45 protein-coding genes (1 of these 45 running past the window's edge) are annotated in these 57,254 nt (G+C 74.7%); 17 read left to right on the forward strand and 28 right to left on the reverse strand.

The features are described 5' to 3' along the window. Positions 1 to 144 precede the first annotated feature (144 nt). Positions 145 to 1,050 (reverse strand): GyrI-like domain-containing protein, encoded by a 906-nt coding sequence (locus ACFC1F_RS12190; protein ID WP_376157527.1) that lies wholly within the window; start codon positions 1,048 to 1,050, stop codon positions 145 to 147. A 314-nt stretch (positions 1,051 to 1,364) separates the two neighbouring features. On the opposite strand from ACFC1F_RS12190, the gene ACFC1F_RS12195 reads away from it, so the two are divergent. The 3 genes from ACFC1F_RS12195 (at position 1,365) to ribA (ending at position 3,621) form a co-directional block, all read left to right on the forward strand. Next, on the forward strand, positions 1,365 to 2,210 hold the full coding sequence (locus ACFC1F_RS12195) for a hypothetical protein (RefSeq protein ID WP_376157529.1): 846 nt from the start codon (positions 1,365 to 1,367) through the stop codon (positions 2,208 to 2,210). 34 nt (positions 2,211 to 2,244) lie between these two features. Next, positions 2,245 to 2,733, forward strand: coding sequence for a SitI3 family protein (locus ACFC1F_RS12200; RefSeq protein WP_376157531.1), 489 nt, complete (start codon positions 2,245 to 2,247; stop codon positions 2,731 to 2,733). A gap of 228 nt (positions 2,734 to 2,961) precedes the next feature. Further along, on the forward strand, positions 2,962 to 3,621 hold the full coding sequence (ribA, locus tag ACFC1F_RS12205) for a GTP cyclohydrolase II (protein WP_376157532.1): 660 nt from the start codon (positions 2,962 to 2,964) through the stop codon (positions 3,619 to 3,621). Between the two features lie 313 nt (positions 3,622 to 3,934). Here ribA and ACFC1F_RS12210 read toward each other — a convergent pair whose 3' ends face one another. The 13 genes from ACFC1F_RS12210 to ACFC1F_RS12270 all read right to left on the reverse strand — a co-directional run bounded on the left by ACFC1F_RS12210 (position 3,935) and on the right by ACFC1F_RS12270 (position 21,390). Continuing rightward, entirely contained in the window at positions 3,935 to 5,239 is a 1,305-nt protein-coding gene (locus ACFC1F_RS12210) for a family 16 glycosylhydrolase (RefSeq protein WP_376157534.1), read from the reverse strand. A gap of 203 nt (positions 5,240 to 5,442) precedes the next feature. Beyond that, positions 5,443 to 6,657, reverse strand: coding sequence for an FAD-dependent oxidoreductase (locus ACFC1F_RS12215; protein ID WP_376157535.1), 1,215 nt, complete (start codon positions 6,655 to 6,657; stop codon positions 5,443 to 5,445). Continuing rightward, positions 6,654 to 7,925: an ATP-grasp domain-containing protein gene (locus ACFC1F_RS12220; protein WP_376157537.1), complete on the reverse strand. Its 1,272-nt coding sequence runs from the start codon at positions 7,923 to 7,925 to the stop codon at positions 6,654 to 6,656. Before ACFC1F_RS12220 ends, ACFC1F_RS12215 begins: the two co-directional genes overlap by 4 nt. Before the next feature lie 28 nt (positions 7,926 to 7,953). After that, the gene (locus ACFC1F_RS12225; RefSeq protein ID WP_376157539.1) at positions 7,954 to 9,279 is read right to left on the reverse strand and encodes a family 16 glycosylhydrolase; all 1,326 of its coding nucleotides are present in this window, start codon (positions 9,277 to 9,279) and stop codon (positions 7,954 to 7,956) included. After that, on the reverse strand, positions 9,276 to 11,318 hold the full coding sequence (locus tag ACFC1F_RS12230; protein WP_376157541.1) for a glycosyltransferase: 2,043 nt from the start codon (positions 11,316 to 11,318) through the stop codon (positions 9,276 to 9,278). Before ACFC1F_RS12230 ends, ACFC1F_RS12225 begins: the two co-directional genes overlap by 4 nt. A gap of 5 nt (positions 11,319 to 11,323) precedes the next feature. Beyond that, complete coding sequence (locus tag ACFC1F_RS12235) at positions 11,324 to 12,148, reverse strand: polysaccharide deacetylase family protein (RefSeq protein WP_376157542.1); 825 nt, start codon at positions 12,146 to 12,148, stop codon at positions 11,324 to 11,326. After that, positions 12,145 to 13,233 carry a glycosyltransferase family 2 protein gene (locus ACFC1F_RS12240; RefSeq protein WP_376157543.1) on the reverse strand — a complete coding sequence of 363 codons (1,089 nt, stop codon included), beginning with the start codon at positions 13,231 to 13,233 and terminating at the stop codon, positions 12,145 to 12,147. The genes ACFC1F_RS12235 and ACFC1F_RS12240 overlap by 4 nt, the downstream gene beginning before the upstream one ends. Next, the gene (locus ACFC1F_RS12245) at positions 13,223 to 14,617 is read right to left on the reverse strand and encodes a lipopolysaccharide biosynthesis protein (protein WP_376157544.1); all 1,395 of its coding nucleotides are present in this window, start codon (positions 14,615 to 14,617) and stop codon (positions 13,223 to 13,225) included. The genes ACFC1F_RS12240 and ACFC1F_RS12245 overlap by 11 nt, the downstream gene beginning before the upstream one ends. Continuing rightward, positions 14,617 to 15,858, reverse strand: coding sequence for a glycosyltransferase family 2 protein (locus ACFC1F_RS12250; protein ID WP_376157545.1), 1,242 nt, complete (start codon positions 15,856 to 15,858; stop codon positions 14,617 to 14,619). The genes ACFC1F_RS12245 and ACFC1F_RS12250 overlap by 1 nt, the downstream gene beginning before the upstream one ends. After that, positions 15,855 to 17,177, reverse strand: coding sequence for a glycosyltransferase (locus ACFC1F_RS12255; RefSeq protein WP_376157547.1), 1,323 nt, complete (start codon positions 17,175 to 17,177; stop codon positions 15,855 to 15,857). The genes ACFC1F_RS12250 and ACFC1F_RS12255 overlap by 4 nt, the downstream gene beginning before the upstream one ends. Further along, positions 17,177 to 18,007 (reverse strand): glycosyltransferase family 2 protein, encoded by an 831-nt coding sequence (locus ACFC1F_RS12260; protein WP_376157548.1) that lies wholly within the window; start codon positions 18,005 to 18,007, stop codon positions 17,177 to 17,179. Before ACFC1F_RS12260 ends, ACFC1F_RS12255 begins: the two co-directional genes overlap by 1 nt. A 465-nt stretch (positions 18,008 to 18,472) precedes the next feature. Then, the gene (locus ACFC1F_RS12265) at positions 18,473 to 20,587 is read right to left on the reverse strand and encodes a putative bifunctional diguanylate cyclase/phosphodiesterase (protein WP_376157549.1); all 2,115 of its coding nucleotides are present in this window, start codon (positions 20,585 to 20,587) and stop codon (positions 18,473 to 18,475) included. Beyond that, positions 20,584 to 21,390: an SAM-dependent methyltransferase gene (locus ACFC1F_RS12270; protein ID WP_209408739.1), complete on the reverse strand. Its 807-nt coding sequence runs from the start codon at positions 21,388 to 21,390 to the stop codon at positions 20,584 to 20,586. The genes ACFC1F_RS12265 and ACFC1F_RS12270 overlap by 4 nt, the downstream gene beginning before the upstream one ends. Before the next feature lie 269 nt (positions 21,391 to 21,659). On the opposite strand from ACFC1F_RS12270, the gene ACFC1F_RS12275 reads away from it, so the two are divergent. After that, positions 21,660 to 23,438 (forward strand): glycoside hydrolase family 15 protein, encoded by a 1,779-nt coding sequence (locus ACFC1F_RS12275; protein WP_376157551.1) that lies wholly within the window; start codon positions 21,660 to 21,662, stop codon positions 23,436 to 23,438. A gap of 70 nt (positions 23,439 to 23,508) precedes the next feature. After that, positions 23,509 to 23,958 carry an SRPBCC family protein gene (locus ACFC1F_RS12280; RefSeq protein ID WP_376157553.1) on the forward strand — a complete coding sequence of 150 codons (450 nt, stop codon included), beginning with the start codon at positions 23,509 to 23,511 and terminating at the stop codon, positions 23,956 to 23,958. 115 nt (positions 23,959 to 24,073) lie between these two features. On the opposite strand, the gene ACFC1F_RS12285 is transcribed toward ACFC1F_RS12280, so the two are convergent. Further along, positions 24,074 to 24,289, reverse strand: a complete 216-nt coding sequence (locus tag ACFC1F_RS12285; protein WP_376157555.1) for a hypothetical protein — start codon at positions 24,287 to 24,289, stop codon at positions 24,074 to 24,076. A gap of 101 nt (positions 24,290 to 24,390) precedes the next feature. Beyond that, positions 24,391 to 24,975, reverse strand: a complete 585-nt coding sequence (locus ACFC1F_RS12290) for an antibiotic biosynthesis monooxygenase (RefSeq protein WP_376157557.1) — start codon at positions 24,973 to 24,975, stop codon at positions 24,391 to 24,393. Between the two features lie 304 nt (positions 24,976 to 25,279). On the opposite strand from ACFC1F_RS12290, the gene ACFC1F_RS12295 reads away from it, so the two are divergent. The 7 genes from ACFC1F_RS12295 (at position 25,280) to ACFC1F_RS12325 (ending at position 34,362) form a co-directional block, all read left to right on the forward strand. Then, positions 25,280 to 26,440, forward strand: a complete 1,161-nt coding sequence (locus ACFC1F_RS12295) for a MalY/PatB family protein (protein ID WP_376157559.1) — start codon at positions 25,280 to 25,282, stop codon at positions 26,438 to 26,440. Between the two features lie 328 nt (positions 26,441 to 26,768). Continuing rightward, the gene (egtA, locus tag ACFC1F_RS12300; protein ID WP_376157560.1) at positions 26,769 to 28,121 is read left to right on the forward strand and encodes an ergothioneine biosynthesis glutamate--cysteine ligase EgtA; all 1,353 of its coding nucleotides are present in this window, start codon (positions 26,769 to 26,771) and stop codon (positions 28,119 to 28,121) included. After that, entirely contained in the window at positions 28,118 to 29,500 is a 1,383-nt protein-coding gene (gene egtB / locus ACFC1F_RS12305; protein WP_376157562.1) for an ergothioneine biosynthesis protein EgtB, read from the forward strand. Before egtA ends, egtB begins: the two co-directional genes overlap by 4 nt. After that, positions 29,500 to 30,255 (forward strand): ergothioneine biosynthesis protein EgtC, encoded by a 756-nt coding sequence (gene egtC, locus ACFC1F_RS12310; protein WP_376157563.1) that lies wholly within the window; start codon positions 29,500 to 29,502, stop codon positions 30,253 to 30,255. The genes egtB and egtC overlap by 1 nt, the downstream gene beginning before the upstream one ends. A 57-nt stretch (positions 30,256 to 30,312) precedes the next feature. Then, positions 30,313 to 31,287 carry an L-histidine N(alpha)-methyltransferase gene (gene egtD / locus ACFC1F_RS12315; protein WP_376157565.1) on the forward strand — a complete coding sequence of 325 codons (975 nt, stop codon included), beginning with the start codon at positions 30,313 to 30,315 and terminating at the stop codon, positions 31,285 to 31,287. A gap of 148 nt (positions 31,288 to 31,435) precedes the next feature. Further along, positions 31,436 to 32,845: a sugar porter family MFS transporter gene (locus ACFC1F_RS12320; RefSeq protein WP_376157610.1), complete on the forward strand. Its 1,410-nt coding sequence runs from the start codon at positions 31,436 to 31,438 to the stop codon at positions 32,843 to 32,845. A gap of 278 nt (positions 32,846 to 33,123) precedes the next feature. Further along, positions 33,124 to 34,362 (forward strand): nitric oxide synthase oxygenase, encoded by a 1,239-nt coding sequence (locus ACFC1F_RS12325; RefSeq protein WP_376157612.1) that lies wholly within the window; start codon positions 33,124 to 33,126, stop codon positions 34,360 to 34,362. Between the two features lie 70 nt (positions 34,363 to 34,432). Here the strand turns inward: ACFC1F_RS12325 and ACFC1F_RS12330 are convergent, their stop codons facing one another. Continuing rightward, complete coding sequence (locus tag ACFC1F_RS12330; protein WP_148641687.1) at positions 34,433 to 35,074, reverse strand: TetR/AcrR family transcriptional regulator; 642 nt, start codon at positions 35,072 to 35,074, stop codon at positions 34,433 to 34,435. A 262-nt stretch (positions 35,075 to 35,336) separates the two neighbouring features. On the opposite strand from ACFC1F_RS12330, the gene ACFC1F_RS12335 reads away from it, so the two are divergent. The 4 genes from ACFC1F_RS12335 (at position 35,337) to ACFC1F_RS12350 (ending at position 40,199) form a co-directional block, all read left to right on the forward strand. Next, positions 35,337 to 36,485 carry an acyl-CoA dehydrogenase family protein gene (locus ACFC1F_RS12335; RefSeq protein WP_376157566.1) on the forward strand — a complete coding sequence of 383 codons (1,149 nt, stop codon included), beginning with the start codon at positions 35,337 to 35,339 and terminating at the stop codon, positions 36,483 to 36,485. 112 nt (positions 36,486 to 36,597) lie between these two features. Beyond that, on the forward strand, positions 36,598 to 37,785 hold the full coding sequence (locus tag ACFC1F_RS12340; protein WP_148641689.1) for a thiolase family protein: 1,188 nt from the start codon (positions 36,598 to 36,600) through the stop codon (positions 37,783 to 37,785). 96 nt (positions 37,786 to 37,881) lie between these two features. Next, positions 37,882 to 38,640, forward strand: a complete 759-nt coding sequence (gene fabG, locus ACFC1F_RS12345) for a 3-oxoacyl-ACP reductase FabG (RefSeq protein WP_209408781.1) — start codon at positions 37,882 to 37,884, stop codon at positions 38,638 to 38,640. 197 nt (positions 38,641 to 38,837) lie between these two features. Next, positions 38,838 to 40,199, forward strand: coding sequence for a S8 family serine peptidase (locus ACFC1F_RS12350; RefSeq protein ID WP_376157568.1), 1,362 nt, complete (start codon positions 38,838 to 38,840; stop codon positions 40,197 to 40,199). A gap of 143 nt (positions 40,200 to 40,342) precedes the next feature. On the opposite strand, the gene fabV is transcribed toward ACFC1F_RS12350, so the two are convergent. The 4 genes from fabV to ACFC1F_RS12370 form a co-directional block, all read right to left on the reverse strand. After that, complete coding sequence (fabV, locus tag ACFC1F_RS12355; RefSeq protein ID WP_376157569.1) at positions 40,343 to 41,557, reverse strand: enoyl-[acyl-carrier-protein] reductase FabV; 1,215 nt, start codon at positions 41,555 to 41,557, stop codon at positions 40,343 to 40,345. A gap of 342 nt (positions 41,558 to 41,899) precedes the next feature. After that, positions 41,900 to 43,765 carry a hypothetical protein gene (locus ACFC1F_RS12360; protein WP_376157571.1) on the reverse strand — a complete coding sequence of 622 codons (1,866 nt, stop codon included), beginning with the start codon at positions 43,763 to 43,765 and terminating at the stop codon, positions 41,900 to 41,902. Between the two features lie 494 nt (positions 43,766 to 44,259). Next, positions 44,260 to 44,412 carry a hypothetical protein gene (locus ACFC1F_RS12365; RefSeq protein ID WP_376157573.1) on the reverse strand — a complete coding sequence of 51 codons (153 nt, stop codon included), beginning with the start codon at positions 44,410 to 44,412 and terminating at the stop codon, positions 44,260 to 44,262. A 93-nt stretch (positions 44,413 to 44,505) separates the two neighbouring features. Next, complete coding sequence (locus ACFC1F_RS12370; protein ID WP_376157614.1) at positions 44,506 to 46,026, reverse strand: FAD-dependent oxidoreductase; 1,521 nt, start codon at positions 46,024 to 46,026, stop codon at positions 44,506 to 44,508. 270 nt (positions 46,027 to 46,296) lie between these two features. On the opposite strand from ACFC1F_RS12370, the gene ACFC1F_RS12375 reads away from it, so the two are divergent. Beyond that, positions 46,297 to 49,584 (forward strand): BTAD domain-containing putative transcriptional regulator, encoded by a 3,288-nt coding sequence (locus ACFC1F_RS12375; RefSeq protein ID WP_376157574.1) that lies wholly within the window; start codon positions 46,297 to 46,299, stop codon positions 49,582 to 49,584. Positions 49,585 to 49,710: 126 nt separating this feature from the next. Here ACFC1F_RS12375 and ACFC1F_RS12380 read toward each other — a convergent pair whose 3' ends face one another. The 7 genes from ACFC1F_RS12380 to ACFC1F_RS12410 form a co-directional block, all read right to left on the reverse strand. Beyond that, entirely contained in the window at positions 49,711 to 53,619 is a 3,909-nt protein-coding gene (locus tag ACFC1F_RS12380) for a BTAD domain-containing putative transcriptional regulator (RefSeq protein ID WP_376157576.1), read from the reverse strand. After that, a complete protein-coding gene (locus tag ACFC1F_RS12385; RefSeq protein ID WP_376157578.1) occupies positions 53,619 to 54,014 on the reverse strand; it encodes a hypothetical protein in 396 nt (131 codons plus the stop codon). Before ACFC1F_RS12385 ends, ACFC1F_RS12380 begins: the two co-directional genes overlap by 1 nt. Before the next feature lie 229 nt (positions 54,015 to 54,243). Then, on the reverse strand, positions 54,244 to 54,780 hold the full coding sequence (locus tag ACFC1F_RS12390; RefSeq protein WP_376157580.1) for a TadE/TadG family type IV pilus assembly protein: 537 nt from the start codon (positions 54,778 to 54,780) through the stop codon (positions 54,244 to 54,246). Beyond that, on the reverse strand, positions 54,777 to 55,148 hold the full coding sequence (locus tag ACFC1F_RS12395) for a TadE/TadG family type IV pilus assembly protein (RefSeq protein ID WP_376157581.1): 372 nt from the start codon (positions 55,146 to 55,148) through the stop codon (positions 54,777 to 54,779). The genes ACFC1F_RS12390 and ACFC1F_RS12395 overlap by 4 nt, the downstream gene beginning before the upstream one ends. Before the next feature lie 35 nt (positions 55,149 to 55,183). Further along, positions 55,184 to 55,468 (reverse strand): hypothetical protein, encoded by a 285-nt coding sequence (locus ACFC1F_RS12400; protein WP_148641698.1) that lies wholly within the window; start codon positions 55,466 to 55,468, stop codon positions 55,184 to 55,186. 66 nt (positions 55,469 to 55,534) lie between these two features. Continuing rightward, positions 55,535 to 56,413: a type II secretion system F family protein gene (locus ACFC1F_RS12405; RefSeq protein WP_148642265.1), complete on the reverse strand. Its 879-nt coding sequence runs from the start codon at positions 56,411 to 56,413 to the stop codon at positions 55,535 to 55,537. Beyond that, a protein-coding gene (locus ACFC1F_RS12410) for a type II secretion system F family protein (protein ID WP_376157584.1) crosses the window boundary here: on the reverse strand, positions 56,410 to 57,254 show its 3' portion. 145 nt of this gene lie beyond the right edge of the window; only the last 845 of its 990 coding nucleotides appear in the window; the start codon falls outside the window, past its right edge; it ends in the stop codon at positions 56,410 to 56,412. Before ACFC1F_RS12410 ends, ACFC1F_RS12405 begins: the two co-directional genes overlap by 4 nt.

Below are 57,254 nucleotides of genomic sequence, written 5' to 3' on the forward strand. Positions count from 1 at the left end.
CCCACCGCGACACGGTGCCGGTCGATACCCGTTAACAGGCTTTCATACCCCGCCCCTTGGACGGCCAAACGCTACATCATCCGCGTACCAAAACACCCCCCCTTACCGGTGGGGTTGGCCAACTCCCCACCGGAACGGCCTGGTTCACCGCGCAGACCGCTCCACCTGGATCCAGAGCTGAGCCTCCGCCTCGCCCGCGGGCAGGAAGCGGGTGCGCAGGATCTCCGGACCCGGGCGGGTCTCGTACGGGTTGGAGGGGAACCACTGGGTGTAGACGTCCCGCCACATCTCCTGGAGGGCCTTCGGGAAGGTCCCGGTGTTGGAGAAGACGGCCCAGGTGCCGGCCGGCACCTCGCGCACGTCCAGGCCGTCCGGGACCACCGCGTCCGCACCGGCCACCACCGCGTGGTAGTAGTCGAGTTCGACGCCCTCCTCACGGCTGTCCGAGAAGAACTCGGTGACCGCGACGATCCCCTCCGGCTCCTGGTCCGAGAGGGCCGAGATCCGGTCGACAACCTCCTGGCCGAGCCCCTTGATGAACTCGGCGATGGCCGGGTTCACCCCCTCGTGAACCAGCGGGACCCGGGCCCGCCGTCCGACGATCCGGAACGCGGGCTTCTCGACGATGCGGTATTCCATACTGCTGCTCCCTTCGATGACGACTCGGAAGGACATCCGGGGCTGGGACTTCAGCGCCGCCCCCCCACGACGGGCCTCCCCGGGCCCGACGCCGTGCATCGCCCGGAACGCCCGGGCGAACGCCTCCCCCGAGGTGTAGCCGTAGCGGACCGCCACATCGAGCAACGTCCGCTCGCCGGCGAGCACTTCGGCCCCGGCGATGGTGAGCCGACGGCGCCGCACGTACTCCGACAGCGGCATGCCGGCCAGTGCGGAGAACATCCGCCGGAAGTGGTACTCCGACGTCATCGCGATCCGCGCCAGCTCGGCCACGTCGACGGACGCGCCCGCGGACCCGTCGGCCGACAGGCCGACCGACACGCTCAGGCACTCCTCGATGTGCTCCATCGCCCGGTTGAGGTGCTCCAGCATCCCTGCCCCCGCCCTTCCTCTTACTGATCACCACCGTAGGAAGGACCCAGCCTGCCGCACCCGACATCCTGTGCCCGCTCCGGTCGGGTGCCGGACGGCGACCGCCTCCGAGACGGGGGCCGGGTCGCCGCCCGACAGGACGGCGGCCTCCCGGCGCGACACCGGCGTGAAGCCCACCGTCGGGGCGCCGGCGACCCACCGCCCGGGGCGGCGGAGGAGAATCCGTTTGACCGCGTGGCCTGTCAGGCCCCAGTGTTCCGACCCGGACGTCCGCCCACCGCGGGGGGACCGTCAGGGAGGGAACCCGAAAGCCGATGCCACGCAACGACACCGACCCCGCCGGAGCCACCGAGACCGCGCCCGGGACCGAGGCCGGCACCGGCCCCACCTCCGACACCGACACCGGCCCCACCTCCGACACCGATACCGACACCGACACCGACAGCAGCACCGCGACCGACTCCGGCGCCGAAACGGCCGCCGAGCGCCTGCGGGCGCGGTGGGCGGAGCCGCCGGCGGCGGTGCCGCCCTGGTACCGGCGGGTGTCGCGGCGGACGTGGAAGCTGTCGGGGGGCGTGGTCGCGGCGCTGGCGGCCTTCGGCCTGCTGGCCACCGTGTTCGGGCCGGACGATCCGGTGCGCTACCGGCTGGACGCGCCGCAGAGCATCGGCGAGCTGACCCGGGAGGCGGACTCCTCCGGCGCGTACGCCGCCGAGGACGCGGAGATCTTCCCGAACACCCTCGGCTACATCCGATTCCACGAGCACTTCGTCGCCGGGTACCGCCGGCCGGGCTCCACCGAAGCGGACTTCCTCGTCATCGGCGCCACCGGCTCGTTCCCCAGCCCGGTCCGCGAGCTGGACGACCTGCTCGGCGGGGTGGATCCGGCGCTCCGGCCGGCCGCGATCGGCGCCGCCTCACCGCAGGCCTCCCCCAGCGGGTACACCATCTTCCCGTCCGGCCCGCTCGGCGGCTTCCTCAAGTGCACCGCGCAGGACAACGGGCACAAGGACGTCATCGCCGTCTGCGCCTGGGCCGACTCCACCACCCTCGGCAGCGTCACCGACTACTCGCAGGACGCCGGCAGCATCGACCTCACCGCGCTCGCCGAGCGCACCCGGACCATCCGCGCCGCGATGACCAGCCGCGCCGACGGGTGACACCCGGCCCGCCCCAGCCCCGGAAGGACGGCCGATGGCCCTCGACTTCGACCTCGAACTCACCGCACCCGTCACGGCCGGACAGCTCGCCGCCGCCGTCTGGGCCGCGGCCGGCCCACTGCTGCCCGTCGGCCGCTTCACGCCCGGGGACCTGCTGACGGACGGTGTCCTGACCGTCCGGGAGACGTGGCTGAAGGTGGTCGAGTCCCAACCGGTGGCGTACTGGCAGCCGACCCTGGACGGCGTGCCGTTCACGGCGGCCGCCAGGCTGGCGCTGCGGCTCGACAAGTTCACCGACCTCTCCGCCCAGCAGGACGACATGACCGGTCTCGCCGCCGCCGTCCTGGCTCTGCTCCCGGCGGAGGCGGACGCGGCGCTGCACTTCCAGTCCGAGGTGGTCTGGCTGGTGCGCCGCGGCGGCGTGCTGAGCCTGAGCGAACGGTCCGACCTCTGGCCCCCGCACCGGCTGTCCGCCTTCCCCGGGCCGTACGCCCGCGCCGCCCACACCCTCGACGGAGTGTGACGCGCGGGAACAACGGAGTGTGACGCGCGGGAACACCCGCGTCCTCCGTGGTGTTGCGAGCCTGCGCCGCTGCAGCGTCGCCCGTACCGGCCCCCTGCCAGCTGACGCCGGCAGCCGTCACCGAACGGTGGGCCGACGCCCCGGGCACGTGGACGGCAGTTGTTCAAATTGGAACGACCTAGTACGGTCGACAACCGACCACCACACCGCAATCGGAGGGCCCGTCCCATGCCGCAGCCCGTCACGTCGCAGCCCGGCACCGCCACGGTGCGCTCCCGGGTGCGCATCCCGCTGACCTTCCCGGACGGCTACCGCGCCGAGGCCGAGGTCTTCACCTTCCACGGCCTGGCCGACGGCGCCGAGCACCTGGCGCTCGCCTTCGGCGCAGCGGCGCAGGGCCGGACGACGGACGGCGGGACGCCGCTGGTGCGGCTGCACTCGGAGTGCCTGACGGGCGACGTGTTCGGCTCGGACCGCTGCGACTGCGGCCCGCAGCTGCGCGAGTCGGTCGAGCGGATCGCCGAGGCCGGCGGCTACCTGCTCTACCTGCGCCAGGAGGGCCGGGGCATCGGCCTCTACAACAAGCTGGACGCCTACGCCCTCCAGGACTCCGGCCTGGACACCTACGACGCCAACACCGCGCTCGGCCTGCCCGAGGACGGCCGCGACTACACCGCCGCCGCCCAGATGCTCGGCGCACTCGGCGTCACCGGCGTCGACCTGCTCAGCAACAACCCGGACAAGGCGGCGCAGCTGGCCGCGCTCGGCATCACGGTCGAGCAGCGGGTGCCGACCGGCGTGCACCTGAACGACAGCAACGTGCGGTACCTGAGGGCGAAGGTGGAGCGGACCGGGCACTCGATCGAGCTCTCCCGGCTCGTGGGCTGAGCCCGCGGCGCCCGTCCGGCACACCCCGGCCCCCACCGGCCCGGCACCGACCACGGCCCACCGGCAGGGCCCGCCGGCAGGCCCACCGGCCGGAAGGACCGGCCGGACACGTCGGGGCGGGCGCCGCGGGGGGGGGCGCGGGGGGCGGGGCCTGGGGGGGTTTCCGGCAGGGGCGGGGAGAGCGGGCGGCCGCCCCCCGGGCGGGGCCCCCGGCCCGCCCCCCCGGCCGTAGGGCCCGCCCGCCCCCCGGGGGCCGCCCCCGGGGTGCGGCCCGGGGGGGCCGGACCGATGGGATGCTGACGGACCGGTCGGGTCAGTGCTGCCAGACCCGCACGTAGTCGACCTGCATGTCGCCCGGGACGGAGGTCGGACCCGGGGTGTAGACGGCGTTGTTGAGGATCAGGTACATCGGCGAAGAAGTGACGCCGCTGGTGATCTGACCGACCTTCACCCCGTCGTAGTAGTAGGTCACCGAGCCCGGCTGCCAGTCGGCGCCGAAGGTGTGCCAACCGCTGTAGTTGCCCGAGGCGCAGCCGCCGGGGCCGCCGGACGGCGAGTGGAAGTGGTAGCAGGCCTGACCGCTCAGGCCCTCCATCACGTCCATCTCACCGTCGGCCGGCCAGTTCTGGCCGTCGGTCCAGAAGGCCGGCCAGTTGGCGACCTGCGAACCGGCCGCGGGCAGGTAGATCCGGGACTCGAAGGCGCCGTAGGTGAACTGGGCCTTGCCGTTGGTGTTGACCAGCCCCGAGGTGTACGCGAAGTTCTTGCCGTTCACCGTGGCCGGCTTCTGGGCGGCCGTCAGGTGCAGGTTCCCGCCGCTCTCGGACACCTGGGACGGGGCGTAGGCGGCGGACTCGTCGCTGTTCACCGGAGGCGTCGTGCAGGTGGCGCAGCCGAACCAGTTGGGGTTCCACTTCGAGCTGTCGAGCGAGCTGCCGTTGAACTCGTCGGCGAACACCGGACGCCAGCTGCCGGGGATGCCGAGCGGAGCGGCCGAGGAACCGGACGGCTGAGTGGGCGACGCGGTGGCGGACGGCGACGCGGTGGCGGACGGCGACGACGGCGAAGCGGTGGCCGACGGCGACGCGGTCGGCGTCGAGGACGGGCTCGGCGTCGAGGACGGGCTCGGCGTCGAAGTCGGGCTCGGCGCCGAGGTCGGGCTCGGCGCCGGAGTCGGGGCGGTGCCCGCGGTGAAGGCGCCGACCGGGGCCAGGTTGTGCCAGCTGTTGTTGATCTTGTACGCCACGAAGTACGTGTACTTGCCCGCCGGGAAGACGCGGCTCTGCGGGGTGAACGTCCGCTGCGTCGTGGTCAGGGTGGCCGCGGTGGCGCCGCCGAAGTCGTAGTTCGCGCCGTCGGCGGAGCGGACGGCGATGGTCAGGGCCTGCACCGCGGTCCGCTTGGTGGCGTGCAGCTTGGCGGTGGCGGTGACCGGGGCACTGGCGCCGGGGGCGGTCGGCGTGACCGACAGCGAGTCGACGACCACCGGCTCGGCCGGGGTGGTCGGCGCGGCCCAGGCGGCCACGCTGGTCCCGCTGGCGGCGAGGGCGAGGGCGAGGACGGCGAGCCGTCGTCGGCCGGTGAACGTGCTGCGGCGGTGCTTCGAATGCTTGGACATGCGTGGGAGGACCTTTCGTTCCCCCCCCGGCTGTGGAATTGCAGCAGCCTGAACGAGGACTCGGTCCGTACGCAAGCCCGATGCCGCGGCCGGAACCGCGGCATCGATCGTGCACATTCTTAAAACTCCTGGTGGGACGGCCCCTCGAGGTGCCGGGACCGGGCGTCTGTGATATGAGGCACAGGGGCCGGTTCGGCGGCCGGTCAACGCCGTACGGCCGTGGCGATCGACCGGCTGATCGTCCGGGCCGCGAAGCCGGTCCCGCAGACGAAACGCATCATCGGCCCGAAGGTGTCGGCGGCGGCCAGGCCGGTGAAGTAGAGCCCGGGTACGGAGGACTCGAAGCCCGGGGAGAGCCGGGGAGCGCCCCCGTTCCGGCAGGTCAGCGCCCGGCGCAGTCCCGGCTCCAGCAGGTCGAGTCGCTCGACGTCCACCCGGTAGCCGGTGGCCACCAGGACCTGGTCGGCCTCCAGGGTGTCGGTCGGGCCGCGCAGCCGGAGCCGCGCCCGGCCGCGGACCTCCTCGGCCGAGACCACCTCGTGCCCGGTGAGCTGCGGGAACCGGCCGAGCGTCCGCTCGCGCAGCCACCATGCCCCGGACGGTCCGAGCACCGTCCGGACCAGGTGGGCCCTGGTGCGGTCCGGCAGGTACCGGAAGGCCTGGGGGGCCCGGCTGAAGGCGGTGAACGACCAGCCCGGCCCCAGCGGCGAGGCCGGCTTCGCCAGCCGCTCCGGCCACGGCCGGTCGCCCGGCCGGTCGGAGTCGGGCGGGTCCCCGAAGAGCAGGTGCCCGGTCCTCGCGACCAGGACCGGTTCGGAGCCCGCCTCGTGCATCAGCGTGGCGCTCTCCAGTGCCGACTGCCCGGCGCCGATCACCGCCACCCGCTGGCCGGCGAACTTCGCCAGGTCGGCGTGCTCCGAGGTGTGCGAGGCGAGGCCGGCCGCGGCCAGCGGCCTGAGCACGGCGGGAATCCTCGCGTAGGGCGGGAAGCCGTTGGCCAGGACCACCGTCCGGGCGGTGAACGACTCCCCGGTGTCCAGGGAGAGCCGGAAGCCGTGCGGCGCCGGCTCGATCAGGGTCACGGCGGCACGCTCCACCTCGGGGACGCACCGCTGCTGGAACCAGTCGCCGTAGCGGATGAACTCGTCGAGCGGCACCGCGTACCGGTCGCCCACCCACGCGCGGTGTTCGGCCGCCCGGAAGTCGTTCAGACCGTGGCGGCCCTCGGGGTCGGAGATCGAGGAGGCCCGGGGGGTGGACTTCAGGAACATCCCCACCGGCATCCGCGCCCTCCAGCTGCCCATCGGCACGCCGAGGACACGTACGGCCACACCCCTCGCCTTCAGGTGGGCCGCGACTGACAGCCCGTACGGCCCGGCCCCCACGACCGCGACGGGAACTGGACTGGGAGAGATCATGTCGAACCTCCGGGAGTGAGACGGGCGGCGATCCCGTGCCGCACGTGGTCGGCCACGCGCCGCGTCCCCTGGCCGCCGAAGCGGACCGCCAGGGCGGCGGCGGGTGCGAGGTCGTCGCCGCAGAGCCAGGCGCGCTCGGTCGACCGGCGCGGCCGCAGATCGGGCAGCGGCCGCCGTTCGCGCCAGACCGTGACCGCGGCGGAGAGCGCGTCCAGCTGCCCGACCCCGTAGAAGCGGTTCAGCTGCGGCGCACGGGGGACCGGGCGGCCGGTGAGCGACAGGTGCAGGGCACGGACGACGTCCAGGCCGTTCTCGGTCTCGAACAACCGGAACTGGGCGCCGGTGCGGGGGTTGAAGTCGAGGAGCTTGTACCTTCCGTCCCGCAGGTCCAGCCTCCAGTCCAGATCGGCGATGCCCCCGTAGCCGATCGCCCGGCACAGTCCGGCGGCCAGTTCGGCCAGTTCGGGGTTGGGCAGGGCGACGGCCCGGGTGGTGAATCCGCCGGCGGGCGGGTAGGAGCGCAGCTTGCGCCCGGTGAAGACGGCGAGTGGTTCGCCTCCGGGGCCGCAGCACAGGTGGGTGATCCAGTCCTCGGAGCGTTCCGGCGGCAGGTACTCCTGGGCCAGGACCGAGAACCGTTCGTCGGTCGGGCAGTTGGCCAGGAGCTCCCGCTCGTCGTGCACGATCGTGGTGTTCGGGACGACGGGGCGGCTGAGCCGGGTGAACGGCTCCAGGTTCTTCAGCACCAGCGGGTAGCCGCAGGTCCAGGCGGCCTTCAGCAGCTCGTCGTGGTCGCCCGGAGCGACGGTGACGGGTGCCGGGACGCCGTGCTCCTCGCAGATCGCGTGCATGGCGCCCTTGTTGGCCAGCCGCCGCGGGAGCCCGGCGGGCACCGGGGGCAGGACGAAGTACGGGGCCAGCTCCTCGGCGTGCTCGGCGAGCAGGACGGCGGCCTCGTCGTCGGTGGGCAGGGCGATGCACCGGCGGCCGATCGCCCGGCCGACGCCCAGGACGGCCGAGAGCAGCTCGTCCGTGCCCTCGCGCCCGGTGGTGGGCCGGACGAAGGCGCGCGTCAGGTAGCGGGAGAGCGCCGTCGGGGTGAGGCGGTCCTCGACCATCGCGTGGACGGGAACCCCGGCGCGGCCCAGCGACCGCACGACGCCGAGCGGGCCGTGCGCCAGCGGGTACCTCCCCACCTTGACGAGCAGGACTGCGGTGTCCCGGTCCAGGGCCGGCCTGGCCCGGTGGGCGTGATGGACGCGGTTCATGGTGTCGCACCTCCTCCGATCGTGCGTTTCAGTGCTGCCAGACGGCGACCCAGTCGACCTGCACCTGCGTCTTGTCGACGGTGGGCGGGGGCGACTGCTGGTAGCCCACGGCAAGGTTGAGGATCAGTTCCATCGGGGTGGTCGGGATGGCGGCCGGGTCGGTCACCTGGAAGACCTGGACGCCGTCGACGTACCAGGTCACGGCGTCCGGCTCCCAGTCGAGACCGAAGACGTGGTAGCCGAGGGAGTAGTCCTGCGGGCCGTGGGCGTAGTGGGCGTCGATGTTGCTGCCGTCGGGGGCCTCGGCGTGCAGGTTGAGGTCGGCGTACTGGTTGGTGTTGATGAACTCGACGGTGTCCAGCTCCGGCAGCCCGCCCCGGGTGTTGGCGGAGAGCAGCCAGAACGCCGGGAACATGCCGAGCGGCTGGTCGGTGGTCCTGAGGGCGGCGGCGAAGTACCCGTAGGTGAAGGTGTGCCGCGGGGTGCCGTCCCAGTTGTCGCGGCCGGTGGAGACCATCCCGGAGGTCCAGGGGTAGGTCTTCCCGTCGCTGCCCTGCGTGGGTTGGCGTTGGGCGGTGAGCGTGAGGGCGCCGTCCGCCACCGAGACCTGGCCCGGGAGGTACCACTCGTCCTCGTGGTTGCCGGTGTTGCTGCAGCCGCGGACGTTCCAGTCGTAGCAGGTGGTCCACTTGGAGCCGTCCAGTGAGGTGCCGTTGAAGTCGTCCCGGAAGGCCTGGTGCCACGGGCCGGTCCCGGGCGGCTGGTCCGCCCCGACCGGCGGCAGGATGGTGGTCGGGCTCGTGGGCGACGCGGACTGCGGGTGCAGCGCCGCCGCGCCGACGCCGGCGCCGTTGACCGCGCCGCAGGCGGCGACCAGCAGCAGCGTTCCGGCCACCGACAGCATCCGCCACCGGACCTTGGGCCGGGCGGCCTGCCGGCCCGGGCGCCGGAACCTGTGGGCGGGCCGGGCGGGCCCGCCGGTCACGGGTGCGGGGGCGGCGGGGAGCCGGCGCGGAAGCAGCGTCAGGAGGGTGGTGAGGACGGCGAGGGCCAGGACGGTCCGGCCGACCGTGAAGGAGTGTCGGAAGAACAGCGCCTCCGCCGCCAGCATCGTCAGCGCCAGGCTCAGCGTCACGGTCAGCGAGACGGCGCTCAGCCGGCCGGGCCCCCGATCGCGCCAGGACGGGCCCGGCCGGGCCCAGGCCACGGCCGCCGCGCCCGGACCGGCGAGCAGGAAGATGCCGGCGGCGACGGCCCGCAGCGGGTTCCCGGCCGGGAGCAGCAGGGCGGCGAGGGCGATCCAGCCCGAGAGCGCGGGCAGCACGCGCGGCAGGGTCCACGGGCGGACGGTCATGGTGTCCTCCCTCCGGCCGGGGCCGCTGCGGCGTTCGCGCCGCCGGGCGGGACGTACTGGTAGACGACGGCGTCCTCGTTGGAGAACACCGGCCGCAGCTCGGGCGAGCTCGCCGCGGCGGCCGCGAAGGCCTTGGTGGCGGAGGCCGGCAGCAGCCCGGTCAGTTCGCACTCGGCGATCTGGGCCCGGGTCAGGATCACGTAGCTCGGTCCGCCGGCCACGTTCGGGCGTTCCAGCGCCAGCCGCAGGACGTCGCCGGGGTTGGTGGCCAGGCGCTGGAGGTCCGCGCCGGCGGCGTCGCCGAGGACGAGCCGGTCGTGGTCGTCGTAGCGCATCTCGCCTCCCGGCTCGTTGGCGGTGAGCGAGACCACCCGGGAGCCGGGCGGGGTGGCGGCGACGTACCGGAGCGCGGCGGCCTCCTGCGGGGTGAAGTAGTTCATGCTCTCCTTGCCGAAGTAGCCGAAGAGCAGGCCGGCGAGCAGGCCGAGCAGGACGACGGCGGTGGCACCGGTCCGCAGCGGGCCGACGGGGCGGTCGGCCGGGGGCGCGGACGACGTGCCGGACGAGGTGGCGGACGACGGACCTGACGACGCGCCGGGCGGGTCGGACTTCGGGGCGGGCGGCCGGACGGCACGCGGGCTCCACAGCAGGGTCGCGGCGAGGAAGGCGGCGGCGGGAAGGGCGAACAGGTAGGCCCGGAAGAGCATCTCCCCGTCGTAGGCGTTGGCCAGCAGCAGCACGAGCGGCGCCACCAGCAGGGGTACCAGGCCGACCCGGCGCACCCAGCGGTGGCGGATCAGGGCGGCCAGGGCGAGCAGGAAGACGGTGGCGGTCAGGCACCGGTCGGCCCAGGAGGTCATGATCTGGCCGGGGGCGGCCTGCCCCAGCCGGGCGAGGCCGGCCACCGCGTTGTGGTCCGGCGAGCCCAGGGCGGTGACCAGGCTGGTCAGGTGTTCCGACACGAACGGCCGGGCCACGGTGGCGTCCCAGAGCACGGTCAGCCCGGCCACGGCGGCCAGTACCGGCAGGACGGTGCGGCGGTTGCGGCGGCCCAGGGCCAGCAGGGCCATGCTCACGGTCAGCATGATCGGGGTCAGCTGGTGCGAGGAGACGATCGCGGCGATCAGTACGAGGACCAGCGCGAACGGCGCCGCCCGCCAACCGCCGCGGGCCGATGCCTCGTCCGCCGCCGACAGGGCCAGGGCTCCGGGCAGGCCCGGCCTCCCCTCCCGGGGTTCGCGTGCGTCCGCCGCGAGCGAGCGCGCCACCGCCAGCCGGCGCATGACCAGCGCGATCACGGTGAGGGAGAGCACGTAGGCGAAGGCCTGCGGGGAGAAGTAGTCCTGGCCGACCCAGGCGGTCGCGAAGTAGATCCAGACCCCGCCCCAGACCAGTCGGCGGTCGGTGGTGATGCTCCGGTACAGCATCAGCAGCGGGCCGACCAGCAGGAGGTTGGTGATCAGCGGGTACCAGGAGGCGTAGCCCAGGACGGAGTCCAGGCCGGTGGCGCGCAGGATCACCGCGTGGAGCTGGAAGAAGCCGGGCCACTGGTTGTAGACGTCCAGCTTGCCCGCCCCGGGCACCGTCCCGCCGTGGCGCAGCATGGCGTCGACGATCGCGACGTGCTTCCAGGCCCAGGCGTACCGCAGGGTCGGGTACAGCAGGCTGGGCGTCGCGTGGATCACCAGGATGAGCGCCAGGACGTAGGCGGCGGGCCAGCGGTGACGGACCTGCGGGGCGCGCAGCGCGGTGACGAAGCCGAGGGTGAGCAGGCCCAGTGCGGCGAAGTAGGCCGGCGGAAGGGCCTGGAGCAGGCCGAGGTCGCCCATCCGGGAGAGGTCCACCCGGGAGAGGGCCAGCAGCCAGAGCACCAGCGCGGCCGGCAGTGCGCACCGGACGACCCAGCCGGACCAGCCGGCCTCGGAGAGGGCCGCCCGGAGCTCGCGGGCCCGCTGGGCCTTGCTGCGGTGGGTGGTTGAGCGGTGGGCCGGTGTCCGTGGGTCGGGTCGGACGTCTTCACGTTCCAGGGCGTCGGTCACTGTGATCACTCCTGACCGCGAGTCCTCTGGGGCCCGCCGACCGGGCTGCCGAGGGCCGCGCGCAGGCGGCGGTAGGCCCGCCACACCCGGGTGGCGGCGCTCTCTTGGAAGGGCGCGGTCGGGGCGCCCTGGCGCTTCGTCCAGTCGTCGAACACCTGGGGCGGCGTGTCGGCGCGGACCATCAGGCGGGAGATCCGCAGCGGGTCGTCGGCCGGGGAGCTGAAGGCGTTCCCGACGGCGGCCGCGGAGGTGTAGCCGGCCTGTGCGACCTTGCGGCGGACCTCCGCGCCGGAGTACCCGTGCGGGTAGGCGAAGGAGGCGACCTCGTGGCCGAGGATGTCCTCCAGGGCCGACTTGCAGCTGGCGATCTCGTCGGTCAGCCGGCGGCCGTAGACGGTGTCCATGGGGACGTGGGTCCGGGAGTGGGCGCCGATCTCGACGCCCAGCGCGTCGAGGTTGCCGATCTGGCGCCAGTTCAGCATCGGTGCCGGCGGCAGCAGACTGCCGGTGCCCTGCCCGCCGGGCGGGTGGACGGCGCCGGTGGTGACGTAGAGCGTGGCGGGCAGGCCCTCGTCCGAGAGGATCGGGGCGACCGTCCAGTAGAAGTCGGCGTAACCGTCGTCGAAGGTCAGGACCGCGGCGCCGGGCGGCAGCGGCGGACCGCCGCGCAGGGCGGCGACCAGCCGGCGCAGCGGCACCAGCGACAGGCCGCTGTCCTTGATCCGGTCCAGCTGCTCGCGGAACACGCGGGGCGTGACGGTGTACGGCGCGAGCCAGGACGGCGGGTCGTCCGCGACCGAGTGGTACAGGAAGACGGGTATCGCGCTCATGGCCCGTCCCTGGTCGGGCGGCCCCCGGTGGGCCGGGCCTTGGTGGGCGCGGCGCCGGCGGTCCGGTCACGGGTGGCCGGACGGACCGCGCCGGTCCGGCGGGGCGCGGTCCGTGCGGCCCAGCCGCCGGCCAACCCGGTGAGGTAGCCGGCGGCGGTCAGGGTGACGCCGGCGCAGAGCGCCGCCGCCGTGGCGGGCCGGCGCCGCCGCAGGCTGTCCAGCAGCGCGGCGGGCACGGTGTGCCGCAGGTAGGCGCGTTCGCTGGCGAGGCCGGCGGCGGCGCCGTCGTGCCGCACCACCGCGGCCTTGGAACGGCCCTCGGCGAAGCAGCGTGCGGCGAAGTAGGAGAAGGTGGTGCGGGCCGGCGGCACCCGGTGGAGGACCGCCGCGGCCGGTTCGTAGCGCAGGACGGCGCCGGGGTGGCGGGCGGCGAGGCGGATGCAGAGCTCCGTCTCCTCGCAGCCGAGCGGACGCCGGCCGACGCGGCCGAGGTCGGTCCGGAAGCCGCCGGCGGCCAGTGCCTCGGCACGGCGGAAGGACATGTTGGCCCCGATGAGGTTCCGCACCCCGGCCGGCCGGCTCGGCAGTCCCCGGTAGGAGCAGCCGACCACCCAGTCGAACTCGGGCGGGAACCAGTCCGGGCGGCCGCTCTGCCACCAGGGCCTGACGTGGCCGCCGACGCCGAGCACCGCGGGTGTCCGGTAGCCGGCCAGGAGCCGCCCGGTCCAGGCGGGGTCGGCGGTCGCGTCGTCGTCCAGGAAGGCGATCAGCTCGCCGTGGGCCGCGGCCAGGGCGGTGTTGCGGGCGCCCGAGAGGCCGCGCTGCTGCCGGCTGGGGAGGATCCGCGCGTCGGCCGACAGGTGTTCCCGGGCGAGGTGCAGCAGCTCGGGGCAGTGGTCGACGACGAGCAGCACCTCGGCGGGCGGGTGGTGCTGGCCGCGTACGGAGGCGACGGCGGCGCACAGGTCGTCCCAGCGCTCGACGGTGTAGGCGCAGATCACGACGGTCAGGCTCGGTGCACGGCCGTCGGCGGCGCGCTCGGGGGTCCGGTCGTCGGCCCGCCCGGAGGACTGGTCAGTGGTCATGGTCCTGGGCTCCTTCCATGGCACGCAGCCAGCGCCGGAGGACGAACAGCAGTGCCACCGCCATCGTGTATTCGGAGATCACCCAGGCGAGGCCGACGCCGATCAGTCCGTGGCTCGGCAGCAGCAGGGCGACCAGGGTGATGATCATCGTGGCGGAGGCCATCCGCACCCCGACCATCCAGGGCAGCGAGCGGCGGACCCGGGCCACCTGGATGACCACGTTGGTCACCGCGATCGGCAGCGCGCACAGGGCGAGCAGACGCAGCACCGCCGTGCTGTGCTCGGCGTACTCGGGGCCGAACACGGCCAGGATCTGGCGCGCGCCGATCTCGATCACCAGCACGGCGCCGACCAGCAGCAGACCGGTGTGGCGCAGCATGCGCCGGGCGTACTCGGCGAGCCGCTTGGGGTCGCGCGCGCCCTCGACCACCAGCGAGTGGCCCATGCTGAACGTCGCGACGAAGAGGGTGGAGGCGATGACGAAGGCGAGCGAGTAGTAGGCGCTGCCCTCCGGGCCGAGCTGGGCGAGCACGATCAGGGGGACGGCGCTGTAGCTCGCAAAGCTGAAGAGGTTGCCGAGGTAGTCGGCGCCGGCCCAGCGCAGGACCCGCTGGGGCGGTTCGGCGTCGGCGTCGCCGGCCGCCTCGTGGTCCGGCACGGCGCGGCGGAACAGCACCACGTTGGCCAGCCCGATCGCGACGACCATGGCCACCGCCCAGGCGACCAGGATGCCGGTGCCGACGGCCAGGGCCGCGCAGGCGGCGAGCAGCAGGGACTTGGCGACCGCGAAGACGGCGTTCTCGCCGAGGACCCAGCCGGTCCTGCGGGTGCCGGTGAGCGCGCCGTCCTGGAGTACGAAGACCGCGTAGCCCGCGGTGGCCACGACGAACGCGACCGCGAGCATCGGCGAGTGCAGGAAGCCGAGGTTGGGGGCGACCACCGGGACCAGCAGCAGGAAGCCGACCGCGACCGCGGCGCTGCAAGCGGTGCTGATCGCGTAGCACCGCAGCACCAGGTGCCTGGTGTGCCGGCCGGCGGCGGGGACGAAGCGCACCAGGGCGTCCCCGAGGTTGAGGCTGCCGAGCGTGGCCAGGAACATCGCGGCCGACAGGGCGGCGTAGCTGCGCCCCACGGCCTCGACGCTGTAGTAGTGGGTGGCGAGGATCCAGAAGAACGCGCCGAGTCCGGCCGCGACGATCGAACTCGCCGCCAGTACGTGGCCGTTGTGCATCAGGGAGTCGGCGCGCAGGCTCTGGGCGGCCGCTCTGATCCGGGCCCGCAGCAGGGCCGGGTACGAGCACTCGCAGGGCAGCGCCACCGGGCAGGAGCACGGCCGTGCGGTGTCCGCCCGCCGCTTGGAGCGCGTGTGGTCGAGGATGGACATTACGGCCTCGCGGTGGTGTCGGCCCGGCGTTGCAGCCGGACGCTGCGCAGGTAGCAGACCGGCCCGTAGAGCAGGCCGAGGAGTTCGAGCCGCCCGAGGTGGACCATCAGCGGGTCGCGGCGGCCGGCGGCCGGGTCACCCCGGCGCAGGGTCTGCCGGATCCCGCGCGGCACCCGGGCGAGCAGGGCGGCCAGCAGGCGCGGCTGCCGGCGGGTGGCTGCGGCCAGGTAGGCGCCGAAGCCGACGCCGAAGCCGAAGACCTGGGTGGTCAGCGCCTCCATGGAACGGCGGTGCGGGTGCCACACCAGCGCGTCCGGCCGGTACACGACCTTGTGGCCGGAGGTCAGGACCTGGAGGAAGGAGAGCAGGTCCTCTCCCCCGCGCGCCGGGGTGCCGGTGCTGGTCGCGGGGTCGAAGCCGCCGAGCGAGCGGAGCAGGCCGGTGCGGAAGGCCATGTTGGCCCCGGTGCCGAGCCGGCCGGTGGCGAAGGGGAAGAGCGGGTCGTCGGACGGTTCGCCGAGCGACCAGCTGCGGACGGTGAAGCCCTTGGCGTAGCCGCAGTACCGTTCCAGCGCGATCTGCGCCCGGGTGTCCAGCTCGGCGGGCAGCACCAGGCCGGTCACGCAGCCCACCTGCGGGTCCGAACGGAACCCGTCGACCAGGGCGGCCACCCAGCCCTCGTCGATCAGGAGGTCGTCGTCGGCGAAGGCGCAGATCTCCCCGCGCGCGACGGCGAGGCCGCGGTTGCGGGCACGGGCCAGGCCGGGCACCGGCTCGCGCAGGTACCGGACGCGGCCGGGGTAGCGGAGCGCGACGAGCAGCTCGGTGGCCCGGTCGGAGGGGGCGTTGTCGACCACGATCACCTCGACGTGCCGGTAGGTGCCGGCCAGGAGGGCGTCCAGGGAGCGCGGCAGCAGGTCGACGCGGTCGTGCGTGCACACGACGATGCTCACGAGCGGGGCGTAGGGCGGCGCCTCCGGCCGCAGCGCGGTCCCCGCACGCGGGTCGAGCCCGCGGGCGGCCGCGGCGGCCAGGGCGCGGCGGAAGGCGGCCGGGTCGTCGGACGCGGCCTCGGCGGTGACCAGGCCGAGGGGTTGTCCCCCGCGGCGGATCAGGGCCAGCACCCGGCCGTTCGGGGTGAACACCTCGCCCCGGCCGGGCCGGTGCAGTTCGTCCGGGCGTTCGAGGTCCAGCTCGGCGACCTCGACGGGCGCCGGCGGCAGGGCGATCGGGGTGGTCATGACAGCCGACCTCCAGCCCGGGGATGGCGTTGTTGCCAGACGGTGAACAGGTAGCAGAACGGGCCGTACAGCAGTCCTCGGCGCTCCAGCCTGCGCAGGCCCCGCAGGGTGTCGACGTCGGCCGGCCCGGTCCGGCCGCCGGGACGGTGGCTGACGTGCCACCGCCAGACGCCGTAGGGCAGTCGCCGGAGGAGCTCGGCGAGCAGGCTCGGCCGGTGGGACACCGCCGCCGCCAGGTACGCGCCGAACCCGACCCCGAACCCGCTGATCTGGTGGGCCAGCGCCTCCATGGTCCGCCGGTGCCGGTGCCAGACGAGCGCGTCGGGCTGGTAGGCCACGGTGTACCCCGCGGCCAGGACCTGCTGGAAGGAGAGCAGGTCCTCCCCTCCCCGCGAGGGCGTCCCGGTGCCGGTGGCCGGGTCGAAGCCGCCGAGGGCCCGGAGCACCGAGGTGCGGAAGGCCATGTTGGCCCCCATCCCGAACCTGCCGACGGAGAACTGGACCAGCGGGTCGTCCGCGGAGCCCTTGAGCGACCAGCTCCGGGCCTCGAAGCCCCGGCCGGGACCGCAGTACTGCTCCACGACGAACTGCGCCTTGGTGTCGAGCTCCGCGGGCAGCACCAGGCCGGTCACACAGGCGATCCGGTCGTCCGACTGGAAGGCTTCCACCAGGGCGTTCACCCAGCGGGAGTCGGCGATGGCGTCGTCGTCCGTGAAGGCGCAGAACTCGCCGCGTGCGGCGGCGAGGCCGCGGTTGCGGGCCCGGGAGAGGCCGGGCAGGGGCTCCTTCACGTACCGGATCCGGTCACCGTAGCGCGTCCGGACCAGCTTCTCCGTGGCGTCGTTCCTGGGGGCGTTGTCCACCAGGATCACCTCGACGAGGGGAGGGCCGATCCGCACCAGTGAGTCCAGGCAACGCGGCAGCATCTCGTCCCGGTCCCGGGTGCAGACGATCACCGAGACCGTCGGCCTGCCCGCAGGCACCCGGGCGCGGCCGACCCGACCGGGACGCGCCGCGGGTGTCGCGGTGGACAGGGCGGGAACACGCAGTTCCCGGTGAGCGGCATCGACCAGCGCCCGGCGCAGCGCGGCGCTCTCGCCTGCTGTTCCGGTGGCCGTGACCAAGCCGAGCGGGTGTCCGTGCAGCCGCACCAACGCCAACACGCGGCCGTCCGGGTCGGCGGCACCGAGACCTCCGGGGGAGCGCAGCTCGCCCGGTTCGTCCAGGTCCAGGTCGACAACACGGACGGGGGTGTAGAGCGAGTCGCGGGCGGCGGGGCGCGGGCAGGCAGCTGCGGTGCGCCGGTCGGGGCCATTCATCATCGCTCCTCCGCGGCGACGGCCGCCGAGGACCGGGCGCCGGGACGCTCGGAGATCAGGGTCCTCAGCACCCGGCGGCCGTCGGAGACGGCGTGGAGGTGTGAGCGACCGCTGCGGCGGGGGAGTTCCAGGCTCGGCACTTCGGCGATCCGGAGTCCGGAGCGCAGCGCGTGCGCGATCATCTCGGCCTCGATCTCGAAGCCGGTGGAGCGCAGGTCGAGGGCGTCCAGGAAGGAGCGGCGGAAGGCGCAGTAGCCGTAGCACAGGTCGGTGAGGCTCGCGTCGTACAGGTAGTTGACGACGGCGAGCAGGGCACGGTTGCCGAGCGAGCGGATCTTGGTGAGGTCCAGCGAGCCGCCGCCGGCGATGCACCGCGATCCCTTGACGAAGTCGAAACCGTGGTCGAGGAAGTGCAGGAAGTGCGGGATCTCGCCGGGCCACATCGAGCCGTCGGCGTCCATCATGACGATGTACTCGCCGGAGGCGGCGGCGAAGCCGGTGCGCAGGGCGTTGCCCTTGCCCGGGCCGCACTGCTGGACGCTGCGGACGGTCGGCAGGCAGTGCCGGGCCATCGGGACGGTGGCGTCGTCGGACGAGCCGTCGACCAGGATGACCTCGTCGACGCAGCGCGGGATCTGCTCGAACACCCAGGGGATGTTGCGGGCCTCGTTCTGGGCGGGCACGACCAGCGTGACGCCGTGCTTGCTGGCGACACCGTCCCCGGCCCGGCGCATCGGCCGCCGGGCGTTGACCCGGTCCTCGGCGCGGCGTTGCGGCCGGCCGTCCTGGTTCGGGTACGGGACGACGTTGGGGGGCATGGTGGTGCTCATCGAGGACGGCCTCTCAGGGGGAGGCGGCGGGCGGGCGCCGGGCACGGCGCGGCCCCTGATGTGACGGGGCGGGCCCGGTACGCGACGGATGCGCGGGGCGGGCGGGGCCCCGGAGGGAAGTCCCCGGACGGGGACTGCCGAAACGCGGAGAGCGGGTCGGGCGGCCCGGGTGGGAATCCGCCGCCGGCTCTCACGGGCGCCGAAGCGCCGGTCTGTCGAACTGGCCGAATGTGCTTCCCGCACCGGGGGTGCGGGGTGTGCCAGGGCCTCATCGTGCCCAGGTGACCGGCGTCACGTCAAGAGGTTTGCGGGGATTGAGTTCTTATGCCGGATTCGGCATGAATTGCCCGACGTGGCCCTGGGCCCCGTCCCGACCCCGCACAACGGCCGGGCCCGGCCCGCCGACCAGGGCCGCGGCCGCCGTCAGCGGTCGGCCGTCAGTCGTCAGTCGTCAGTCGTCAGTCGTCAGCCGCCGACCGGGCGACCCTCCGGCTCCTCGGCGATCCGGCGGGCGATCTCGGCCGGCCGCACCGGCCGCCCGAAGTGCCAGCCCTGCGCCCAGTCGCAGCCGATGGTGCGCAGCCGTTCGGCGTCCCGCCGGGTCTCCACGCCCTCGGCGGTGACGGTCAGGCCGAGCGCGTGCGCCATCGACACCAGGCCGCTGACGATCCGCCAGCCGGTCTCCTCGTCCTTGGCGGGGTCGTGCAGGTCGCCGACGAACGAGCCCGCGATCTTCAGGCCCGAGACCGGGAGGTCGCGCAGGTAGGCCAGGTTGGACCAGCCGGTGCCGAAGTCGTCCACGGCGAGCGAGACGCCCTGGTCGACCAGCCCGTGCAGGGTGCGCAGCGCCTCGTCCTCGGGGCCGACCACGGTGGACTCGGTGATCTCCAGCTGGAGCCGGGCCGGGTCCAGGCCGGTGGATTCGAGGATCCGGCCGAGGTCGGTGACGAGGGCGGCGCTGCGCGCCTGACGGACCGCCAGGTTGACGTTCAGCTGCGGCGCGTCGTCGCCGAACCGCTTGATCCAGTCGGCCGCCTGGCCGCAGGCCTGCTCCAGCACCCAGCGGCCGAGCGGCATGATCAGGCCGGTCTCCTCGGCGGTGGTGACGAACTCGTCCGGCCCGAGCACGCCGAGCTGCGGGTGGCGCCAGCGCACCAGCGCCTCCACCGCGGCCAGCCGGCCGTCGGCCAGCGCGTACAACGGCTGGTAGTCGATGAAGAACTCGCCGCGGTCGAGTGCGGCCGGCATCCGGACGGACACGGCGTACCGGCTGACCGCGCGGGCGTTCTCCTTGGGGTCGAAGAGCGTCCAGCGGCCGCGGCCGGCCTCCTTGGCCCGGTACAGCGTCAGGTCCGCGGCGCGCACGGCGGCGCCCGGGGTCGTCGTCGAGACCCGCCGCTCCAGCACGCCCACGCTGGCGCCGACGGCGAGCTTGTGATCGCCGATCAGGACCGGCCCGGCCAGCGACTTCAGCACGGTCTTGGCGGCGGCGACGGCCTCCTGCTCGCCCCGGCAGTTCTCCAGCAGGACGACGAACTCGTCGCCGCCGAGCCGGGCGACCAGGTGGCCGAGCGGGGTCAGGGCCGCCTTGAGCCGGGCGGCGACGGCGGAGAGCAGCTGGTCGCCGGTGTCGTGGCCGAGGCTGTCGTTGACCACCTTGAAGCCGTCGAGGTCGACGTAGCAGAGGCCGAACCGGGCGCCCGGGTCCGGCTCCTCGAACAGCTTCTCCAGCCGCTCGAAGAACGCCGCCCGGTTGGGCAGGCCGGTCAGCGGGTCGTGGGTGGCCTGGTGGCGCAGCCGCTCCTGCAGCCGGTACCGGTCGGTGATGTCCTCCAGCATCGCCACCTGGTACTGCGGCACGCCGTCGTCGTCACGGATCAGCGAGACCGTCAGGTGGGTCCAGACCACCTCGCCGTCAGCCCGGTAGTACGGCTTGTCGAACTGGAAGTAGTCCCGCTTGCCGCTGATCAGCTCCTCGTAGGCCTCCCAGACGCCCGGGGCGTCCTCGGGGTGCACGAGGTCGCCGACCCGGCGGCCCTGCATGTCCTCGGGCGCGGCCCCGAACAGCTCCTGGAGCGCCTTGTTGACGGCCAGGATGTTGCCGTCGGTGTCGCCGATGCCGATGCCGATCGCCGCGCTCTCGAACAGCGCGCGGAACCGGGCCTCGGACGCGCGCAGCGCCCGCTCGGCCTCTTTGCGGGCCAGGTCGGCGGCGGTGCGGATGGCCTCCTGCTCGCGCAGGGTGCGCTCGCGCAGCGCGGCCGCCCAGCCGGCCGCGAAGGCGCCGCAGAGCGCGGGCCCGCGGTCGTCGGTGACCGGCTGCTCCTGGAGCAGCTCCAACGCGCGGGCCAGGACCACCGGGTCCGTGAAATGGGCGTCGACGAGCTCCGCACCGGCCTGGGAGGCCAGGTGCGGCTCGAACGGCTCGTCCTGCTGGGCACGGTGGAGCAGCACGGCGGTCCGGGAGACCAGCCGGCCGAGCAGGCCGGGGTGGACCGCCGTGCCGTGGTCACCGGAGAGCAGCCGCGCCCAGTCCTCGTGGAACCGTTCGGCGCTGCCCGACACCGGCGAACCGCTCACGGGCGGAACCCCACGCCCGCCACCCCGGTCATCCGCTCGGGGTGCTGGCCGACGGCCTCCGGCTGGTCGGGCCGCCACTGCGGCAGGTAGACGACGCCGGGCTCGACCAGCTCGAAGCCGGCGAACATCGCGGTGATCTGTTCGTGCGTGCGCATGGTCAGCGGGGTGGGCGTCATCCGGTAGAGCTTCTGGTGGTCCTCGGCCTGGTCCGGGCGGCCCTCCAGGGAGGCGTGCGAGAGGACGAGCGCGCTGCCCGGCGGGAGGGCGTCGCGCAGCACCTCGACCAGCTTCCACGGGTCCTCGGAGTCGCTGACGAAGTGCAGGACGGCGACCAGCAGCACGGCCACCGGCTCGCCGGCCGCGAGCAGCTTCTGCACCTCCGGGCGGGCCAGCAGGTCGTCGATGTCCCGCAGGTCGGCCTGGACGACGTCGCTCTTCGGGTCGTCCTGCAGCAGCAGCCGGCTGTGCGCGACGGCCACCGGGTCGCGGTCGATGTAGACGACCTCGGCCTCGGGGCGGATCGCCCGGGCGATCTCGTGCACGGCGCCGAAGGTGGGGATGCCGGAGCCGATGTCCAGGAAGCGGGTGATGCCCCGTTCGGTCACGAACTGCACGGCGCGGCGCAGGAAGGCCCGGTTGGAGCGCATGATCTGGGGCAGCTCCGGCCACAGGGCGATCGCCTTGCGGGCCATCTCCCGGTCCACCTCGAAGTTGTGCGAACCACCGAGGTAGTAGTCGTAGACCCGCGCGGCGTTCGGTTTGTCCAGGTCCGTGCCCTCCGGTACCCAGTTCGGTCGCCGCATCCTAGGGACTCCTTCGCTCCGGTTCCGGGAAGCCAGCTGTCCTAAGGGACGGCTGCGACTGATGAGACTACAAGCACAAAAGATCCTCCCTTGCACGCCGAACGCGTGCAAGCGGAGTTCTCCCATCCTGCCGGAGTCTCCGGTTCCGCTCGACGGGGCCCGGGCCCGCCGGGGTGCGGCGGGTTCCGGCCGGGGCCGGCGCACCCCGTGGCCGCCGGGGTGCGGCGCCCCGGCCTGCCGGACGGGCGGCGACGGCCGAGAATGGGGTGATGGCCGGACGCATCGAGGACTACGCCCTGATCGGCGACCTGCAGACCGCCGCCCTGGTGGGCCGGGACGGGTCGGTCGACTGGCTCTGCCTGCCCCGGTTCGACTCCCCCAGCTGCTTCGCCGGCCTGCTCGGCGACCGGCAGCACGGCGCCTGGCGGCTCGCCCCCGTCGGCGCCGCGCGGTGTTCCTCCCGCCGCTACGTCGACGACAGCCTCGTCCTGGAGAGCGAGTGGCACGCGCCCGGCGGCACCGTGCGGATCACCGACTTCATGCCCCAGCGCGGGCAGGGCGCCCGCACCCCGCAACTGATCCGGATCGTCGAGGGGGTCGAGGGCACCGTCGCGGTCCGCAGCGAACTGCGGCTGCGGTTCAACTACGGCCGGATCGAACCCTGGGTCCGCCGCACCGGCCGCCACCGGGTCGCCGTCGCCGGACCGGACTCCGCCTGGCTGCGCGTCCCGCCCGGGGTGCACACCTACGGCGTGGACGGCATCACCGCCTCCGACTTCAGCGTCACCGCCGGCCGCCGCGTCGCCTTCGTGCTCACCTGGCAGCCCTCCCACCTGCCCACCACCCCGCGGACCGACCCCGAGGAGGCCCTGCTCGCCACCCTGCGCGACTGGCAGCGCTGGACGGCCGGCTTCCGCTACCGCGGCGAGTGGCGGGACGCCGTGCTGCGCTCGCTGATCACCCTCAAGGCGCTCGCCTACGCCCCCACCGGCGGCATCGTCGCCGCACCGACCGCCTCGCTGCCCGAACGGATCGGCGGGATGCGCAACTGGGACTACCGGTTCTGCTGGCTGCGCGACTCCTCGATGACCCTCTCCGCCCTGCTCCGCGGCGGCTTCCGCGAGGAGGCGGCCGCCTGGCGCCGCTGGCTGCTGCGCGCCATCGCCGGCGACCCCGGCGACCTCCAGACCGTCTACGGCGTCGCCGGCGAACGCGTCCTCGGCGAGACCGTCGCCGAGTGGCTGCCCGGGTACGAGGACTCCCGGCCTGTCCGGTTCGGCAACGCCGCCGTCGACCAGCTCCAACTCGACGTCTACGGCGAGGTGGTGGACACCCTGCACCTCGCCCTGCTGGCCGGCCTGCCGATGGAGCGGCACGTCTGGATCCTGCTGCGGACCCTGATGGAGTACCTGGAAGGGCACTGGCGCGAACCCGACGAAGGCCTCTGGGAGGTCCGCGGCGGGCGGCGGCACTTCGTCCACTCCAAGGTGATGTCCTGGGTCGCCGCCGACCGTGCCGTCCGCCTCGCCGAGGCCACCGGCCTGCCCGCGCCCGTCGACCGCTGGCGGGCCATGCGCGACGCCGTCCACGCCGACGTCTGCGAGCACGGCTACGACCGGCGGCGCGGAATCTTCGTGCAGCACTACGGCGGGCAGGGGCTGGACGCGGCCACGCTGTTCGTGGTCAAGAGCGGCTTCCTGCCGCCGGACGACCCGCGGGTGGTCCGGACCGTGGACGCCGTCCGGGAGGGCCTCGACCACGGCGGCCTCGTCCGCCGCTACCAGGCCCACCAGCGCACCGACGGCCTGCCCGGCGGCGAGGGCGCCTTCCTGGCCTGCTCCTTCTGGCTCGCCGACGCACTGGCCGCCACCGGGCGGCGGGCCGAGGCGCACGAACTCTTCGCCCGGGTGGTCGGGCTCGCCAACGACCTCGGCCTGCTCTCCGAGCAGTGGGACCCGCGCGCCCGCCGCCAACTCGGCAACACCCCGCAGGCGTTCAGCCACGTCGCACTGGTCAACACCGCGTTCACGCTGGCCGAACCGGAGTAGCGCGACGCGGCGGGCCGGGGCGGCGCGCGAAGGGCGCGCTCCCCCGTCGCGGGCGGGTACCGTTCGGCGGATGGACCCGAACCACTACCGGTTCCGCGGCGTCTGGCGACTGCCCGCGCCGCCCGCCGCCGTGTACACGGCGCTGGAGGACGTCCGGAGCTATCCGCTCTGGTGGCCCGAGATCCGCACCGCCCGGGAGACCGGCCCCGGCCGCGGCGAGGTGGTGGCGCGCGCGCTGCTGCCCTACCGGCTGGTCATCGGCCTGGAGACGGTGCGGTGCGACCCCGCGGCCGGGGTGCTGGAGGCCGCCATGCACGGCGACCTCACCGGCTGGTCCCGCTGGACCGTCGCCCCGGACGGCGCCGGCAGCCACGTGCTGTTCGAGGAGGACACCAGGCCGGCCAAGCCCCTGCTGCGCCGTCTCGCCCTCCCCCTGCACCCGGTCTTCCGCGCCAACCACGCCGCGATGATGTGGCGCGGCCGGCGGGGGCTGGCGGAGTACCTGACGGCGGACGGCTGACGGAAGAGGGACGACGGACGACGGACCGGCCCCGGCGGCCGGCTCGCCGGGGACCGGCAGGGCGGGGACCGGCAGGGCGGGCCGGACGCCTCTGCGGCGCAGGACCGGCCCGGGGTCACCGCTGCGGCAGGACGCGCCAGGCCGTCTCCAGGGGCAGCAGGTGGCCGGTCACCGAGTGGAGGTCGGCCCCGGGCGCGGCACGCTCCCGCAGGGCCGGCAGGTGTCCGGCGGCGTAGTGCGCGTGAGCGGCGGCCCCGGACCACAGGGTGGTGACCAGGTAGCGGTGCGCGTCGAGCCGGGTGGGAAATGATCGTCCGCGGCCCCGGCACACGTCAATCGGCCTTGCGGCGCGGCAGGTCCGGGACCGCAGGCGTACGACCCGGGGCGTCCTGGCCGATCCGGGCGGAGTCACGCCCGGATCGGCCCCGGCCGTCAGCGGCGGAAGAGCCACGGCCGCAGCAGCCGGGTCACCACCGGCAGCGCCGCGTACGTCATCAGCGCGCTGATCAGCGGCGCGGTGACGAGCGGCCGGACCGCCGTCGGCAGGCCCGAGAGGTGCGGGGCGATCAACAGGGTCGAGGTGACGACGATCGGGGCGATCGCGAGCGTCGAGGCGACCGCCATCTTCCAGCGCACCGGCGGGCGTCCCTTCGACGCGGCCGCCTTGGTGGTGGCGAACCAGCCCTCCATGCCGAGGATCTCGTGCCGGTGCACCTCGTGGTGGTGCCCGTCCGCCACGGCGAAGCAGGCCGCCCGCGCCGGGGACGCCTGCCAGGAGCGGAACGCCTCGCCGTCGCGGAAGTGCAGCAGCAGGTGCCAGGGGTCGTCCGGCCCGGCCGGCCGCAGCAGCCCCGTGCCGAGGTTGCCCTCGTGCGCCGCGGCCGCGGCCAGGATGTCCTTCGCCCAGACCTCGAAGGCGTCCTCGTACCCGGGCTCCACTCGGCGGGCCACGAAGAGGGTGACCTCCTCGTCCTGTCCGCTGCCGGCCACCGTGTCGCGCGTCGTCGTCGTCGCCATTGGTCCTCCCCGTCCTGCCCGTCCTGCCCGAACGCCGTACCAAGGGCGCAGCGTACGGCGTGCGCCCGCCCTTGCGCGCCCCCGTCCACCGGGCGGCCGGACGGCTGATCATCATCCAGTCGGCCACCGGCTCCGGGCGGCCCGGTTCGAGTGATCGTCCGATGCGGCCCGTCCGTCCGTCGCCCTCCGATGCGCGTCCGGGGCGGCGCGGCCCGATCCGGCCCCGATCCGGCGGGATCCGCACGGCACGCCCTACCGTGGCTGCGGACGTCTTCGCCCGCCGCCGTACCGGGAGGCCCCTGCCGTGACCGCCCCACCCGAGGACTTCGGCTTCGGCCGGCCCTTCGACCGCGCCGGAACCGGCAGCAGCAAGTGGGCCCGGGCGGCCGGTACGCCCGGCGCGGCCGGCGCAGTGATCCCCATGGGCCTCGCCGACATGGACCTGCCCGGGCCGCCCGCCGTCGCCCGCGCGCTGGCACAGCGGGCCCGGCACCGGGCGTTCGGGTACACCGTCTGCGATCCGTCCGGGCGGTCGCTGGTGGCGCGGTGGTACCGGGAGCGGCACGGCGTGACGGTGGACCCGGCCTGGGTGATGCTGCTGCCCTTCGGCCCGCGGACCGCCGTACGGCTGCTGCTGGAGGCGGTGCGCCCGGCCGGGCCGGTGCTGTTCCCGACGCCCGAGTGGGGCGGCTTCGCCCAGCTCTGCCGGGCCGCCGGGCTGCCCTACGAGGAGGTGCCGCTGGAGCGGGACGGCACCGGGTACCGGCTGCCGGTGGCCGGGCTGGCGCCGCGCGGGGGCGGGGCGGTGCTGCTGAGCAGTCCGCACAACCCGTCGGGGCGGGTCTGGACCGGGGCCGAGGTCCGCGCGCTCGCCGGGGCGGTGGCGGAGGCCGGCGCGGTGCTGGTCTCGGACGAGGTGCACGGCGACCTCACCCACCCGGGCCACCGGCATCCGGTGGCCGTGGCCGTGGCGGGCCCGTACCGGGAGCGGACCGTCACGCTCAACTCGGTCGGCAAGACCTTCAACACCTCCGGCCTGCCGAGCTGCTTCGCGCTCGTCCCGGACGGCGCGCTGCGCGAGCGGCTCACCGCGGTGACGGCCGGGTTCGGCTTCTGGGAGGGCGGGCTGCTGGAGCAGGAGGTGCAGCAGGCGGCGCTGCGCCACGGCGGCCCGTGGCTGGACGCGCTGCTGGCGCACCTGGCGAGCGCGCGGGACCGGCTGACCGGCCTGCTCGGCGACGCCGTGCTGTCCGCACCCGAGGCCTCGTACCTGCTCTGGGTGGACGCCGCCGCGCTCGGCCTGCCGCCGGCCGGGGCGCGGGCGGCGCTGCTGGAGCGGTGCGGTCTGGAGGCCTCCGACGGGGCGGACTTCGGGCCCGGCGGGCGCGGCGCGCTGCGGCTCGACTACGCGTTGCCGGGCCCGGTCCTGGAGGCCGTCCTGGAGCGGCTGGCACGGCTCCGCTGAGGCTTCTGAGGCTTCGGGGGCTTCGGGGGCTTCGGGGGAGGGGCTCCGGGAGGGCCGCCCCGAGGCCGCCCGAACGCTTCGAGCAGGCTCCGAGGAAGCTTCGAGGAGGCCTCAAGGAGGCTCCGAGCAGGCTTCGAGGAGGCCTCCGGGCGGACCGGGAAAAGGCCCTGCGCGGGGCCTCGAAAAGGCCCGAATCACCCGATTGCACCGCCTCTGACCTGCGACGACATCTCTTCACGAGATGTTTGCGGAGCGCCTTCGCATGGTCCGTAGCAGACTGGGCAGGGTAGACCGGGCCGCAATCGTGATCCCGAGGATGGTGAGTCCGGTGATACCCGTTCGCCCGACCAGCCCGACCGCCCGACCGACCACCGAGCCGCCCCCGGACGGGGTGACGCCGCTGACCGAGTCGGCCGCGCGCAGCCACATGGCCGGGGTCTGCTTCAAGATCGGGCCTCCCCGGCTGGTCGGCGTCGAGGTCGAGTGGTTCGTCCACGACGACCGATGTCCCGCCGACCCCGTCCTACCGGAGCGGCTTCACGCCGCACTGGACGCGCTGCCGCTCGGCGGCCCCGACGGGACGTCGCTCCCCTCGGGAGCCCGCCTCACCCTCGAACCCGGCGGACAGGTCGAGCTCAGCTCCCCGCCCGCCGACAGCCTCACCACCTGCGTCGACGACACCCGACGCGACCTCGCCGCCCTGCGGGCCGCCTTCGCCGCCCAGGGCCTGCGCCTCACCGGCACCGGGACCGATCCCCTGGCCCGTCCGCGGGAGATGGTGCTGGATCACCCCCGTTACCTGGCGATGGAACGGTTCTTCAACTCGGCCGGGCCCTGGGGCCGGATCATGATGACCGGCACCGCCTCCGTCCAGGTCTGCCTGGACGCGGGCGCCACGGACGGCCCGCACGCACTGGACCGGCGCTGGCGCCTCGCCCACCGGCTCGGCCCGGTGCTGGTCGCCGCCTTCGCCAACTCCCCGCTGCTGGACGGCAAACCGACCGGTCACCGGTCCACCCGCCAGACCGTATGGTCCCGGATGGACCCCACCCGCACGCTCGCCCCGGGCCCCGACCACGGCGACCCGCGCGAGGCCTGGGCCCGGTACGTGCTGGACGCCGAGGTGCTCTGCATCCGCCGCCCCGACGGGCTGCCCTGGACCGCGCCGGCCGGGCTGACCTTCGCCGACTGGCTACGCGGCGCCGGCGAGCGCCCGCCCACCCTGGCCGACCTGGACTACCACCGCACCACGCTGTTCCCGCCGGTCCGCCCGCGCGGCCACCTGGAGCTGCGGATGATCGACGCCCAACCCGGCGACGGCTGGATCGTCCCCGCCGCCCTGGTCACCGCACTGCTGGACGACCCGGTGGCCGCCGAGGCCGCGCTCGCCGCACTGGAGCCGCTGGAGCGCGCCGACGGCCCGCGCCCGCCGCGCAGCGACGCCTGGCGCCGGGCCGCCACCCTGGCCGTCGCCGACCCCGGGCTGCGCCGCGCCACCCTCGCCTGCTTCGCCGCCGCCGACGCCGCACTGGGCCGCCTGCCCGGTGCCGAGCGGCTGCGCACCGCCGTCGCCCAGTACGCCGAGCGCTATCCCGCGCGCGGCCGCTGCCCGGCCGACGACCAGCTGGACGCGCTGCGGTCCGGCGCCCGACGCACTCCCCCGGAGGAGGCCGCACCATGATCGACGACGCCCGCCCGACCGGCGCCCCCGCCGCCGGCCCCGACGCCCGCCCGCCGCTGGAGACGCCGGCCTCGTTGGAGGCGCTGCGCGAGACGATCGCCGCCGAGCTGCTGGCCGCCCGCGCCCGCACCGCCGCGCTCACCGACTGCGTCGAGGACCGCGACCTGACCGCCCAGCACTCGCCGTTGATGTCCCCGCTGGTGTGGGACCTCGCGCACATCGGCAACCAGGAGGAGCTCTGGCTGCTGCGCAACGTCGGCCACCGGGACCCGATGCACCCGGAGATCGACCCGCTCTACGACGCGTTCGAACACCCGCGCGCCGAACGCCCCAGCCTGCCGCTGCTGCCGCCGAACGAGGCCCGCGCGTACGCGCACGAGGTGCGCGGCCGGGTGCTCGACCTGCTGGGCGAGAGCCCGCTGGAGGGCGCACCCCTGCTGGACGCCGGCTTCGCCTTCGGCATGATCGCCCAGCACGAACAGCAGCACGACGAGACGATGCTGATCACCCATCAGCTCCGGGTGGGCGAGCCCGCACTGGCCGCTCCCCCGCCGCCGCCCGCCCCGGCGGACGCGGCCGCCCTGCCGGCCGACGTTCTCGTCCCGGCGGGCCCGTTCACCATGGGCACCGACACCGAGCCGTGGGCACTGGACAACGAGCGCCCGGCGCACCGGGTCGAGCTGCCCGCCTTCCGGCTGGACACCACGCCCGTCACCAACGGCGCCTACCTGCGGTTCATCGCCGACGGCGGGTACGACGAACCGCGCTGGTGGACCCCCGAGGGGTGGGAGCACCGGCGGACCGCCCGGCTCAGCGCCCCGCTGTTCTGGCGTCACGAGGACGGTCAGTGGCTCCGCCGCCGGTTCGGCGTGCTGGAGCCCGTGCCCCTCGACGAACCGGTGCTGCACGTCAGCTGGTACGAGGCCGACGCGTACGCGCGGTGGGCGGGGCGGCGGCTGCCGACCGAGGCCGAGTGGGAGAAGGCCGCCCGGTACGACCCGGCCACCGACCGCTCCCGCCGCTTCCCGTGGGGGGACGCCCCGCCCGCGCCCGGGAACGCCAACCTCGGCCAGCGCCACCTCCGCCCGGCCCCGGCCGGCAGCTACCCCGACGGCGAATCGCCCCACGGAGTGCGGCAGTTGATGGGTGACGTGTGGGAGTGGACGGCCAGTGACTTCCGCCCCTACCCGGGATTCCGGGCCTGGCCGTACAAGGAGTACTCGGAGGTCTTCTTCGGCCCCGAGTACAAGGTGCTGCGCGGTGGGTGCTTCGCCGTCGCACCGGTCGCCTGCCGGGGCACCTTCCGCAACTGGGACTACCCGATCCGGCGGCAGATCTTCGCCGGGTTCCGCACCGCCGCCGACGCGGAGACCGACTGATGTGCCGTCACCTCGCCTACCTGGGCGCGCCGGTGGCGCCGCAGGAGCTGCTGGTGGAGCCCCCGTTCGGGCTCTACCGGCAGTCCTGGGCACCCCGGGCGCAGCAGTACGGCACGGTCAACGCGGACGGCTTCGGCCTCGGCTGGTACGCGGACGGCGACGAGGTGCCGGCCCGCCACCGGCGGGCCGGGCCGGTCTGGGCGGACGCCACGTTCGCCGACCTCGCCCGGGTGATCCGCACCCGGGCGCTGCTGGCGGCCGTCCGCTCGGCCACCCAGGGCTGCGCGGCGGGCGAGGAGGCGGCCGCGCCGTTCGCCGCGGAGCGCTGGCTGTTCAGCCACAACGGCGCGGTGGCGGGCTGGCCCGCGAAGCTCGACGCCCTGGCCGGGCTGCTGCCGCCGGCCGAACTGCTGGAGCTGGTGTCGCGCACCGACTCCGCACTCGTCTGGGGCCTGGCGCTGCACCGGTTGCGGGCGGGCGCCGGCCTCGGCGAGGCGCTGGCCGGCACCGTCGCGGACGTGGCCGCGCACACCACCGCGCGGCTCAACCTGCTGCTCACGGACGGCCGCGCGCTCGCCGCGACCGCCTGGGGCGACACCCTGCACCACCGGACGCTGCCCGGGCGCGGCGTGGTGGTGGCCTCCGAGCCGTACGACGACCACCCGGACTGGACGGCCGTGCCGGACGGCTCGCTGCTGCTGGCCGGCCCGGACGGCGTCACCGTCCGGCCGCTCGGCACCGTCCGGCCACTCTGAGCCCTCCACCTCCCCCACCGCCCTTCCTTCACCTTTTGAACCGAGGACCCGTCTGCCATGAGCACCTTTGACCTCACCCGACTGCTGCCCGCCGACCACTTCAGCACCGCGTTGCGCCACGACGTGCAGCACGGTCTGACCTCCGAACCGAAGTGGCTGCCGCCGAAGTGGTTCTACGACGCCCGGGGCAGCGAGCTGTTCGAGGAGATCACCCGGCTGCCCGAGTACTACCCGACCCGCGCCGAGCGGGCGATCCTCACCGCCCGGGCCGGCGAGATCGCCGCCGCCACCCGCGCCCGCACCCTGGTCGAGCTGGGCTCGGGCTCCTCCGAGAAGACCCGGCTGCTGCTGGACGCCCTGCGCGACCTCGGCACGCTGCACACCTACGTCCCGGTGGACGTCAGCGAGAGCGCGCTGACCGCCGCCGGCGGGGCGCTCGCCGGGGAGTACCCGGAGCTGGCGGTGCACGGCGTGCTGGCCGACTTCACCGCCCGGCTCGGCCTGCCCCCGGACGGCGGCCCGCGCCTGGTCGCCTTCCTCGGCGGCACCCTCGGCAACCTGCTCCCCGCCGAGCGGGCCGCCTTCCTGCGCGGCCTGCGCGCCGCGCTCGACCCGGGCGACTTCCTGCTGCTCGGCACCGACCTGGTGAAGGACCCCCGCGTGCTGGTCGCCGCCTACGACGACGCGGCCGGGGTGACCGCCGAGTTCAACCGGAACGTGCTCAACGTGCTGAACCGCGAGCTGTCCGCCGACTTCGACCCGGACGCGTTCGAGCACGTGGCGCTCTGGGACCCGGAGCAGGAGTGGATCGAGATGCGGCTGCGCTCGCTGCGCACCCAGACCGTGAAGATCCCGGCGCTCGACCTGCCCGTCCACTTCGACGCGGGCGAGGAGCTGCGCACCGAGGTGTCGGCGAAGTTCCGCCGGGAGCGGGTCGCCGGGGAGCTGGCGGCCGCCGGCCTGCGGCTCGCCCACTGGTGGACGGACGACGAGGGGCGATTCGGGCTGTCGCTGGCCTCCCCCCAGGTTTGACAGTTCACTTTACTAATAGAGAAAGGGACTTGGCGGGCATCCCACGTACAACACTTGAACATTGACGGGTTACGATCGCGGCTACCAAGCTCAGTGTTGAGTACCAGGAGTCAAGATCGTGAGCGTCACCCAGAAGCCCACGGAGCCGATGGAGCCGACGGCGGCGGAGGCCCGATCCTCCGACCGCCTCGGCTTCGTCGTCTTCATCACCGCCGCCGCGGCCCTCGGCGGGTTCCTGTTCGGCTACGACAGCTCCGTGATCAACGGCGCCGTCTCCGGCATCCAGGAGAAGTTCGGCGTCGGCGACGGCGTGACCGGCCTGATCGTCTCCTCGGCACTGCTCGGTTCGGCGGTCGGCGCCGCGCTGGCCGGCCGGTTCGCCGACCGCTACGGCCGGATCAAGGTGATGAAGGCGGGCGCGCTGCTCTTCGCGGTGAGCGCGGTCGGCTCGATGCTGCCGTTCTCCGCCTGGGACCTCGCCTGCTGGCGGGTCCTCGGCGGAGCGGCCATCGGCATCGCCTCGGTGATCGCCCCGACCTACATCGCCGAGGTGGCGCCGACCAAGTACCGCGGGCGCCTGGCCTCCTTCCAGCAGGCCGCGATCGTGCTCGGCATCGCGATCTCCCAGCTGGTCAACTGGGTGCTGGCGGACGCCGCGGGCGGTGACACCCGCGGCCGGCTGCTCGGGCTGGAGGCCTGGCAGTGGATGCTCGGCATCTGCGTGCTGCCCGCCGCCCTCTACTTCGTGCTCTCCTCGATGATCCCCGAGTCGCCGCGCTACCTGATCGCGGCCGGCCGCCTGGACGAGGCCCGCGCCGTGCTCGCCGAGGTCGAGGGCAGGGGCGCCGACACGGACGCCCGGATCGCCGAGATCCAGGGCCTGATCGACTCCGACCACCGCCCGCGCTTCCGCGACCTGCTCGGCGGGCGCTTCGGCCTGCTGCCGATCGTCTGGGTCGGGATCGGCCTCTCGGTCTTCCAGCAGCTGGTCGGCATCAACGTGATCTTCTACTACTCGTCGATCCTCTGGCAGTCGGTCGGCATCGACCAGAGCAACTCGCTGCTGATCAGCTTCATCGGCTCGGTCATCAACATCCTCGGCACCGTGGTCGCGATCCTGCTGGTCGACCGGATCGGCCGCAAGCCGCTCGCCCTGATCGGCTCGGTCGGCATGGCCGTCGCACTGGCCGCCTGCGGCTGGGCGTTCTCCTCCGCCACCGGCAGCGGCGACAACGTGACCCTCCCCGACCTCCAGGGCACCGTGGCGCTGATCGCCGCCAACGCGTTCGTGCTCTTCTTCGCGATGTCCTGGGGCGTGGTGGTCTGGGTGATGCTCGGCGAGATGTTCCCCAACCGGATCCGCGCCGCCGCGCTCTCCGTCGCCGCCTCCGCGCAGTGGATCGCCAACTGGGCGATCACCGTCTCGTTCCCCTCGCTCTCGCGCTGGAACCTCTCGGCGACCTACCTCGTCTACGCGGCGTTCGCGGCGCTGTCCGTCCTCTTCGTGGCACGGTTCATGAAGGAGACGAAGGGCATCCGGCTGGAGGACATGGGCTGATCCGACCGTCGGACCGTCGGACGTTCGGCCCCCGCACCCTAGCGCCCCCGGCGCGGGTGCGGGGGCCGAATCGTTCACTCCCTGCGGCGGGGCGCACACCTCCGGTACTCCTGGTGGCCAGGAGGGATGTGTCCTTGATCTTCAACCGGCTTCGCACCCGCAGCGCCCGCAGGACCGCGGCAGCGCCTGCCACCGGCTGCCCGTACGCCCACACGCACCCCGCGCCCGAACCCGCCGGGCCGGCGCCCGCCGAGGGCACCGGACACCCCGCCGGCCGGCTGACCGACCACGTCACCGGCCCGCTCACCCGCCTCGCCGGGGCTCCCGAGGAGCGCCCGGCCTCCGGGCCGTCCGCGGACGGCCCCACCGGCGCCGCCCGCAGCACCGGCTCGGGCTCGGGCTCCGGTGCCGGCTCGGGCTCCGGTGCCGACCACTTCACCGATCCGGCGGAGGCCGAGGCGTTCGTCCGGCAGTTCCACCACGAGCAGCCCGCCGCCGGCGACCCGGCCGAACGGCTGCGGGCCGTCCTGGACGAGATCGACCGCACCGGCACCTACGAGCACACGCCCGCCGAACTGGCCTACGGGGCGAGGCTGGCCTGGCGCAACGCGGCCCGCTGCATCGGCCGGCTGTACTGGCGCAGCCTGGTCGTCCGGGACCTGCGGCACCTCGGCTCGGCCGACGACATCGCCACCGAGTGCTTCGAGCACCTGCGGGTGGCCGGCAACGGAGGCCGGATCCGCCCGGTGATCTCGGTGTTCGCCCCCGACCGGCCCGGCCGTCCGGCCGCCCGGATCCTCAACCAGCAGCTGGTCCGCTACGCCGGCCACCCCGACGGGGACGGCGCCTGGATCGGCGACCCGGCCGGTGCCCGGCTCGCCGCCCGGGCCCGGGACCTCGGCTGGAAGTGCGGCGAGGAACCCTTCGAGGTGCTGCCGCTGCTGGTCCAGGAACGGCCCGGCGAACGCCCCGAGTGGTACGAGCTGCCGGACGACACCACGCTCGAGGTCGACCTCGTCCACCCCGACCACGCCTGGTTCGCCGACCTCGGCCTGCGCTGGTACGCGGTACCGGCGATCAGCGACATGACGCTGGAGATCGGCGGCGTCCGCTACCCCACCGCACCGTTCAACGGCTGGTACATGGGCACCGAGATCGGCGCCCGCAACCTCGCCGACGCCGACCGGTACGACATGCTGGCCACCGTCGCCGAACGGCTCGGCCTGGACACCTCCAACGACCGCACGCTCTGGCGCGACCGGGCGCTGGTCGAGCTCAACGTGGCGGTGCTGCACTCGTTCCAGGAGGCCGGGGTGACCATGGCCGACCACCACACCGAGTCCGGGCGGTTCCTCAAGCACGTCGCTCAGGAGAAGCGGCTCGGCCGGCCGACCCCCGCCGACTGGAGCTGGATCGTGCCGCCGGTCTCCGGTGGGCTGACCCCCGTCTACCACCGGTACTACGACCCGGTCGACCCTTCGCTGCGGCCAGCCTTCGTGGCGCGCGAGCCCTGGTGACCCGCCCCGGTGACCCGCGCTGGTGACCCGCCCCGGGGCCGGGGGCGCACGGGGTCAGGGGCGCACGGGGTCAGGGCCGCGGGACGGTGCGCTCGTACCGTAGGAGCAACCCGTCGAGGAGCGCTTCGAGTCCGGTCTCGAACGCCCCCTCGTCGATCGCGCTCCGGTGCTCGGCCAGCCGGTGCGCCTCGCCGAGGTGCGGGTAGTCGGCGGCGTCGTACACGCCGGCGTCCTCGGGGAAGCCCGCCGCGAACGAGGCCAGCGCCGAGCCGGCGACGAAGTACCGCATCAGTGCGCCGATCCGGGTGGCCTGACCGCGCGGCCACCCCGCCTCGACCAGGCAGCCGAAGACGGCGTCGGCCAGCCGCAGGGCGTTCGGCCGGCGCCCGGGGCCCTGGGCGAGCACGGGGACGATGTTGGGGTGCGCGGCGAGGGCGGCCCGGTAGGAGCGCGCCCAGTCGCGCAGCGCCGCCGGCCAGGGCGCGTCCCGCCCGAACATCGACAGGTCGACCTCGCCCATCACGCTGTCCACCACCGCGTCCAACAGCTCGTCCTTGGTGGCGAAGTGGTTGTAGAGCGACGGCCCGCTGACCGACAGCTCGGTGGCGAGGCGGCGGGTGGAGAGCGCGGCGAGGCCCTCGGCGTCGATGAGCTGGAGCGCGGCCGTGACGATGCGCTCGCGGCTGAGCAGGGGGGTGCGCGGGCGGGCCATCGTCGCGGTTCCTCCGGTCGGGTCGGCGGGTTCGAGTGGGTGGGTGCGGGTCGGTGGGTTCGAGTCGGTCCGGCGCGTTCGGATCGGTCGGCGGGTGCGGGGCGGTCCGGCGCGTTCGGAGCGGTCGGTGCGGGTGAGTGCGTTCGGGTGACTGCGTTCGGGTGGGTGGGGACCGATTCTGGCAGGCGCCTCTTCCCAGTGCGGCCCGGTCGGGGCTACAGTCCCCCCATAAAACTTGCAGCGCTAGTTTAACGGGGTCCCGATGAACCTGGAGCTCTCCGAGGAGCAGGCAGCCCTCCGTGACCTGGCGGCCGCCTTCACCGACCGCGAGATCGTCCCGTACGCCGCCGAGTGGGACCGCGCCGAGTCCGTCGACCGCGCGATCATCGGCAGGCTCGGCAAGCTGGGCCTGCTCGGCCTCACCCTCCCCGAGCAGTACGGCGGCAGCGGCGGCGACCACCTCGCCTACTGCCTGGCCCTGGAGGAGCTGGGCCGGGGCGACTCCGCCGTGCGCGGCATCGTCTCCGTCTCGCTCGGCCTGGTCGCCAAGTCGGTCAACGGTTACGGCAGCGAGGAGCAGAGGCAGCACTGGCTGCCCCGGCTCACCTCCGGCGAGGCGCTCGGCTGCTTCGCGCTCACCGAGCCCGGCACCGGCTCCGACGCCGCCAACCTCACCACCCGCGCGGTCCGGGACGGCGGGGACTGGCTGATCAGCGGCGCCAAGACCTTCATCACCAACGGGACCTGGGCCGACGTCGCCCTCGTCTTCGCCCGGACGGGCGGTCCGGGGCACAAGGGCATCACCGCCTTCCTCGTCCCCACCGACCTGCCCGGGTTCACCCGCACCGAGATCCACGGCAAGCTCGGCCTGCGCGGCCAGGCCACCGCCGAGCTCGCCTTCGACGCCGTCCGGGTGCCGGACTCCGCGCGGCTCGGCGAGCCCGGCAAGGGGTTCACCGTGGCGATGGCCGCACTCGCCAAGGGCCGGATGTCGGTCGCCGCCGGCTGCGTCGGCATCGCCCGGGCCTGCCTGGACGCCGCCGTCCGGTACGCGGGCGAGCGCGAGCAGTTCGGCAAGCCGATCGCTTCGCGCCAGCTGGTGCAGGAGCTGCTCGCCGACATCGCCGTGGACGTCGAGGCCTCCCGGCTGCTCACCTGGAAGGTCGCCGACCACATCGACCGCGGCCTGCCGTTCGCCGCCGAGTCCTCCGTCGCCAAGCTCTATGCGAGCGAGGCCGCCGTCCGGGCCGCCAACAACGCGCTCCAGGTCTTCGGCGGCTACGGGTTCATCGACGAGTACCCGGTCGGCAAGTACCTGCGCGACGCGCGGGTGATGACCCTCTACGAGGGCACCAGCCAGATCCACAAGCTGCTGATCGGACGCGCGCTCACCGGCGTCAACGCGTTCTGAGCCCTGCCCCTTCCGTTCCGCTGTCCCCTTTACTCCTGTCGTTCCCGCTGTTCCCGCTGTTCCCGTCATCCCCGCTGTTACCGCTGTTACCGCTGATAAGGAGCCCGACGACGTGCGTCCTGTCTACTTCGCCGCAGCCCGCCGCACACCCATCGGCCGGCTGCGCGGAGCGCTCGCCACGGTCCGCCCCGACGACCTCTCGGCCACCGTGCTGCGCGCCCTGCTCGCCGACGTACCCGCCCTCGACCCGGCCCGGATCGACGACGTCTACTGGGGCGCCGCCAACCAGGCCGGTGAGGACAACCGCAACGCCGCCCGGATGGCCGTCCTGCTGGCCGGCCTGCCCGACACCGTGCCCGGCGCCACCGTGAACCGGCTCTGCGCCTCCGGCCTGGAGGCCGTCACCATGGCCGCCCGGGCGATCGGATCGGGCGAGGCCGACGTGGTGCTGGCCGGCGGCTGCGAGTCGATGACCCGCGCCCCCTTCGTCCTCCCCCGCCCCGACGAGGCGCTGCCGCACAAGATCGAGACCTATGACACCCGGCTCGGCTGGCGCCTCACCAACCCCCGGATGGCCGACCTGCACGGCGTCCTCTCCATGGGCGAGACCGCGGAGGAGGTCGCCACCCGGTACGGCATCACCCGTGAGCGGCAGGACGCCTTCGCACTCCGCAGCCACCAGCGCGCCGCCGCCGCCCGCAAGGACGGCCACTTCGACGCCGAGCTGGTCCCCGTCGAGCGGCCGGACGGGGTGACGGTCGGCCAGGACGAGAGCATCCGCGAGGACACCAGCCTGGAGAAGCTGGCCCGGCTGAAGCCCGCCTTCCGGGCGGGGGGCACGGTGACGGCGGGCAACGCCTCGCCGATGAACGACGGCGCGGCCGGCCTGGTGCTGGTCAGCGAGGAGGCGCTCGGCGACCTCGGCCTCCAGCCGCTCGGCCGGTACGTCGCCGGCGCCTCGGCCGGGGTGCACCCGGACGTCATGGGCGTCGGCCCGGTGCCGGCCACCCGCAAGGTGCTCGGCCGGGCCGGCTGGTCGCTCGACTCGCTGGAGGAGGCCGAGCTGAACGAGGCCTTCGCCGCCCAGGTGCTCGCCTCCATGGACCAGCTGGGCATCGATCCGGAGCTGGTCAACCCGGCGGGCGGCGCCATTGCGCTGGGCCACCCGTTGGGTGGCTCCGGCGCCCGCATCCTCACCACCCTGCTGCACCGCATGCGCCGCAGCGGTGCCCGCCGGGGCCTGGCCACCATGTGCGTGGGCGTGGGCCAGGGCACCGCCGTCCTCGTCGAATCGGCCTGACGGACGGCGGACGGCGGACGGCCGCCATCGGCCATCGGCCCTCGTCCACTTCCCCCCAGTTCTTCACCTCTTCACCGCTTCATCGAAGGAGTTGCTGTGACTCGTTTCGCAGGCAAGGTCGCCGTCGTCACCGGCGCGGCGCAGGGCATCGGTGCGGCCACCGCGCGGCTGCTGGCGGAGGAGGGCGCGGCCGTCGCGGTCGTCGACCTGACCGCCGAACGCGCCGCCGGCACGGTCGAGGAGATCACCGCCAAGGGTGGCACCGCCCGCGCGTACGGCTGCGACGTGGCCGACTACGACGCGGTGGAGGCCGTGTTCGCCCAGGTGGCGCAGGACCTCGGCGGGGTGCACATCCTGGTGAACAACGCCGGGATCACCCGGGACAACCTGTTCTTCAAGATGCCCAAGTCCGACTGGGACGCGGTGCTGACGGTCAACCTGACCAGCGCCTACAACTGCAGCCACGTCGCGCAGAAGTACATGACGGCGCAGAAGTACGGAAAGATCGTCTCGCTCAGCTCGCGCTCCGCGCTCGGCAACCGGGGCCAGGCGAACTACGCGGCCGCCAAGGCCGGCATCCAGGGGCTGACCGCCACCCTGGCGATCGAGCTGGGTCCGTTCAACATCAACGTCAACGCCGTCGCCCCCGGCTACATCGCCACCGCGATGACCGCCGCCACCGCCGAGCGGGTCGGCGCCACGGCGGAGGACCACCAGACGGAGGTCGCCGCCCGGACGCCGCTGCGGCGGGTCGGCCGGCCCGAGGAGATCGCCTCGGTGGTCGCCTTCCTGGCCAGCGAGGACGCCTCGTACGTGAGCGGGCAGACGCTGTACGTCAACGGTGGGGCACGCTGACCGGTTGCTGACGTTTCATCAGTTGGCCGTCCCCGGTGGTGGGTTACCTTCGCCTGGGACGGCCTTTACCTTTTCTGGTGGCCAGGCGTGACCATGCCGGCAGTACGAAATGACTATGGCATGATCATGTGGCACTCGATGGGATGGCCGGACCGACCCGACCGAACCAGGTCGGGCCCTGCGTCCCAAGGAGTCCCATGGGCAGCCCCGCCACCCTCCGCCGCGCCCTGGCCCTGCTCGCCGCCGGGGCAACCGCCCTGACCGCCGGCACGCTCTCCGTCCCGGCCGTGAGCGCCACGGCCTCCGGCAGTCTGGCCGGCGTGCACGTCCGCCCCGCCTCCGCCGGGCACATCAGCGCCACCGGGCGCACCGCGCCACTGCCCACCTCGCAGTGCGTCAGCCAGATCGGCATCAACTGCTACTCCCCGCTCCAGTACCGGACCGCCTACAACCTCGACCCGCTGTACAAGGAGGGCATCACCGGCAAGGGCCGCACCATCGTCATCGTCGACTCCTTCGGCTCGCCGACCATCCAGCACGACCTGGAGGTCTTCGACAAGCAGTGGGGCATCCCCGACACCCAGGTCGAGGTCGTCAAGTGGGGCAACGTCCCGCCGTTCGACCCCACCAACGCCGACCACACCGGCTGGGCGGGCGAGACCACCCTCGACGTCGAGTACGCCCACGCCGTCGCCCCCGACGCGCACATCATCCTGGTCGAGACCGGCGTCGCGGAGACCGAGGGCACCACCGGCCTGCCCGAGATGATGGACGCCGAGAAGGCCATCATCAAGTCCGGCAGGGCCGACGTGATCTCGCAGAGCTTCGGCGCCACCGAGAACACCTTCCCCGGCTTCGACAAGGGCGACTTCAAGTCGCTCACCGACCTGCGCTACGCCTTCAAGGAGGCCGCCGCCCACGACGTCACCGTGCTCAGCGCCTCCGGCGACAACGGCGCGACCGACGCCAAGGAGAACGGCGAGGACCTGTACCCGTACAAGGTCAACTCCTGGCCCTCCAGCGACCCGCTGGTCACCTCCATCGGCGGCACCCAGCTCAGCCTGGACGACGCGGGCAAGCGCACCGCGCCCGACAAGGTCTGGCACGACAAGTACGGCGCGGGCGGCGGCGGCGTCTCCGGCGTCTTCGACCGCCCCTGGTACCAGGCCGGCGTGGCCGGGGTCACCGGCAACCACCGCGGCACGCCCGACATCAGCATGAGCGCGGCCGTGGACGGCGGCGCCTGGACGTACGAGTCCTACGACCCCACCTCGGTCGGCTGGCACCTCACCGGCGGCACCAGCGAGGCGACCCCGATCTTCTCGGGCATCGTCGCCCTCGCCGACCAGCTCGCCGGCCACCGCCTCGGCCAGCTCAACTGGCGTCTGTACGGCCTCAACCTGCTCCCGCAGCAGTGGAGCGGCCTGGTCGACGTGACGGCCGGGGACAACTCCTGGGACAAGGTGACGGGCTACCAGGCCACCAAGGGCTACGACCTCGCCAGCGGCCTCGGCACCATCGACGGCAACAGGTTCGTCCGCGCCCTCGCGGGCCGCTGACCCCAGCACACCCCCGGTGGGGGAGCCGGCCCGCCCGGCTCCCCCACCGGCACATCCGCCCCGCGCCCGTGGCGCGCGGAGGCCGTCGACGAGGCGGGGGCCGCCCCGGCGGGGTCCCCGCCGGGCGGCCCTCCCGGTCGGGGTCAGGGCGCGGGCGTGGGCCACGGGACGTCGGTGGCCACTGCGGCGGTGTAGTCGACGCCCGGGACGGAGAACCCGTACAGGCGCTGGACCTCGGCGTGGAACCAGTCGAGGTCGGCGAGGCCGGCGACGGTACCGGTCGTGGCGGCCTCCCAGCGCTCGGCCACCGCGGCCTGGACGTCGTCGGAGAGTTCCCACCCGTCCAGGCGGACCCGGCCTTCGTCGTCCAGGGCGAGCGGGGCGGCACCGGTGAGCTGGTCCCACAGGGCGGCGAGCTGACGCACCGGCGGGACCATCGCCTCCCCGAGGACGCCGCGCAGCAGGCCGGTGTACAGGGCGATGCCGGGGATCGCGGTGGAGGACTGCGTGACGGCGGCGCCGTTGACGGAGGTCACGGCACGCCCGCCCACCGTCCCGGCGAGCCGCTCGTTCAGGGTGCGGGCGGTGGCCTCCAGGTGGGCCTTGGCCGCGCCGATGGTGCCCTGCCGGTAGATCGCCGCCGTCAGCGACGACCCGATGTACGACAGCACGGCGGTGGTGAAGCCCTCGCTGAGCAGTCCCCGGCCGGCCAGGTGGTCGATCCAGCGTTCCCAGTCCGCACCGCCCATCACGGCCACGGTCTGCTCGACGTCGTCGCCCTCGGCCGGCCCGGTCTCGACCTCACGGACCTCGGGAACGCCCTGGTCGTCGAAGACGAGGGTCTTGGTGCGGTTCGCCCGGCCGATCGGCTTGAGGACGGAGGCGTACGTGGTGCCGGTGCCGGGGTCGGTACGCCGGGGCGCGGCCACCGAGTAGACCAGGTGGTCCAGCCTGCCGCCGAAGCGCTTCTCGATGAGGTCGGCGACCTGGTCCTTCATCGCGTCGGAGAACGCGTCGCCGTTGAGGAAGACCAGATCCCGCCCGGCGGCCCGGGCGATGTCGGCGGTGGCGGCGGTGCGGTACCAGCCGGCCGTGGCGGTGCGCCGTTCGGTGGGGGCCTTCTCGAAGGAGACCATGACGCCGCGGATGCCGGCGCGCTTGAGTCCGGCGAGCGTGGCCGCCAGACCGTATCCGGCCGAGGAGCCGATGACGAGTGCCACCGGCCCGGCACCCTCCGGCACGCCGTCGGGGTCGGGGCACGCCTGCCACATGTCGGCCACCAGCCGCTCGCAGCCGGCCGGGTGGGAGTCCAGGAAGAGGAAGCCCCGGTTGCGGGGGATGAGAACGCGCTCGCTCACGACTGCAGTCCTTGGGTCGACGGGTCCGAAGACGGGGCGACCGGCCGGGCCGCCACGTCCTGCAAGTCTGCGAGAGGACGGGCACCTGCCGTGGGCCCGCCAGGAACAATGATCATGACCCGATCTTGGAGTGTTTCCACCAGTCACGGCGCAGCCGCACGCGGCCGCGACCGGGCAGCGCCGGGCTCCGCCCGTCCCTTCGCCCGCACTCCCGGTCCACGTTCCCGATCCCATGACGGACATGACGGACCGGCACCACCCGCACAGGAGATCGGCCTGGCCGACTTCCTGTGCAGCGGCGGGAGGAGTGAGAGGGGTGGGAGGGGTGGGCGAGCGGGAGGATCAGCCGGCGTCGGCGGCCAGGTGGGCGAGGTGGCGTTCTGCGGCGCGGAGCTTGCGGCCGTCGGGGCCGGGGAGGTAGGCGCGCATTTCGATGATCTCGGGGGCGATGCGGATGGCCTCCGCGCGGTCCTGGATCGCCCGCCAGCAGGCCTCGGCGTTGGTGGCGGCCTGCTGGGTCTCCGGGTGGTCCGGGCCCTGGGAGCGGAGCAGGGTCAACGCGACCTCGCGGTAGATGTCCGCCGCCTCGATCGTCTTCCCGGCCAGGCGGCACACGTGGGCGCGGACCTGACGGACCTGCAGGACCGGTTCGGAGACGGCACCGTGCTCGGCGATCGCCTCCAGTTCGAGCGCGAAGGCGAGATCGGTGGCGGCGGTGTGGTCCCCCGCATCGGCGCTGCGGACGATCCGGCCGATCACCTCGCGGTAGTCCGCGCGGGGCTTCGAGGCGTCCGCTTCGGGGGCGTCGGGAGCGGCGGCAGTCTCGGGCACGGCAGGCTCGGGGGCGTCGGGCGCGGGCGCGGCGGCCTCGGGCTCGACGCGAGCGGGGTCGACGGGGGCCGGCACCGCGGCCTCGGGCACCTCGGCCTCGGGAACCACGTCCGTGGGCGCCTCAGCCTCAGGCACCGCAGTCTCTGGCACCTCGGCCTCGGGCACCGCATCCGCCGGCACCGCGTCCGTCGGCGTCTGCTTGTCGAGGGTGACGACGCCGTCCGAGGTGGGGCGCCAGGCGTAGGCCTTGAGCAGGTCGACGGGGTGGGCCGGGGGCGGGGGTGTGGGCGGGACCCCGGGCTTGAGGAGGTGCACCGGGCCGTCGGACGGCGGCACGGGCGCGGCGGCCGGTACGCCGGCCGGTGCGGCAGTCGGTACGCCGGCCGGTACGCCGGTCGGCGCGGCCACGGCGAAGGCGGCCGCGGCGGGCTTGTCCAGCGTGACGGCGGGCCTCGGTGCCGGGACGGCATCGCGCGGAACGGCGTCCCGCACCCCCTCGTCGTGCTCGGCCGGCGGGCGCGGCAGCACGGCGGCCGGGCGCGGGCCCTCGTACGGGGTGGCGTCGACGACCGGGCCGTCCGTACGGCGGGCCGTGTTGCGGAAGAACGGACGGTTCGGCGCGTGCGTGGCGAGGATGACGACGTCCGGGCGCAGCACCGAGTACACCTGCTGGCGCAGCTGTTCGGGGGCGAGGACGGCGTCCGCGCCCGGGCGGCCGCCGTGCAGGGCCTCGATCAGCGCGCGGGTGAAGGTGCCGATCTGCTCCGGGTCGGGGCTGACCACGGCCCAGAGCGGGAGGCCGTCGGCGAGCGGGGAGACGGTCCCCTGGAGGAACGGCAGGGCGTTCTGGTCGGCGCTCAGGTCGGCGATCACCAGGGTCTGCCACTCGGCCGGCCGGTGCCGCAGTTCGCCGGCGATGGACTGCCAGGCGAGGCCGTCCTGCCGGACGCTGCCGGGCTTGGAGTCGCGCAGGGTGAGGTGGAGCTGGCCGCCGCGCTTGTCGGCGAGCAGGTGGCCGCCGAGGTGGACGAGCAGCGGTCCGGGGTGCCGGGCGGCGGCCCGGAGGTGGGCGAGCACGGTGTGCGGGTCGCTGGCGGCGGGGAGGTGGACGGCGTCCACCGCGTCGGCCGCGAGCAGGACCTGCGGGGAGACGGCGGCGAGCATCGCCGACAGTACGGGTGCCTGGGCCGGTCCGCCGCGCCCCCAGGTGCGGCGGCCGGAGTTGCCGTAGCCGCCCTCGACGACCAGGATGCGCCCGCGCGGCGCCGTCCCGAGGCCGCCCGGGCCGACGGGGACGCCGTGGGCGGGGGTGGTTCCCGGGAGCGGAACGGTGAACGGCAGCGGCGTCGCCGACGGCGGCGGGGCCACGACGGACATACCGGTGACGGTCCATCCGGTCGGTGGAGCCGGCGGCGCCGGCGGGGCCTGGACGGGTACCGACCCCTGGCCGGGTACCGGGGCCTGGACGGGCGCCGGCCCCTGCACGGGCGCCGGAGCCTGGACGGGTGCCGGAGCCTGCGCGGGCGGTTCGTACAGCGCGGCCGGTCCCGGTGGGTGCTCCTCGTACGGGTTGCGTGCGGGGCCCGGCGGCACGGCGTCCCAGGGGCCCGTGTCGGCCACGGGATCGGGACTGCCGGGGACAGCCGTCGTCTCCGCCATCTCTGGTCACCGCCCCGCCCCGCCGCCCAGCGGCGTCTGACTTCCTGCCCCGTGGTGCCGACCACCACGTCCGTCTGCGCCACCCTACGAGATCCCGGCACGCCCGAGCCAGGCCGGGGCGGTGATCAAGGCCCGGCCGGCCCCGCGCGCGAGCCGCGCCGCCCGCCGGCCGGTGTCCCCGGCACCAGCGGCCGTCCCCGCCCGGCCCCGCGTCAGGCGGTGTCCGCCCCGTCGGCGCCGTCCTCCGCCGCCGGTCGGCGAGGGGTGAACGGGTCTTCCTGCCGGACCAGTTGCCCACGCCGGTCGTCCGCCCGGGCGCCGAGGCCGAGCAGGGCCGCGCGCAGTGAACGGCCGGGCCCGGTCACGCGACCAGGCGCAGCCAGGCCGCCGCGAGCGCGGCGTGACCGGCCGGTGTCGGGTGCACGCCGTCCGCCGCACCTGGGCACGAGGCGGCTGCCTCAGAGTTCCGGACTGCCGAACCACTGGCCGGCGGCCCGCTCGAACGCTGCACGATCAGGGTCGCGATCACCCGCCCAGGCGACTGTGCCGTCGGGCCGGACGAGCACGGCGCCCAGGCCGAGGTCGTCCCTCGCCGGCCCGACCGCGTACCGGATCCGGCCCTCCCAGCCCCTCGCTGAACCGTGCAGGGCACGGTCGGCGCTGAGATCGAGCACGACGCCTCGTCCGTCGTGCATCAGGTCACCGAGGCGGATGCCGTGGGCAAGGCGGAAGTCCGGGGCGCTGCGGCCGGTCAGCGGGTGTTCGCTGCCGAGGTCGTAGCGGTTGGACGATCCCGATGTCCGCTCGAACACATGGGTCGTTCCGTCCCGGGTCCCGAGCAGGTCTCGAACCACTCCTTGGATCGCCCGGGCATGCGGGTCCGGCCTCATGACCGCCACTTGGGCGCGCGACCAGTCGAGCACCCCCGCGCCGACCGGATGGCGCTCGCGGGTGTAGGTGTCGAGAAGGCCGTCCGGCGCGTGTCCGTGCACGGACGCCGCGAGCTTCCAGCCCAGGTTCACGGCGTCGCCGAGGCCGAGGTTGAGTCCCTGGCCTCCGAGCGGGGAGTGGATGTGAGCGGCGTCGCCCGCGAGCATCACGCGCCCCTGCCGGTAGGTCGTCGTCTGCATCGCCCGATCGGTGAAGCTGGCGGCGAGACGGACGTCGCCCAAGGTCACGTCGGTGCCCGACACACGGCGCAGAACCGCCTGGAGGTGGTCGCGAGTCGGCCGTTGCGAGCGGTCGAACGCGCCGCCGTCGAAATCCGTCATGCCGATGTGCCCGTCCCTGTGCGTCCGGAGGTACATGCCCGTCTGCGTCAGGTTGAACCCGGGGCGCAGCTTCTCAAGGTCGGCAACGGTGGCGAGCATGACGTAACCGGTGAACTGCGGCTCGGTGCCGACGAATTCGAAGCCCGCGAGCCGGCGCACCGTGCTGCGTCCGCCGTCGCAGCCGACCAGCCAGCGCGCCGCGTACTCGTGCCCGCCGGCGCGCGCGACCACGCCGTCGTCGTCCTGGGTGACGGCTGAGACCGTGACACCGCGCCTGATCTCCACGCCGAGCTCGGTTGCCTGCTCGGTGAGCACCGTCTCGATCGCTTCGAGGTTCGTCATCACGCCCTCCACGGCCGGGCCGGGAAGCCGGAACGGCAGGGCGGCGAGGTCGACCCTGGTCGGATCGAGCATCATTCCGGCGAAGTGGCCCGCGCTGCGAGGGGGTGACGGCTCGTCCGCGTCGGGGGCCGCGCCGGGATCGTCGCGGACGCCCGAGGCCGTCAGCAGCGGGCGCAGCAGCCCCCGGCGGTAGAACGCCTCGACCGACGCGGCGGACAGGCCCCGCATCCCGAGCGGTTCCGCCTTCCACGGGGAGCGGGGCTCCGGCTCCCGCTCCAGCACCACCACGGAGCAGCCCGCGAGGCGGAGCTCGCAGGCGAGGAACAGGCCTACCGGGCCGGCGCCCACGATCACTGTGTCATGCACGGGATTTCCTCTTTCCGAAGGGCCGACAGAACGCTTGACCCGGTGCGTGAAATCGGGGATCTGACATCGGGGATCCGTCACTCGGAGACTGCCGCGGTCCGCTCACGCGGTGCACACACGGCGCTGACACTCCGCCCCGCACCGTGTCAGCGCCGGGTGCGTGCGGCCGGCAGGCCTCCCGCAGGGCGTGACGGGCCGGGGCACCGTGCTGATGTGCCGGGGCACCGTGCTGATTTGGGGGTGCGAGGGTGCGCGCGCGAGGATCGGTGGATGGACGGGGACACGCGGCTTCGCCTCACACTGCTCGGCGCCTTTCGGGCGGCCCGCGGTGACGCCGCCCTGCCCGTTCCGGGTGCGCGGTTGCAGGCATTGGTCGTACGGCTGGCGCTAGCCGGCGGTCGCCCGGTCGCTCAGGGTGTCCTGGTCGACGCGATCTGGGCCGACGCCCCGCCGGCCGGTGCGGCCCACGCCCTGCAGACCCTCGTCTCGCGGCTGCGCCGGGCCCTCGGCTCGGCCCGTGCCGTCGCGCAGGTCGCGGGCGGCTACCGGCTGGACGTGGACGCGGCCGACGTGGACGCGTTGCGGTTCGAGCGGCTCGCCGCCGCCGGCCGTGACGGCCTGCGCGCCGGCGACCCGGGCGCAGCGGCGGCCGTGCTCGGCGAGGCCGTGGCGCTGTGGGGCGATCAACCCGGCGCCGAGCCCGCGGCCGTCGCCGCGGTGGCACCCGCCGCCGCGACCCGGCTGGCTCACACCTCGGTCGAGGCCGTCGCCGACCTCGCCGACGCCGAGCTGTCCCTCGGCCGTGCCGACGCGGCCGCCGCCCGGCTGACCGCACTGCTCGCCGAGCGGCCGGTCCACGAGCGGGCGGCTGCGCTGCTCATCGACGCGCTCGCCGCCCAGGGCCGCCAGGCCGAGGCCCTGGCCCTGTACGGGCGGGTCCGCGAAGCCCTGGCCGACACCCTCGGCACCGAGCCGGGCGCCGCCCTGCGCGAGCGCCACCTGCGTCTGCTGCACGCCGAGCCACCCGCTCCGGCCGCCGACCCCGTGCGGAGCGGACCGGCCGCCGACACCGCGCGGCCCGGTCCGGGCAACCTGCCCGCGCCGCTGACCAGCCTCATCGGCCGCGACGACGACCTCGCCCGGATCGCCACGCGGCTCGCCGCCGGCCGTCTGGTCACCGTGCTCGGCCCCGGCGGCGCCGGCAAGACCCGGCTCGCCGTCGAGGCCGCCCGCCGCCACCGCCACGAGTACCGCGACGGCGCCTGGATGATCGACCTCGCCCCGGTCACCGAACCGGCCAAGGTCGCCTCGGCCCTGCTCGCCGGGATCGGACCGCGCGGCGGCGCCGTGTTCGACGCCCGGGCGCGCGTCGAGGGCGAGGAGCTGGACGTCCTCGTCGACCGGCTCGGCGGCCGGGAGAGCCTGCTGCTCGTCGACAACTGCGAGCACCTGATCGACGCCGTGGCCCACCTGGTCGCGGCACTGCTGCCCCGCTGCGCCGGGCTGCGGGTGCTGGCCACCAGCCGCGAGCCCCTGGCGGTCGACGGCGAGGTCCTGGTGCCCCTCGGTCCGCTCGCGCTGCCCGGGCCGGACGACGGCGTCGAGCAGGTCCGGCGGGCGGCGTCGGTACGCCTGTTCACCGAGCGGGCCGCGGCCGTGCGCCCGGGCTTCGACGTGGACGAGACGACGCTGCCCGCGGTCCGGCGGGTGGCCCGCGGCCTGGACGGGATGCCGCTGGCCCTCGAACTGGCCGCGGCCCGGCTACGGACACTGTCGCTGCCCGAACTGGCCGACGGGCTGTCCGACCGGTTCCGGCTGCTCTCCACCGGCAGCCGGACCGCGCTGCCCCGGCACCGCACGCTGCGCGCGGTGATCTCCTGGAGCTGGGACCTGCTCGGCGAGCAGGAGCGCACGGTCGCCGAACGCGTCTCCGTCCTGCCCGGTGGCGTCACACCGGCCTCGGCCACCGCGGTCTGCGCCGGCACCGCCGTGCCGGCGGCCGAAATCCCCGAGCTGCTCGCGGCCCTGGTCGACCGGTCGCTGCTGCAGCTCGCGCCCGAACCGGGCCGCTACCGCATGCTGGAGACGTTGCGCGAGTACGGCACCGACCGCCTGGCCGACACCGGCGATCTCGGCACCGTCCGTGACCTGGCCGCCGACCACTTCGCCGCGCTGATGGCCCGGTACGACCCGCAGCTGCGCGGGCCCGGCCAGCCGGCGGCGATCCGGGTCGTGAGCGCCGAGTACGACAACACGCTCGCCGCCCTACGCCGGCGGTGCGACACCGGCGACGCCCCCGGCGCGGTCGCCCTCGCCCTGGACCTGACCTGGTACTGGCAGATGTTCGGCCGGCACGCCGACGCGGCCTACTGGCTGGGCGAGGCACTGGCGGTGCCCGGCGGCGAGCCGACGCCCGACCGCGACTGCGCCCGCGCGATCCACCTGCTGAACCGGATCGACATCCGGTCGGGGATGACCGCCGAGGAGACCGCGGCCGACCACGCCGGGATCCGCGCGCTGGCCGACCGGCTGCTCGCGTACCCGGAGCTGCCCGGCCCGTACGGCGCGCTCGCCGCGCTCCCGCGCGCGTTCCGGCAGGAGGCGCAGAGCACGCCCGCGCTCATCGAGCACCTGGCCGACGGCGACGACGTGTGGCTGTCCGGGCTCGCCCGCATGTTCCGGGCCCGGTTCGCCGAGAACGCGGGCGAGCTCGACCGGACGCGCACCGACGTGGCGGCGGCCCTGGCCTGTTTCCGGCAGGTCGGCGACCGCTGGGGCCAGGCCAACGTGCTGCCGGTGCGCGCCCAGCTGCGGCAGTACGACGGCGACCTCGACGGCGCGCTGGCCGACCTGCGCGAGGCCCGGTCGCTGGCGGCCGAGTTCGGCCCGCTCAGCCTCGGCGACGAGGTGTTCGACGACCTGCGCTGGATCGATCTGCACCTGCGGCGCGGCGACACCGACCTGGTGACCACGACGATCGACTCGGCCCGGGAGCGGGCGCTGCGCGCGAACGCGCCGGAGATGCGGTTCCTGGTCGACGCGTGGGAGGCCGTCCTCCGGGTGCGGCTCGGCGACCTGGACCGGGCACGGGAACTGCTCGACGGAGCCGAACGGGGTCTGGACGGCGACTCCCCGTTCCCCGGCGACCATGCCCGGACGCTGGTCGGCAGCGTCCGGGCGTCGCTGTACCTGGCGACCGATGACCCGGCCGGCGCGGAGCAGGCGCTGGCGAAGGCGTACGCGGCGGGGCTGGAAACCCGGGACCTGCCCGTCCTGTCGCTGGTGGCGGTGAACACGGCCGCACTCGCCGAGGCGCACGGGCTGCACCACGAGTCCGCCGTCCTGCTCGGTGCCGCCTCCCGGCTGCGCGGCGCTCACGACCGCACCGATCGGCAGGTCGGCGAGCTCACCCGCCGAGGGCGCGCCGCGCTGGGCGAGGAAGCCTTCGCAGCGGCGTACGGGAGGGGTTGGGAGCTGGACGGGAGGACGGCCGCGACCGAGGCCGACCCGGCCCGGCTGCGCCGGAGGCTCCGGACGGCTCGCCCGGAGCCCGGGTGATCGGCCGTGGGTCCCTGCGTTCGTCACGGCCCTTGCCCGGGCTCCGTACCGTCACGCCCGGACGGTACGGAGCACCCGTACCGTCCGGGCTCGGGAGACCACAACCCTGGAACGACGGGAGAGGCGTCACGCTCCCGACAGGAGGTCGCGGAGCAGGGCGACGGTGTCGGCGTCGAGGCTGCGGCCGGTGCGGCGGCTGAGGGCGTCGAGGCGGTTGACGGCACGGACGAGTTGGTCGCGGGCACCGGCCGAGGCGTAGGCGTAGAAGAGGTCGCGGTGCAGGAGTTCGACGTCCGGGGCGACGGCGAGGCCGCGGAAGACGGCGGCCTCGGCGCTGCGGTGGTCGCCGTACTGGAGGCGGCGGGCGGCGAGTTCGTGGGCGGTGTCGACGATCGCGGCGATCATGTCCTGCCGTTCGGCCTCGGCCCAGCCGTAGGCGGCGGGCGGGGCCTCGGCGAAGGGGGCGCCGCGGACGAGGGCGAGGGCGTGGGCGAGGGCCGCGTCGGCGGTGGCGCTGGTGCTGCGCATGCCGCGGCGGTAGAGGCTGCGGAACTCGTCCCAGTCGCAGGTGACGGTCGGGGCGAAGGTGTAGCCGTCGGGGGTGTCGGTGGGCAGGAAGGCCCGGCCCTCGGTCGAGCTGCCGAACCAGGCCGCCAGGTCGGTGAGTTTGCCCGGCAGCGGGCTCTTGGCGTCGGCGGCGGTGGGGTGCGGGTCGAGGTGGGCGGCACCGGGGTGGAGGTCGTGGTCGAGGGCGTTGTGGTCGGCGCCGGGCCGCAGGGCGAGGTAGGCGGCGAGTTCGGTGAGCCGGGGCAGGACGGCCGGTTCGGCGGTGCCGGCGGCGCCGGCCACGTCGACCGGGCCGAGCAGCCTGATCCGGGGGGCGTTGCGGGTGGCGTGGGCCTCCGGGGAGCGGAGGATGGCGAGCAGGTCGTCGCTGTCACTGCGGCCGGGGGCGGTGCGGGCCGACGGCGCGGCGGGGCCGCCGTCCTGCTGCGGCGACGGCTCGGGGGCCGGCTGCGGGCGGGCGGGTGTACGCGGGTCGACGCCGGTGGGCGCGGGTGCGGGGTCGTGCGTCGGCACCGGCTCGGGGACCGGCTCCGCGGCGCGCCCGGGGGCGGGTTCCGGAGCGGACCCGGGCGAGAGCTCGGGCGAGGGCTCGGGCGAGCGCTCGGGCGAGGGCTCGGCGGGCGGCACCGGCTGGACGGGCCGCACCGGGACGACCACGTCGGCCCCGGACGGGAGCCGGAGGTTCTGCGTGGTCTCGTCCAGGTCCTCCTCCCCCTCGGCTCCCGTTCCCGTTCCCGTTCCCGATTCCGCTTCCGCACCGGCTCCCGTGCCCGAACCCGAGTGCAGCCCCAGGCCGTTGGCCAGGAAGCGCGCACCCGGGCCGCCCGGGGTCCCCGAGGCACCCGGGCCGGCCGCCGCACCGGATGAACCGACCGTGCCGGCTGAACCGGCCGTGCCGACGGCGGGCGCGACCGGGTCGGTGCCCGCGAACGGGCTGACGCCGGTGCCGATGACCCGGGCGAGCAGACGCGGGCCGGCCGCGTCGGGGCCACCGCCGTCCCGCTCGCCGGGGGCGGCACCCGAGGCGGCACCCGGACCGGCCCCGACCGCCGCCAGCACCGGGACGGGGGCCGGGAGTTCCGCCGGTTCGAGGTCGATGCCGGGACCGTCGAGGGTCCAGGCCGGAGCGGGGTACTGGGTGGTGTCGTCGGCGGCCCGGAGCAGTTCGGCGACCTGCTCGTACTGCCCGCCGGTGAGGCGCTGGAGCTCCAGGGTGAGGTGCAGGCCGGGGATGGTGGCCTGGCCGGTGCTGGGCAGGGTCCAGCGGGCGACCGGCCCGGTGCCGCGCTCGGGCGCGCGGGTGATCACGGCGACGCAGGTCCGCGGGCGGGCGTCGAGCAGGCGGCCGAGTTCGGCGGGGATGTCGCCGCCCGGCTGGTGGGCACAGAGCACGATCTCCGGGATCCAGGACTCGTCGGCCTGGCCGCGGCTGCGCGCGTCCCGGGGGCTGGCGGCCTCCGCGGCGACCAGGGTCGCGCGGGCCTTGGCCGTGCGCGGGCCGAGGGCGGTGAGCGCCGCCTCCAGGGTGGGGTGACGGTGGATCCGTTCGGCGGCCGGGCCGCTGATCGGCAGCTCCTCGGCGAGGTCGACCAGGTGCAGGTGGAGACGGTCGGCGAGCGGGCTGTGGGCGAGCTCGACGGCCAGGGTGCGCAGCACGTCGCGGGCGTCGTCGGGGTGCCCGGAGAGGTGGAGCAGACGGACGGTCTCCAGGTCGGCGAGGACCACCGAGCCGTCCGGGCCGGTGCCGAGGGTGACCAGGGCCGGGTAGGGCGCGGCGGACTTGCGGGCCTGGGCGGGCGAGAGCAGGTCGGTGGAGTCGGCCGCGCACCACCAGACGTTGGGCGCGTGGGCGGCGCGGAACGGCGCGATCGGGGCGGCCGGTCCGGAGAGGTGCAGCTCGACGGTGCCCCCGGGGGTGACCCGGGCGGCGACGATGACGGGCAGGCGCTTGCCGCCCCGGACGGTGTTGCGGGCCATGGTGCGCAGGGCGCGGTCGAGCAGGTCGAGGCCGCGGTCGTCCTGGCGGGCCTTCAGCTCGGCCTCGAAGGCGGCGGCGGGCGCGCCCGGCAGGGCGATGCGGTGACGGGGACGGCGGGCGCGGAGCTGGGTACCGCGCTTGTGGGCGACGGTGCCGATCATCATGGCGGCGAGCAGCACGCCGACGGTGGAGGCGGCGAGCGCGGCGGTGTAGTCGTCGCTGGGGGCCGCCTCGGTGTGCGCGGCGGGGGCCGGGGCGTGGGTGGTCGGCGGGGTGGGCGCGGGTGTGTGCGCCGGGGCCGGTGCCTGGGTGGCCGGGGCCGGCGTCGCGGGGGCCGGAGGGGCCGGAGGTGCCGGGGCAGGCGCGGGTGCGGGTGCGGGTGCCGGGGCAGGCGCGGGTGCGGCAGCGCCCGGCACCGCCAGGACCATCCCCGGCACCACCATGTCCGGGTCGGTCAGCCGCTCCCCGTCCGGCGCCTGGACGCCCTTGTTCGCCTCGAACAGCTTCGGCCAGGCCTCGGCATCCCCCAACTCCCGCTGGGCGATGGCCGACAGGCTGTCCCCGGCCGCCACCGTCACCGTGCCGTGCCCGGCGGCGGCGCCACCGTCGGCCCCCGTCTGCGGCGCGCTCGGCGAACTCGGCGCGGGAGCGGGCCCGGAAGCCGGAGCGGGCGCGGGAGCAGGCGACGCGTCCGCCTTGGCGTCACCCGGCATCGCCAGCTCCCACCCCGGCTGGATCGGCCGGTCGGCGTCGAACCGGGTGCCCGAACCGTCCATCACCCGACCGTCGTTGAGCTTCGCGATCTCCACCCACCGCTCTCCCGAACCAAGTTGGCGCTCAGCGATGGACCAGAGGCTGTCCGCGGGTCGGGAGTCCCGGACGGTGTACGTGGGGTGCTGGTCGGCGGCGGGCGCGAGCGCGGGCGCGGCCTGGGCCGCGGGCAGTGCGGCCCGCTGCGCGCCGATGGTCAACTGGGCCGGGGCGGAGACGGCCTGGGCCCGCTCGGGGGTGGCGGCGAAGGACGATCCGGCCACCGGCAGCAGCGCGATCACCGAGCCGACCAGACCGGCGGCCAGCCGCTGGCTCCAGCCGAACGCCGGGATCCGCCGGGCGATCCGCCCGCGCAGCTGGGCCGGGATCTCCAGCAGGACGGAGAGGGCGAAGCAGAGCCAGCCCAGCCAGCCGACCACGACCAGCAGCCAGAGGAAGAGCCGCCCGTCGTCGGGGCTGGTCAGCGCCTGCCCGACGCCGTCCGGTGCGACGTCGCCCATCGCGGCGACGGCCTGGGTGCCGTACAGCAGCAGGGCGGGCACGCCGGCCAGCAGCGCGCACAGCGTGAGCAGCGCCGCGACGGCGGTGAGCAGGGCCCCGCCCCGGCCGCCACGGCGCGGCGGCAGCGCCGCCGGGCGCCGGCCGGGCGCCGGGTCGGCGGGCCCGCCGCGGGCCGAACGTCCGGCGCGGGCTTGGTCCTTGGCACGTGGCGCGACCATCAGTCGGTCTCCGCTTTCTCGACTCCGTGGACGAGGGTGGCAGTCCCCTTGCCCGTGACCTTCTGCTTGCCGAGCTCGCCCAGCAGGACCGGCTTGTAGTCGGCCTCCACGGTGACGGTGACGGCCTTTCCGTCCGGCGAGAACGACACGCCCGCCGCCTTGAGGTGGTAGAGGGCGAGGTAGCTGTTGGCGGCGTCCTCGACGTACTGCTGCTTGACCCGGTAGCCCTCGCCGCTGAGCACACCGGCCTCGTCGAGCTGCTGGCCGCCGACCCGGGCGGCCTCCTGGGCGTAGGCGTCGGTGCGTTCGGCGACGCGCAGCCGGCCGCCGGCGTCCACGACGAGGGCGATGACCAGGACCAGGAAGGCCGCGCAGATCGCCACGAAGATGGCCATCGCACCCCGGTCCGACCGACCGCGCGTCCACCCCCGGACACCGCGGCCCCGCCGTTCCCCCCGGGGTCCGCGCGCCCTCACGCTCCCCTCCCGCACGTTCGTCTCCCCACCGGTCCCCGCCGGAACCGCTCCGCCTCGCACCTGCCGCCCCCGGGAGCCCTCCGCTTGCGTCTCCCCCGCCCGGGGCGTCCCCAATCCCCGCCCGGGAACCTCGTCCGCACCGGCCGTCTCACCCGCCCCGGTAGCGGTCGACCACCGAGGTGAAACGGCCGATGAGCTTCTTCGTCCCGGGCATGCGGGGCCCCGGCACCAGGTCGCTCAGACCCACCTCGCACTCCACGATCACCTCGACGGTGGCCATCACGACGCCCCGGCTCTCCAGCTGCCCCGGCTTCAAGGTGACCTTGCTCCTGCGGCAGTCGACACCCTGCTGCTGGAGGGTGGCCCGGGCGGTCCGCTCGACCAGTTCGTCCATCCCGGCGGCGCTGCGCACCAGCGACGCCGTCCGGGCGGCCGAGCGGGCGGCCGCCTCCACCGTGCCGGCCGCGGTCTGCACCCGGCCGGCGGCGACGGCGACCAGGATCAGCGCGACGACGCCCGGGGCGACGACCGCCGCCTCGATCGCCACGCCGCCGCCGGCGCGCCCGCGCCCCGACCGGGCGGTCCGCCACGCCGCGAACCGCCGCCCCCACCCGGGGAACCCGGCCACCCGCCCGGCGGACGGCCTGACCTCCCGCCCGGCCACGCGCCCGGCCGCCCGCTTCACGGCACCACCTTCGGCGGCAGGAACCGCTCGCGCGGCGCCTCCGCGTACTGGGTGACGGTCGGCTTGAGGAACGGGACGACGGAGGGGGCGGTCAGCTCCACCGTCACCCGGATCAGCTCCGTTGTGCTGCCGTCCCTGGTCACCCGGTACTCCCGCACGCCCTGCCGGCCGAGGAAGTCCTCGGCCTGCCTGGTCGCCGCCTCGTCCTTGGCCCCGTCGCTCCGGTCCCCCTGCACGCGTCCGGCGTCCACGCCCTCGCGGGCGGCGGTGAGCGCGACCTGGCGGTAGTACCACCACATCGACGCCTGGACGACGAGCAGGATCAGCACCAGGACGACCGGGAACACGATGGCCAGGCTCAGGCTCACCGATCCGCGGTCGCCACGGCGACGGGGCCGGTGCCTCACGTGGCCGCGCCGGCACCCGCGCCGGGGAGGTTCGGGTCCTGCTCGACCTTCTTCACGACCTTGTCCTTCAGCGCGTACAGCGCCACCGCGACGGCTCCGGCGACGAAGACCAACGCGATGACGGCGAGGGCGAGTTCGATGCTGATCGCACCTCGGTCGCCGCGCGCCCTGGCGGCCCTGACCCGGCCCACCCGGAACTGGAAGAGCAGCAGCGCGAACTGGACGGGCAGCAGCGTGGGCCGGATCAACCGGCCTGCCAGGGCCTTCAACTGGTCGGACATCGGGGACTCCCGGGGTTGGTGTGGTGTCAGCCGCTCGGTCGGTGTGGCAGGTCCCGCGCGACCTGCTCAGCCGAGCATCTGGTGGAGCGCGGGGAAGATGATCAGGACGGTCATCAGCAGGGTCAGGGCGGCCCCGGGCGCGACCATCCGCTCGCTGTCGGCGTTGGCCCTGGCCAGGTCCTCGGCGAGCAGTTCGCCGCGCAGGCCCTTGGCCCGGGCCCGCAGGGTGTCGTAGACGGCGGCGCCGTCCGTGCCGGAGAGCCGCATGATGTCGGCGACGTCCTGCAAGGGGGTCAGTCCGAGCTCGGCGGCCAGGGCGTCCAGGCCCGCCCAGGGCGGCAGCCGGTCGGTGGCGGCGCGGTCCAGGGCGTCCCGGATCCGGCGGAAGACCGGGCCGCGCCCGACGGAGGCGGCACGGCGCAGCGCCTCGGCGGGACCGAGGTCGGCGGCCCGCTCCAGCGCGACCAGTTCCAGGTAGGCGGCGATGCCGTGCAGGTACTCGGTGCGCGCCTCCTTGGCCTCGCCGCGCACGATGGCGTCCGGGACGAACCAGAACAGCCCGGCCAGCAGCGGCCCGACCACCAGCGGCATCGCGACCGGCAGGCCCATGTCGAGCAGCAGCGCCATCGCCGCCAGGTAGGCCGGCAGGACGAGGCCGATCACGGCGAACAGCAGCTTGTGCGCCATGAACCGGGCCGGGGTGCGGCCGATCAGCGACAGCTCCCGGTACGGGATGCGCACGCCGCGCAGACCGATCGACTGCTCGCCGATCCGGTCGAACCAGCGCGGCCGCTCGTCCGGGTGGGGCGTCCGGTCGGCGGGCGTGCGGTGCAGCCGGTCCAGTGCCTGGCTCAGGTCGGGCGGGGCGGGCCGGAGTTCGGAGATCAGCAGGGCGACGCCGCCGGCCGCGACCGCGCCGGCCAGCACCGACCAGGGCGAGATCATCGGGCCTCCCCGAGAAGGTCCTGCTCTTCGGCGGAGCCGCCCTCGCCGGGGCCCGCGTCCGCGCGCCGGCCGGACCGCCCGCGGCCGGTCCTGCTGCGGCGGTCGGCCTCCAGCAGCCGCGGCACCGGCGGGTGCGAGGCCAGCGCGCGCATCCAGGCGATGATCGCCACGAAGAGCGCGGCGACCACCGCGAGCACGACCTGGCCCAGCACGGTGCCGTAGGGCCTGGTGTACTCGGTGTTGAACGAGCCGAGCACCACGACCAGCACGATGATGCCGACCAGCCAGCGGATGGTGGTGCGGTGCTTGGCCCGGTCGGCCTCGATGGTGCGGCGCTGGCGGACCTCCTCGCGGACCGAGTCGGCCATGTCGGAGAGCGCCCGGGCCAGGCCGGGGCCGCTGTCCCCGGAGCGCAGCAGCAGCGCGGCGAGCACCTTGTCGGCGGTGGCGTCGGCGAGGCTGTCGGCGAAGGAGCGCAGCGCCTCCTCCGGCTGCCAGCGGGCCTGCAACCGGGCGGCCAGCTCGCCGACCTCGTCCTCGATCGCGGCGGGGGCGGTCCGGCGGCTGGTGACGATGGCCTGGTTGAGGCCGACGCCGAGCAGCAGCACGTCGGCGATCCGCTGGGTCCACTCGGAGAGCGCCTCCAGCCGCTCGATCCGGTGGGTGTCCGGGCGGGTGGTGTCGAACAGCCAGGGCAGCCCGAAGACGGCCAGCGGGACCAGCAGCGCGGTCAGCGGGATACCGGTGAACAGCCAGCCGAGCGGCGCGCCGGCCAGCGCCAGCGGCAGCTGGATCCGGCGCAGCCGCACCACCCGGGCGGGGGCGGTGCCGGGGGCGCCGT

Origin of the sequence: Kitasatospora sp. NPDC056181 (assembly GCF_042266225.1) — a bacterium.
Lineage (GTDB): Bacteria > Actinomycetota > Actinomycetes > Streptomycetales > Streptomycetaceae > Kitasatospora.

What these genes read in the sequence shown, in the direction of transcription:
- ACFC1F_RS12270 (WP_209408739.1), bottom strand. Translation starts at nt 21,390, where the DNA reads ATGCGGCGACCGAACTGGGTACCGGAGGGCACGGACCTGGACAAACCG.
- ACFC1F_RS12280 (WP_376157553.1), top strand. Translation starts at nt 23,509, where the DNA reads ATGGACCCGAACCACTACCGGTTCCGCGGCGTCTGGCGACTGCCCGCG.
- ACFC1F_RS12375 (WP_376157574.1), top strand. Translation starts at nt 46,297, where the DNA reads ATGGACGGGGACACGCGGCTTCGCCTCACACTGCTCGGCGCCTTTCGG.
- ACFC1F_RS12255 (WP_376157547.1), bottom strand. Translation starts at nt 17,177, where the DNA reads ATGAATGGCCCCGACCGGCGCACCGCAGCTGCCTGCCCGCGCCCCGCC.
- ACFC1F_RS12350 (WP_376157568.1), top strand. Translation starts at nt 38,838, where the DNA reads ATGGGCAGCCCCGCCACCCTCCGCCGCGCCCTGGCCCTGCTCGCCGCC.
- ACFC1F_RS12215 (WP_376157535.1), bottom strand. Translation starts at nt 6,657, where the DNA reads ATGATCTCTCCCAGTCCAGTTCCCGTCGCGGTCGTGGGGGCCGGGCCG.
- ACFC1F_RS12260 (WP_376157548.1), bottom strand. Translation starts at nt 18,007, where the DNA reads ATGAGCACCACCATGCCCCCCAACGTCGTCCCGTACCCGAACCAGGAC.
- ACFC1F_RS12320 (WP_376157610.1), top strand. Translation starts at nt 31,436, where the DNA reads ATGGAGCCGACGGCGGCGGAGGCCCGATCCTCCGACCGCCTCGGCTTC.
- ACFC1F_RS12225 (WP_376157539.1), bottom strand. Translation starts at nt 9,279, where the DNA reads ATGACCGTCCGCCCGTGGACCCTGCCGCGCGTGCTGCCCGCGCTCTCG.
- ACFC1F_RS12240 (WP_376157543.1), bottom strand. Translation starts at nt 13,233, where the DNA reads ATGACCACTGACCAGTCCTCCGGGCGGGCCGACGACCGGACCCCCGAG.
- ACFC1F_RS12195 (WP_376157529.1), top strand. Translation starts at nt 1,365, where the DNA reads ATGCCACGCAACGACACCGACCCCGCCGGAGCCACCGAGACCGCGCCC.
- ACFC1F_RS12250 (WP_376157545.1), bottom strand. Translation starts at nt 15,858, where the DNA reads ATGACCACCCCGATCGCCCTGCCGCCGGCGCCCGTCGAGGTCGCCGAG.
- ACFC1F_RS12385 (WP_376157578.1), bottom strand. Translation starts at nt 54,014, where the DNA reads ATGGCCATCTTCGTGGCGATCTGCGCGGCCTTCCTGGTCCTGGTCATC.
- ACFC1F_RS12335 (WP_376157566.1), top strand. Translation starts at nt 35,337, where the DNA reads ATGAACCTGGAGCTCTCCGAGGAGCAGGCAGCCCTCCGTGACCTGGCG.
- ACFC1F_RS12330 (WP_148641687.1), bottom strand. Translation starts at nt 35,074, where the DNA reads ATGGCCCGCCCGCGCACCCCCCTGCTCAGCCGCGAGCGCATCGTCACG.
- ACFC1F_RS12190 (WP_376157527.1), bottom strand. Translation starts at nt 1,050, where the DNA reads ATGCTGGAGCACCTCAACCGGGCGATGGAGCACATCGAGGAGTGCCTG.
- ACFC1F_RS12200 (WP_376157531.1), top strand. Translation starts at nt 2,245, where the DNA reads ATGGCCCTCGACTTCGACCTCGAACTCACCGCACCCGTCACGGCCGGA.
- egtB (WP_376157562.1), top strand. Translation starts at nt 28,118, where the DNA reads ATGATCGACGACGCCCGCCCGACCGGCGCCCCCGCCGCCGGCCCCGAC.
- ACFC1F_RS12400 (WP_148641698.1), bottom strand. Translation starts at nt 55,468, where the DNA reads ATGTCCGACCAGTTGAAGGCCCTGGCAGGCCGGTTGATCCGGCCCACG.
- ACFC1F_RS12235 (WP_376157542.1), bottom strand. Translation starts at nt 12,148, where the DNA reads ATGAGCGCGATACCCGTCTTCCTGTACCACTCGGTCGCGGACGACCCG.
- ACFC1F_RS12210 (WP_376157534.1), bottom strand. Translation starts at nt 5,239, where the DNA reads ATGTCCAAGCATTCGAAGCACCGCCGCAGCACGTTCACCGGCCGACGA.
- egtC (WP_376157563.1), top strand. Translation starts at nt 29,500, where the DNA reads ATGTGCCGTCACCTCGCCTACCTGGGCGCGCCGGTGGCGCCGCAGGAG.
- ACFC1F_RS12220 (WP_376157537.1), bottom strand. Translation starts at nt 7,925, where the DNA reads ATGAACCGCGTCCATCACGCCCACCGGGCCAGGCCGGCCCTGGACCGG.
- ACFC1F_RS12275 (WP_376157551.1), top strand. Translation starts at nt 21,660, where the DNA reads ATGGCCGGACGCATCGAGGACTACGCCCTGATCGGCGACCTGCAGACC.
- egtD (WP_376157565.1), top strand. Translation starts at nt 30,313, where the DNA reads ATGAGCACCTTTGACCTCACCCGACTGCTGCCCGCCGACCACTTCAGC.
- ACFC1F_RS12290 (WP_376157557.1), bottom strand. Translation starts at nt 24,975, where the DNA reads ATGGCGACGACGACGACGCGCGACACGGTGGCCGGCAGCGGACAGGAC.
- ACFC1F_RS12360 (WP_376157571.1), bottom strand. Translation starts at nt 43,765, where the DNA reads ATGTCCGTCGTGGCCCCGCCGCCGTCGGCGACGCCGCTGCCGTTCACC.
- ACFC1F_RS12380 (WP_376157576.1), bottom strand. Translation starts at nt 53,619, where the DNA reads ATGGTCGCGCCACGTGCCAAGGACCAAGCCCGCGCCGGACGTTCGGCC.
- ACFC1F_RS12245 (WP_376157544.1), bottom strand. Translation starts at nt 14,617, where the DNA reads ATGTCCATCCTCGACCACACGCGCTCCAAGCGGCGGGCGGACACCGCA.
- ACFC1F_RS12405 (WP_148642265.1), bottom strand. Translation starts at nt 56,413, where the DNA reads ATGATCTCGCCCTGGTCGGTGCTGGCCGGCGCGGTCGCGGCCGGCGGC.
- ribA (WP_376157532.1), top strand. Translation starts at nt 2,962, where the DNA reads ATGCCGCAGCCCGTCACGTCGCAGCCCGGCACCGCCACGGTGCGCTCC.